This window comes from Duganella sp. AC917, assembly GCF_979258245.1.
This window is the reverse complement of record NZ_OZ409848.1, coordinates 2,463,111-2,520,781: the sequence shown is the minus strand read 5'-3', so window position 1 is coordinate 2,520,781 and position 57,671 is coordinate 2,463,111. Positions and strand designations below refer to the sequence as shown.

Annotated in this window: 45 protein-coding genes and 1 pseudogene (2 of these 46 cut by a window edge); 19 read left to right on the top strand and 27 right to left on the bottom strand. The window is 63.4% G+C overall.

The features are described 5' to 3' along the window. Both ACZ0BA_RS10860 and ACZ0BA_RS10855 read left to right on the top strand, forming a co-directional pair. A protein-coding gene (locus tag ACZ0BA_RS10860) for an FdhF/YdeP family oxidoreductase (protein WP_463451291.1) crosses the window boundary here: on the top strand, positions 1-2,193 show its 3' portion. 102 nt of this gene lie to the left of the window's left edge; 2,193 of the gene's 2,295 nt are visible here — the last part of the coding sequence; the start codon falls outside the window, past its left edge; the stop codon is at positions 2,191-2,193. A gap of 72 nt (positions 2,194-2,265) precedes the next feature. After that, positions 2,266-2,508, top strand: coding sequence for a hypothetical protein (locus tag ACZ0BA_RS10855; protein WP_463451290.1), 243 nt, complete (start codon positions 2,266-2,268; stop codon positions 2,506-2,508). A 32-nt stretch (positions 2,509-2,540) separates the two neighbouring features. On the opposite strand, the gene ACZ0BA_RS10850 is transcribed toward ACZ0BA_RS10855, so the two are convergent. Then, on the bottom strand, positions 2,541-2,777 hold the full coding sequence (locus tag ACZ0BA_RS10850) for a hypothetical protein (RefSeq protein WP_463451289.1): 237 nt from the start codon (positions 2,775-2,777) through the stop codon (positions 2,541-2,543). 198 nt (positions 2,778-2,975) lie between these two features. Here ACZ0BA_RS10850 and ACZ0BA_RS10845 point away from each other — a divergent pair, with 198 nt between their 5' ends. Then, positions 2,976-3,299, top strand: a complete 324-nt coding sequence (locus ACZ0BA_RS10845; RefSeq protein ID WP_463451288.1) for a hypothetical protein — start codon at positions 2,976-2,978, stop codon at positions 3,297-3,299. A gap of 93 nt (positions 3,300-3,392) precedes the next feature. Then, positions 3,393-5,393: a TonB-dependent receptor gene (locus ACZ0BA_RS10840; protein WP_463451287.1), complete on the top strand. Its 2,001-nt coding sequence runs from the start codon at positions 3,393-3,395 to the stop codon at positions 5,391-5,393. Between the two features lie 25 nt (positions 5,394-5,418). On the opposite strand, the gene ACZ0BA_RS10835 is transcribed toward ACZ0BA_RS10840, so the two are convergent. The 8 genes and pseudogenes from ACZ0BA_RS10835 to ACZ0BA_RS10800 all read right to left on the bottom strand — a co-directional run bounded on the left by ACZ0BA_RS10835 (position 5,419) and on the right by ACZ0BA_RS10800 (position 16,880). Continuing rightward, on the bottom strand, positions 5,419-5,874 hold the full coding sequence (locus ACZ0BA_RS10835; protein WP_463451286.1) for a hypothetical protein: 456 nt from the start codon (positions 5,872-5,874) through the stop codon (positions 5,419-5,421). Between the two features lie 223 nt (positions 5,875-6,097). After that, the gene (locus ACZ0BA_RS10830) at positions 6,098-6,751 is read right to left on the bottom strand and encodes a carboxylesterase family protein (protein ID WP_463454741.1); all 654 of its coding nucleotides are present in this window, start codon (positions 6,749-6,751) and stop codon (positions 6,098-6,100) included. 45 nt (positions 6,752-6,796) lie between these two features. Then, positions 6,797-10,279: pseudogene (locus tag ACZ0BA_RS10825) on the bottom strand (carboxylesterase family protein); the annotation flags it as partial. A gap of 78 nt (positions 10,280-10,357) precedes the next feature. Continuing rightward, complete coding sequence (locus ACZ0BA_RS10820; RefSeq protein ID WP_463451285.1) at positions 10,358-11,443, bottom strand: WD40/YVTN/BNR-like repeat-containing protein; 1,086 nt, start codon at positions 11,441-11,443, stop codon at positions 10,358-10,360. Positions 11,444-11,470: 27 nt separating this feature from the next. Next, positions 11,471-12,832 (bottom strand): DUF1329 domain-containing protein, encoded by a 1,362-nt coding sequence (locus ACZ0BA_RS10815; protein WP_463451284.1) that lies wholly within the window; start codon positions 12,830-12,832, stop codon positions 11,471-11,473. A gap of 13 nt (positions 12,833-12,845) precedes the next feature. Next, positions 12,846-14,549, bottom strand: coding sequence for a DUF1302 domain-containing protein (locus ACZ0BA_RS10810; RefSeq protein WP_463451283.1), 1,704 nt, complete (start codon positions 14,547-14,549; stop codon positions 12,846-12,848). Positions 14,550-14,602: 53 nt separating this feature from the next. Next, positions 14,603-15,370: a coniferyl-alcohol dehydrogenase gene (locus tag ACZ0BA_RS10805; RefSeq protein ID WP_463451282.1), complete on the bottom strand. Its 768-nt coding sequence runs from the start codon at positions 15,368-15,370 to the stop codon at positions 14,603-14,605. Positions 15,371-15,398: 28 nt separating this feature from the next. Continuing rightward, positions 15,399-16,880 carry a benzaldehyde dehydrogenase gene (locus tag ACZ0BA_RS10800; RefSeq protein ID WP_463451281.1) on the bottom strand — a complete coding sequence of 494 codons (1,482 nt, stop codon included), beginning with the start codon at positions 16,878-16,880 and terminating at the stop codon, positions 15,399-15,401. A 291-nt stretch (positions 16,881-17,171) separates the two neighbouring features. Here ACZ0BA_RS10800 and ACZ0BA_RS10795 point away from each other — a divergent pair, with 291 nt between their 5' ends. Then, complete coding sequence (locus ACZ0BA_RS10795; protein ID WP_463451280.1) at positions 17,172-18,983, top strand: sigma 54-interacting transcriptional regulator; 1,812 nt, start codon at positions 17,172-17,174, stop codon at positions 18,981-18,983. A gap of 20 nt (positions 18,984-19,003) precedes the next feature. Here ACZ0BA_RS10795 and ACZ0BA_RS10790 read toward each other — a convergent pair whose 3' ends face one another. Continuing rightward, the gene (locus tag ACZ0BA_RS10790) at positions 19,004-19,924 is read right to left on the bottom strand and encodes a LysR family transcriptional regulator (RefSeq protein ID WP_463451279.1); all 921 of its coding nucleotides are present in this window, start codon (positions 19,922-19,924) and stop codon (positions 19,004-19,006) included. A gap of 125 nt (positions 19,925-20,049) precedes the next feature. Here ACZ0BA_RS10790 and lysA point away from each other — a divergent pair, with 125 nt between their 5' ends. Then, positions 20,050-21,408, top strand: coding sequence for a diaminopimelate decarboxylase (lysA, locus tag ACZ0BA_RS10785; protein WP_463451278.1), 1,359 nt, complete (start codon positions 20,050-20,052; stop codon positions 21,406-21,408). Here the strand turns inward: lysA and ACZ0BA_RS10780 are convergent. From ACZ0BA_RS10780 to ACZ0BA_RS10770, 3 genes are read right to left on the bottom strand one after another with little or no spacing between them, the layout of a single operon-like run. Beyond that, positions 21,387-21,857 (bottom strand): response regulator, encoded by a 471-nt coding sequence (locus tag ACZ0BA_RS10780; protein WP_463451277.1) that lies wholly within the window; start codon positions 21,855-21,857, stop codon positions 21,387-21,389. The genes lysA and ACZ0BA_RS10780 overlap by 22 nt on opposite strands. Further along, positions 21,854-23,752, bottom strand: coding sequence for a sensor histidine kinase (locus ACZ0BA_RS10775; protein ID WP_463451276.1), 1,899 nt, complete (start codon positions 23,750-23,752; stop codon positions 21,854-21,856). Before ACZ0BA_RS10775 ends, ACZ0BA_RS10780 begins: the two co-directional genes overlap by 4 nt. Next, entirely contained in the window at positions 23,749-24,525 is a 777-nt protein-coding gene (locus ACZ0BA_RS10770; RefSeq protein ID WP_463451275.1) for a helix-turn-helix transcriptional regulator, read from the bottom strand. Before ACZ0BA_RS10770 ends, ACZ0BA_RS10775 begins: the two co-directional genes overlap by 4 nt. A 157-nt stretch (positions 24,526-24,682) precedes the next feature. On the opposite strand from ACZ0BA_RS10770, the gene ACZ0BA_RS10765 reads away from it, so the two are divergent. After that, the gene (locus ACZ0BA_RS10765; RefSeq protein WP_463451274.1) at positions 24,683-25,177 is read left to right on the top strand and encodes an SgcJ/EcaC family oxidoreductase; all 495 of its coding nucleotides are present in this window, start codon (positions 24,683-24,685) and stop codon (positions 25,175-25,177) included. A 46-nt stretch (positions 25,178-25,223) separates the two neighbouring features. Here the strand turns inward: ACZ0BA_RS10765 and ACZ0BA_RS10760 are convergent, their stop codons facing one another. Continuing rightward, a complete protein-coding gene (locus ACZ0BA_RS10760) occupies positions 25,224-25,529 on the bottom strand; it encodes a hypothetical protein (RefSeq protein ID WP_463451273.1) in 306 nt (101 codons plus the stop codon). Between the two features lie 306 nt (positions 25,530-25,835). Here ACZ0BA_RS10760 and ACZ0BA_RS10755 point away from each other — a divergent pair, with 306 nt between their 5' ends. Together ACZ0BA_RS10755 and ACZ0BA_RS10750 are read left to right on the top strand one after the other, a co-directional pair. Continuing rightward, complete coding sequence (locus ACZ0BA_RS10755) at positions 25,836-26,672, top strand: hypothetical protein (RefSeq protein WP_463451272.1); 837 nt, start codon at positions 25,836-25,838, stop codon at positions 26,670-26,672. A 36-nt stretch (positions 26,673-26,708) separates the two neighbouring features. Then, positions 26,709-28,946, top strand: coding sequence for an acylase (locus ACZ0BA_RS10750; protein ID WP_463451271.1), 2,238 nt, complete (start codon positions 26,709-26,711; stop codon positions 28,944-28,946). Positions 28,947-29,021: 75 nt separating this feature from the next. On the opposite strand, the gene ACZ0BA_RS10745 is transcribed toward ACZ0BA_RS10750, so the two are convergent. Continuing rightward, the gene (locus tag ACZ0BA_RS10745; protein ID WP_463451270.1) at positions 29,022-31,277 is read right to left on the bottom strand and encodes a PhoX family protein; all 2,256 of its coding nucleotides are present in this window, start codon (positions 31,275-31,277) and stop codon (positions 29,022-29,024) included. Positions 31,278-31,408: 131 nt separating this feature from the next. Here ACZ0BA_RS10745 and ACZ0BA_RS10740 point away from each other — a divergent pair, with 131 nt between their 5' ends. Further along, complete coding sequence (locus ACZ0BA_RS10740; protein WP_463451269.1) at positions 31,409-32,647, top strand: M23 family metallopeptidase; 1,239 nt, start codon at positions 31,409-31,411, stop codon at positions 32,645-32,647. Positions 32,648-32,661: 14 nt separating this feature from the next. Here the strand turns inward: ACZ0BA_RS10740 and ACZ0BA_RS10735 are convergent, their stop codons facing one another. The 4 genes from ACZ0BA_RS10735 to ACZ0BA_RS10720 all read right to left on the bottom strand — a co-directional run bounded on the left by ACZ0BA_RS10735 (position 32,662) and on the right by ACZ0BA_RS10720 (position 36,102). Next, positions 32,662-33,024, bottom strand: coding sequence for an HNH endonuclease (locus tag ACZ0BA_RS10735; protein WP_463451268.1), 363 nt, complete (start codon positions 33,022-33,024; stop codon positions 32,662-32,664). A 53-nt stretch (positions 33,025-33,077) separates the two neighbouring features. Continuing rightward, positions 33,078-34,253 carry a trans-sulfuration enzyme family protein gene (locus ACZ0BA_RS10730; protein WP_463451267.1) on the bottom strand — a complete coding sequence of 392 codons (1,176 nt, stop codon included), beginning with the start codon at positions 34,251-34,253 and terminating at the stop codon, positions 33,078-33,080. Continuing rightward, complete coding sequence (locus tag ACZ0BA_RS10725; RefSeq protein WP_463451266.1) at positions 34,250-35,617, bottom strand: pyridoxal-phosphate dependent enzyme; 1,368 nt, start codon at positions 35,615-35,617, stop codon at positions 34,250-34,252. The genes ACZ0BA_RS10730 and ACZ0BA_RS10725 overlap by 4 nt, the downstream gene beginning before the upstream one ends. Positions 35,618-35,727: 110 nt before the next feature. Next, entirely contained in the window at positions 35,728-36,102 is a 375-nt protein-coding gene (locus tag ACZ0BA_RS10720; protein WP_463451265.1) for a DUF4148 domain-containing protein, read from the bottom strand. A gap of 257 nt (positions 36,103-36,359) precedes the next feature. Between ACZ0BA_RS10720 and ACZ0BA_RS10715 the strand changes: the two genes are divergently transcribed. From ACZ0BA_RS10715 to ACZ0BA_RS10705, 3 genes are all read left to right on the top strand, one after another. Then, positions 36,360-36,914 (top strand): thymidine kinase, encoded by a 555-nt coding sequence (locus ACZ0BA_RS10715; protein WP_463451264.1) that lies wholly within the window; start codon positions 36,360-36,362, stop codon positions 36,912-36,914. Between the two features lie 119 nt (positions 36,915-37,033). Next, the gene (locus tag ACZ0BA_RS10710) at positions 37,034-39,130 is read left to right on the top strand and encodes a TonB-dependent siderophore receptor (protein WP_463451263.1); all 2,097 of its coding nucleotides are present in this window, start codon (positions 37,034-37,036) and stop codon (positions 39,128-39,130) included. A gap of 21 nt (positions 39,131-39,151) precedes the next feature. Continuing rightward, the gene (locus tag ACZ0BA_RS10705; protein WP_463451262.1) at positions 39,152-40,330 is read left to right on the top strand and encodes an acetyltransferase domain-containing protein; all 1,179 of its coding nucleotides are present in this window, start codon (positions 39,152-39,154) and stop codon (positions 40,328-40,330) included. A gap of 106 nt (positions 40,331-40,436) precedes the next feature. Here ACZ0BA_RS10705 and ACZ0BA_RS10700 read toward each other — a convergent pair whose 3' ends face one another. Beyond that, the gene (locus ACZ0BA_RS10700) at positions 40,437-41,789 is read right to left on the bottom strand and encodes an MFS transporter (RefSeq protein ID WP_463451261.1); all 1,353 of its coding nucleotides are present in this window, start codon (positions 41,787-41,789) and stop codon (positions 40,437-40,439) included. A 279-nt stretch (positions 41,790-42,068) separates the two neighbouring features. Here ACZ0BA_RS10700 and ACZ0BA_RS10695 point away from each other — a divergent pair, with 279 nt between their 5' ends. From ACZ0BA_RS10695 to ACZ0BA_RS10685, 3 genes are read left to right on the top strand one after another with little or no spacing between them, the layout of a single operon-like run. Next, positions 42,069-42,572 (top strand): MarR family winged helix-turn-helix transcriptional regulator, encoded by a 504-nt coding sequence (locus ACZ0BA_RS10695; protein ID WP_463451260.1) that lies wholly within the window; start codon positions 42,069-42,071, stop codon positions 42,570-42,572. After that, a complete protein-coding gene (locus tag ACZ0BA_RS10690; RefSeq protein WP_463451259.1) occupies positions 42,569-44,269 on the top strand; it encodes an FAD-dependent monooxygenase in 1,701 nt (566 codons plus the stop codon). The genes ACZ0BA_RS10695 and ACZ0BA_RS10690 overlap by 4 nt, the downstream gene beginning before the upstream one ends. A gap of 57 nt (positions 44,270-44,326) precedes the next feature. After that, positions 44,327-44,845, top strand: coding sequence for a hypothetical protein (locus ACZ0BA_RS10685; protein WP_463451258.1), 519 nt, complete (start codon positions 44,327-44,329; stop codon positions 44,843-44,845). 56 nt (positions 44,846-44,901) lie between these two features. Here ACZ0BA_RS10685 and ACZ0BA_RS10680 read toward each other — a convergent pair whose 3' ends face one another. The 5 genes from ACZ0BA_RS10680 to ACZ0BA_RS10660 all read right to left on the bottom strand — a co-directional run bounded on the left by ACZ0BA_RS10680 (position 44,902) and on the right by ACZ0BA_RS10660 (position 50,758). Then, positions 44,902-45,339, bottom strand: a complete 438-nt coding sequence (locus ACZ0BA_RS10680) for a copper chaperone PCu(A)C (protein WP_463451257.1) — start codon at positions 45,337-45,339, stop codon at positions 44,902-44,904. Next, the gene (locus tag ACZ0BA_RS10675) at positions 45,336-45,956 is read right to left on the bottom strand and encodes an SCO family protein (RefSeq protein WP_463451256.1); all 621 of its coding nucleotides are present in this window, start codon (positions 45,954-45,956) and stop codon (positions 45,336-45,338) included. The genes ACZ0BA_RS10680 and ACZ0BA_RS10675 overlap by 4 nt, the downstream gene beginning before the upstream one ends. An 82-nt stretch (positions 45,957-46,038) precedes the next feature. Continuing rightward, positions 46,039-46,398, bottom strand: a complete 360-nt coding sequence (locus tag ACZ0BA_RS10670; protein ID WP_463451255.1) for a DUF2946 family protein — start codon at positions 46,396-46,398, stop codon at positions 46,039-46,041. Positions 46,399-46,443: 45 nt separating this feature from the next. Continuing rightward, entirely contained in the window at positions 46,444-48,528 is a 2,085-nt protein-coding gene (locus ACZ0BA_RS10665) for a TonB-dependent receptor (RefSeq protein ID WP_463451254.1), read from the bottom strand. Positions 48,529-48,730: 202 nt separating this feature from the next. Then, positions 48,731-50,758, bottom strand: a complete 2,028-nt coding sequence (locus tag ACZ0BA_RS10660; RefSeq protein ID WP_463451253.1) for a methyl-accepting chemotaxis protein — start codon at positions 50,756-50,758, stop codon at positions 48,731-48,733. 478 nt (positions 50,759-51,236) lie between these two features. Between ACZ0BA_RS10660 and ACZ0BA_RS10655 the strand changes: the two genes are divergently transcribed. The 3 genes from ACZ0BA_RS10655 (at position 51,237) to ACZ0BA_RS10645 (ending at position 56,383) form a co-directional block, all read left to right on the top strand. Continuing rightward, positions 51,237-53,492, top strand: a complete 2,256-nt coding sequence (locus tag ACZ0BA_RS10655) for a carboxy terminal-processing peptidase (protein WP_463451252.1) — start codon at positions 51,237-51,239, stop codon at positions 53,490-53,492. Between the two features lie 201 nt (positions 53,493-53,693). Next, positions 53,694-54,593, top strand: coding sequence for a phosphatidate cytidylyltransferase (locus tag ACZ0BA_RS10650; RefSeq protein ID WP_463451251.1), 900 nt, complete (start codon positions 53,694-53,696; stop codon positions 54,591-54,593). Further along, positions 54,590-56,383 carry a bifunctional alpha/beta hydrolase/class I SAM-dependent methyltransferase gene (locus ACZ0BA_RS10645; RefSeq protein ID WP_463451250.1) on the top strand — a complete coding sequence of 598 codons (1,794 nt, stop codon included), beginning with the start codon at positions 54,590-54,592 and terminating at the stop codon, positions 56,381-56,383. Before ACZ0BA_RS10650 ends, ACZ0BA_RS10645 begins: the two co-directional genes overlap by 4 nt. Here the strand turns inward: ACZ0BA_RS10645 and ACZ0BA_RS10640 are convergent. Continuing rightward, positions 56,334-56,951 carry a CDP-alcohol phosphatidyltransferase family protein gene (locus ACZ0BA_RS10640; RefSeq protein ID WP_463451249.1) on the bottom strand — a complete coding sequence of 206 codons (618 nt, stop codon included), beginning with the start codon at positions 56,949-56,951 and terminating at the stop codon, positions 56,334-56,336. The genes ACZ0BA_RS10645 and ACZ0BA_RS10640 overlap by 50 nt on opposite strands. Further along, positions 56,951-57,671, bottom strand: the 3' portion of a protein-coding gene (locus ACZ0BA_RS10635; RefSeq protein WP_463451248.1) for a phosphatase PAP2 family protein. 539 nt of this gene lie beyond the right edge of the window; only the last 721 of its 1,260 coding nucleotides appear in the window; the start codon falls outside the window, past its right edge; its stop codon occupies positions 56,951-56,953. Before ACZ0BA_RS10635 ends, ACZ0BA_RS10640 begins: the two co-directional genes overlap by 1 nt.

Here is a 57,671-nt window from a genome sequence, read left to right as displayed (position 1 = left end):
GGCAGCAAGCTGCTGATCCACTTGAATAAGACCGATGGCGTGGCCTGCGTCAGCTGCGCGTGGGCCAAGCCGGCCAATCCGCATCCATTCGAGTTTTGCGAGAGCGGCGCCAAGGCCACCGCGTGGGAAGTCACGGGTAAGCGCTGCGACACCGCCTTCTTCGAAAAGCACACGGTCGGCGAGCTGCTAGGCTGGAGCGACCATCAACTGGAATCGGTGGGGCGTTTGACCACCCCATTGCGCTGGGACGCGGCAAGCGACCGCTATGTGCCGGTCGACTGGGACAGCGCGTTCGCAGAAATCGGCCGCGAACTGAAGGCGCTGGCGCCGCGCTCCACGGTTTTCTATTGCTCCGGTCGCGCCTCGCTGGAGTCGTCATATATGTACCAGCTGCTGGCGCGGCTCTATGGTTGCAATAACCTGCCGGACAGCTCCAATATGTGCCACGAGAGCACCTCCGTGGCGCTGCCCAAGACCATCGGTGTACCGATCGGCACCGTGTCGCTTGAGGACTTCGAGCACACCGACTGCATCCTGTTCTTCGGCCAGAACGTCGGCACCAACAGCCCCAGGATGCTGCACCAGTTGCAGGAGGCGCGCCGCAGGGGCATCCCGATCATCACCTTCAATCCGCTGCGCGAGACCGGCCTGCTGCACTTCGCCAATCCGCAGTCGCCGGCCGAAATGCTGACCCCCGCCGAGACCACCATCAGCACCCACTATTTACAGGTGCGGGCCGGCGGTGACAGCGCGGCGATACTTGGCTTGTGCAAGGCCTTGATCGCGGCCGACGACGCGGCGCTCGCCGCTGGCGCGCCACGCGTGCTGGATACAGGCTTCATCGCCGAGCATACCTCCGGGCTGGATGCGCTGGTCGAACGCGCACGCACCGAAAGCTGGAGCGAGATTGAGCGGCACTCTGGCCTGGCGCGCTGCGACCTGGAGGAGGTGGCGGCCGTCTATGCCAGCGCGAGCAAAGTGATCGGCGTGTTCGGCATGGGCCTGACCCAGCACCGGCTGGGCGTACAGAATGTGGAGATGCTGTCTAACCTGCTGCTCTTGCGCGGCAATATCGGCAAGCCGGGCGCGGGGATCTGTCCTGTGCGCGGCCATTCCAACGTGCAGGGCCAGCGCACCGTCGGCATCACCGAGAAGCCGGAACTGGCGCCACTCGACCAGCTGGCGAAACAGTATGGTTTCGAGCCCCCGCGCGACAAGGGCCTCAATACCGTCGAGACCTGCGAGGGCGTGCTCGATGGGTCGGTGCAGGCGTTCATCGCTCTGGGAGGCAACTTCGTGCGCGCCGTGCCCGACACCGAGCGCGTGGAAGCGGCCTGGTCGCGGCTGCGGCTGACCGTGCAGGTCGCGACCAAGCTCAACCGCAGCCATCTGGTACATGGCGCGGTCTCGTACATCCTGCCGTGTCTGGGGCGGCTGGAGATCGACCGGCAGGCCGGCGGCGAGCAGTCGGTGGCAGTCGAGGACAGCACCGGCCACATGCACGGCTCGAAGGGCAGGGCGGAGCCGGCCGGTGAACTGTTACGCTCGGAGCCGGCGATCATCGCCGGGTTGGCGAAGGCGACCCTGCCAGCGTATCCCGCCATCGACTGGGATGCCTGGGTGGCCGACTATGCGACCATCCGCGACGCCATCGCCGAGACGTATCCGGAGATTTTCCATGATTTCAACGCGCGCATGTGGACGCCCGGCGGATTCCGCCGACCGCTGCCCGCCGCCGAGCGCAAATGGAAGACGCCGAATGGCCGCGCCAACTTCATCGCGCCGACGGTGCTCGATGCCGATCCCGACCAGTTGCTGCCGGGCGGCGACGTGCTGCGGTTGTTCACGGTGCGCAGCGACAGTCAGTTCAACACTACGATCTATAACGAGAACGACAGTTTTCGCGGCATTCAAGGCGGCAGGCGGGTGCTGCTGATCAATGCGGCGGATATCGCGCGGCTGGGGCTGAAGGAGGGCGACCTGGTCGATGCCAGCGCGGTCACCGGTGACAATATCGCGCGTAAGGTGCCAGGGTTGCGGCTGGTAGCGTACAACGTGCCGACTGGATGCGTGGCTGGATATTTCCCTGAGTGCAATCCTTTAATGGCGTTGGAGCATCACGCACTGGAGAGCATGGTGCCGGCGGCAAAGTCGATCGCCATACGGATCAGCCTTTCACAAGCGGCGGGGTGAGCTGGCGAACATACGGATGAGCATTGCAGGCGTACACTTAATTCTGTTAAATATTTTTAGTGGAATTGAAAAATGCCTTTATCAGACCGCCGAAAACCCACCGCTACCGCCGCCATCATCGAGGAAGCGCTGGAACTGCTTCCGCAAGAAGGTTTGCAGCCCGCAGCAGAGTACGCCATGAGCCATGGCGTGCCGCGGCATATCGTGTACAAGGTGCTGAGCGCCGCGCCGGAGAACCAGCGCAGCAATTTTTCGCGCAGGAAGCGGGACGCCGTGGTTGATGCGGTCGGACTGACGCAGGCCGAGGCCGCTTAAATCCTAGGCGGCCCCGGGTGCTACCGCGTCGTTCAATGCGATGCGGGGGTGTTCGCTTCCGGCATAGGCATAGGCGCCGGGGCGCGCGTTGCCGGAGGTGGCAATTCATTGCCTGGCACCGGCGGGGTGATGTTGCCGGCGTCGGATGCGGCGCCTATCTTTGTTTCCGGCGTGACCGGATCGACATCCTGCTTCTTGCAGCCACTGACGGCGGCTGCGGCAAGGATCATTGCCAAGGCGAATTTTGCCGGTGCGGTGAGCTTTTTCATCATGTTCTCCTTATCGATGGGTGTGCCCCATCGTATCTACTGATGAGCTCGACCGCTGTCGGCGTGCAAGCGGCTTGCATGTAGGACTGATCCTCCTTGCTCCAAAGCACACCCCTTTTTTGTGCGTTGCGGTTAGAATAATGCCTTCGTTCCCTCACCGGCCAACTCCGACCGATGCATCGCCGTCCAATTATTCATGTGTTTCTCGCGTTCCTGCTGCTGTTCACGCAGCAGATCGGGGCGACGCACGTCTATTCGCACTGGATCGGCATAACGCAGTCCACGCAGTCCGGCGCGGAATTCAGTAGCGAAGAACAGGCCGAACACCGCAAGCGCATCGCGGTGCACAAGGTCTGCGCAGAATGCGTCACCGTCGCCCAGTTGGCGGCGGCGTTGACCTCGCCGCCGGTGGCCATCGCCATCGTCGCCATCGGCAGCGGCGTGGTCGCCACGCCGGCCACCCTTACCGCCTGCGAACGCACCGTTTGCGTCTTCCAGTCCCGCGCTCCCCCTCTGGCCTGACACCCGAAATCCGTCCTGAATTTTGCGTCATCGTGGTCCGGCTTCGTCCATCCACGGTGCGACCTGTCATGTTTTTTAGCTAGAGGTTTACCCATGAATATCCCACGCACGCTGCTGGCCAGCGCGATCCTGTCCGCCTTGTCCACCCTGGCGCACGCGCAATCCACCGCCGCCAAGTCCACCGACGCCGCCGTACCGCGCGTCATCGTCACCGCCACGCCTTTCGGTGATTCCGATAGCGACCAGATTCTGACCCCGGCCAAGGTGCTGGCGGGTGACGAGTTGCGCGACAAGGTGGGCAGCTCGCTCGGCGAGACGCTGTCGCAGGAGCTGGGCGTGTCGGCTTCGGCCTTCGGCGCCGGCGCCTCGCGTCCGATCATTCGCGGTCTGGAAGGCGCGCGCGTCAAGATGCTGGAGAACGGCATGGCCGTTTCCGACGTATCGGGTCTGTCGAACGACCACGCGGTGGCCGGCGAAGGCGCGGTGGCGCAGCAGATCGAAATCCTGCGCGGCCCAGCGGCGCTGCTGTACGGCTCTGGCGCCATCGGTGGACTGGTGAACGTCGTCAATGAACGCATCCCCACTGTGCTGGAACCGAAGCTCACCGGTCAACTGGAGGCGCGCGGCAGCACGGTTGACGACGGCCGCAATGCTTCCGGTACGCTGGACGGCTCGGTGGGCAAGATGGCCTGGCACGTGGACGGCAACGCGCGCAACACCGACGACTACAAAATTCCGGGCAACCGAGTGCTGAACGATCCCGACTCGACGTCCGGCCGCCTGCCGCATTCGGAGACGCGCCAGCGCAGCGCCGGTGTCGGCTCGTCGTATGTCGACAGCTGGGGCTTCGCCGGCGTCTCGGTGTCGCACCTCACCAATCTGTATGGCATCCCTAGCGATGAAGGTTCGAAGATCGATCAAAAGCAGACCCGCTACGACTTCGACAGCCTGGTGAAAGCACCGCTGCCGGGCTTCGAATCGTTCAAGTTCAAGGCCGGCTATACCGACTACCAGCACGCGGAGCTCAACGACGAGAACCTGCCGGAAGTGATCTTTAAAAACCGCTCGCTGGAAACGCGCGCGGAACTGACGCACAAACCGGTCGCCGGCTGGCACGGCACTTTCGGCGTGCAGACGGAGAATACGCACTTCTCGGCACTGAGCGCGGAAGGCGGCGCCGATACGGTGCCCGTCACGCATTCGACGTCCAACGCAGCCTTCCTGGTGGAGGAGACCGACGTCGGCGTGGTGCGCGTGAACGCCGGCGCGCGGGTTGAACAAGTCAAGCGCAAGCCGGTCACCGGCATCGATCGCTCGTTCAACCTGAAATCGGCGTCGGTCGGCGGCATGTGGCCATTCGTGCCGGGCTATGGCCTCGGCGCGACCTTGTCGTACGCGCAGCGCGCGCCGGCCACCGAGGAACTGTATTCGGCCGGTCCGCACGACGCCACCGTCACGTTCGATATCGGTGACGCCGATTTCAACAAGGAGACCTCGCGCAATATCGAGCTGTCGCTGCAGAAGACCACGGGCCTGGTGCGCTGGAAGGCGAACCTGTTCCGCAACAAGGTCAGCGATTTCATTTACGGCCAGATCACCGGTCAGCTGGTGGACGAAGAGGGCAACCCGGGCGACGAACTGCGTCAGCGTATCTTCCGTCAGGCCGATGCCACCATCCAGGGCGCCGAGGCGGAGCTGGAGTACAACCCGCACGGCGCCGGCTGGTCGGGCCGCGTATTTGCCGATACCACGCGCGGCAAGCTGGATCAGGGCGGCAGCCTGCCGCTGCAACCGGCTACCCGCGTCGGCGCCAGCGCCGGCTACAAAATGGGGCAATGGCGCGCCGGCCTGTCGCTGGTGCACGCGCAGTCGCAGGACCGGCTGGCGTCCTTCGAAAGCAGCGTTACGCCGAGCTATAACCAGGTCAACGCCAATGTGTCGTACACGCAGAAGGTCGGCGCTTACGATTTGACGTGGTTCCTGCTGGCGAAAAACCTGACCAACGACGAGATTCGCGTATCGACGTCGGTGTTGAAGGATATCTCGCCGCTGCCGGGCCGTAACGTGGTCTTCGGCGTGCGCGCGAAGTTCTAAACAGTTGTGGTTGACGGCATCGGCATCAATCGACGATGCCGATGCCATGGTTGATCGATTCGACGATCATGTTTTCCGCCGCGTGCGTGATGTTCTCGTGGCGGAAAAAATTGTAGACGAAGACGCCGCTCGGCGTTCCCTTCAAATCGCCGTCGCAATAGACGCGCGCATTCCAGTCGGCGCCATGGCCGACGCTATACGTTCCGAGATATGAAAACGTCCGTCCGTCGGTGGCGCGGATGTACGAACCCTTGATCGGCCATTGATCGAGCCAGTAGGTGGCCAGTTGGGCCGCGTAGCGATTGGCGTCTGGCGGCGAGCCGAATTCCTCCGACAGGCAGGTTTGCTCATGCACCATCTCGCAGGCCGACGTGGTGCCGCGATATATGCGGAAACGTGGCCGGTACTTGCCATCGTCGGATTTGACCGGCGTACAGACTATGTAGTGGCCATCGCGTGCGAATGAATTTGACTCAGCCATCTAGACTCTCGCTTCAAAGAACCACTGGTTTTCAGCCTGTTTGTCGCGCTGCACAAGACACGTTGCGTCTGCGTTATACGCTGCCAGAGCCCGGATTTCACGCTGCTTTGCCCGGATATGTGCTGAAAGAGTAGCATAAGGAAGCGTTGTTATTCAATCGGGACATGACATCACTGCAAAAATAATATTGCACCGCAGCATTGGCTGTGCGGGCGCATGCTGGTCAGGGCCAATAGGTCGGCTTCAACATTTCCGGCTGCCCGGTGTAGCCGTGTTTGCGGGCGAAGGCGGCCAGCACCGGCGCCGCCTCGCGGTCCCCGAAGATCGACCACACGAACATGCGCCCATACAGTTCGCTGCGTTCGCGCGGATCGTTTTGCATCGACGCGTCCTGCGCCAGCAGGGTTTTCAGCGCGGCGACGCTGCCATCGTGCGTCACCATCCGCGTGCCGCCATCCTTGCGCGTGTCGAACACCATCAGGCGCGGGTGCGACGTGTTGGCGCTCCAGCGGCGCCACTCCGGTAGCGCCGCACCGCCAGGCTCACCATGCCGGGCGAAATGCGTCCAGTAGCCGGCCATCGCGTCCGACACCTCCTTGCGTCCCGGCAGATTGGCTGGCGTGAAGGAGCGGAATGGATCGAACTCGCCATCCAGATCGCGAAGCACAAACGCCACCTCAAGCACGTGGGCCGCGCCCAGCAGAATTTGCGGCTGGATCAGCGGTATCGCCGGCTGCTCGTCCCAGTCGAAGCGATAGACCCAGACGTCTTGATGGCCCGAGGCGATCATCGCGCTCGCCGGTTCGAGCGCGCAGGTGGTTTGCCACAGGTCGGACATATAGGCCGCGTGGCGCTGGTAGCGGGCGCGGTTGCGCATCACCGGCAGCTTCCCGAACAGCATGCGCACGTAGTCGGGATTATTCGACATGAAGGTCTTGTATTCGTCGCGGTTTGTGCCGACGATGAATGGCACCGCGTTGTATCGGCTGCGGTCCGAGAACACGTCGGCCAGCGGCATGGCCGGCAGCACATGGCCATCCTGCACGACAGTGGGCGAGTCGTAAAAATTGAGCGCGCCTTGCTTGACCGGCGCCAGCAAGGCTTGCGGCGACAACCCGCGTACAAATGCTTCGATGTCGTCCGCCGTCATCGACGCGATCAGCGCCTTGGCGGCGGCGCGGTCGGCGGCCCGGCCATCCCGTTGCAGCCATTCGCATAGCAGCTCGCGGGAGCTGACGGCGTGGCCCGGTTGCGCGTCATCGATGTAGTTGCGCGCCTGAGCGACCGTGTAACTGGCCGTTATCGGCGATTGTGCGATCGCCTTGTGGAACAGGCCAGCGGCCAGCGGACTGGCAAGCAGCGTGAAGACATTCAGGCCGCCGGCCGATTCGCCGAAGATGGTGACGTTGCGCGGGTCGCCGCCGAACGACGCGATATTCCGCTGCACCCATTTCAGCGCCGCGATCAGGTCCAGGGTACCGAAATTGCCGGAGCGGTCGGCCGGCGTGTCGTCCCCGTGCGCCAGCTCCTCGAGATTGAACCAGCCGAAAATACCGAGGCGGTAGTTGGCCGACACCACGATCACCTGGTCGTGTCCCGCCAGGTTGCGCAGCGTGGTGTAGGTGGCGGCGGTGCCCGAGGAGTTGGCGCCGCCATGGATCCAGAACATCACCGGCAAGGCCTCGGCGACCCGTCTCGGCGCGAAGATGTTGAGCGACAGGCAGTCCTCGGAGCCTGCCGGCAGGCCCCATCGTTCCGGCGGCAACTCCAGCGTGACGCCGCCCGGCTGCATGGCCGCTGGTCCGCAGGCGGTCGCCTGGCGCACGCCGTCCCACGGCAGCGCGGGGCGGGGCGCCTTCCAGCGCAGCGGCCCGACCGGCGGCTGCGCATACGGCACGCCGAGCCAGGCGTGCGTGCCATGCAAATCTTCGCGGCCGATCATGGCGCCCGTCTCGGTGTGGCGCAGCGACTCGGGGGCGGGCGTCGCCGGATGCGCGGGATCGGCTTTGGCGCCCGGGGGCGACTTGTGTTGCGCCTTCCCCGGCATCAGGAAGTGCGCCAGCGCGGGAACCAGAACCAGGGCGCCCACCATATTCCACAAGAACATGAAGGCCAGCAGGATGCCCATGTCGGCCTGGAATTTGATCGACGAGAACAGCCAGGTCGCCACCGCGACCGCCAGTGTCACGCCGGTCAGGATGACCACGCGGCCGGTGAACTGCAGCGCGTGCAGATAGGCGGCCGACAGGCTGTCGCCGGCGCGCATGCGGCTCAACATCACGCTGAGCACATATAGCGCGTAGTCGACGCCGATGCCGACGCCCAGTGCGATCACCGGCAAGGTGGCTACCTTGACGCCCATGCCCAGCACCACCATCAGCACCTCGCACAGGATCGACGTTAGCACCAGCGGCAGCACCGCCACCAGCACCGCGCGCCAGGAGCGGAAGGTGGCGTAGCACAGCAGGATGACCGCGCCATAGACCCAGAACAGCATGTCGCGCATGGCCTTCTTGACGACGATATTGGTGGCCGCTTCGATGCCTGCGCTGCCGGCCGCCAGCTGGAACTGCACCTCCGGCGTGTTGTTGGCGGTGGCGAAGGCTTCGACGGCGTTCACCACGCGGGTCAGGGTTTCCGCCTTGTGATCCTTCAGATAAACATAAAGCGACAGCAGCGAGCAGCTTTGGTTAAAGAGCTCACGCGGTGCGCGGGTTTGCACGGCGCCCAGCGCGCCGGCGTTGGGGATCAGGTCGAACCATTTGAAGTTGCCCTCGTTGTAGCCGGTGGTGGCCAGTTTGCTCAGCGCGGCCATTGAGTTGGTCGAGTCGACACCGGGAAGCTGTTCCAGCTGCCACGCCAGTTCGTCCACCTTGGACAGCGTGCCGTATTGGGTGCACTGGTCGGGTGGCGTTTTGATCATCACGACGAAGATGTCGGAGCTGGCTGCGTAGTTGGAGACCAGGTAGCCGTTATCGCGGTTGTAACGCGAGTCCGCACGCAGCTCCGGCGCGCCCGGATCCAGATCGCCGACCTTGAGATTGAGACTATAGGCGAAACCAAGGACGCCCAGCAGCACGCTGGCTGCCACGGTAGCCGCCGCCCAGCGGCGTTGGGTGAAGCGGTCGAGGAAGGTCCACAGCCATGGCTGTTTCTTGCCGCTGCCGCTATCCGCCTGCAGGCTGCGTTGCGCGGCCTTTGCGCTGACGCCGGTGTACGACAGCAGCACCGGCAGCAAGACCAGGTTGGTGAAGATCAGCACCGCCACGCCGATACTGGCGATGACGGCGAGATCCTGGATCACCTTGATCTGGATGCTGACCAGTACCAGGAAGCCGACCGCATCGCACAGCAGCGCCGTCAGGCCGGCGGCGAACAGGCGGCGGAACGTGTAGCGGGCGGCGACCACCCGGTGCGTGCCGCGTCCCACGTCCTGCATGATGCCGTTCATTTTCTGCGCGCCGTGGCTCATGCCGATGGCGAACACCAGGAACGGCACCAGGATGGAGTACGGATCGAGCTCGTAGTGCAAGGTGGCGAGCAGGCCGCACTGCCACAACACCGCCACCAGCGAGCACACCACGACCAGCGTGGTGCTGCGCCAGCAGCGCGTGTACCAGAACAGCACACCGCCGCAGATGGCGATCGCCAGCACGAAGAACAGCAGTACCTGCTGCAGGCCTTCTATCAGGTCGCCGACGATCTTGGCGAATCCGGTGATGTGGATAGCGACGCCTTCCTTTTCGTATTTGGCACGGATTTTCTCCAGGCGTTCCGACAGAACGCGGTAGTCCAGCGGCTCGCCGGTCTGCGGTATCTTGTCCATCAACGGAACGAAGACGATGCTGGATTTGAAGTTGGCCGCGACCAGCTGGCCAATTTCGCCGGAACGGGCGACGTTGGCGCGCAACTGCTCCAGGCTCGCGGTGGAACCATCGTAGCCGTCCGGGATGACGGTGCCGCCGTCGAGTCCATCCTCGGTCACGGCGGCCCAGCGCGTGCTCGGAGTCCACAGCGATTTCATAAATGGCCGGTCGACCCCGGGCAGCAGGAACAATTCGTCGTTGAGGCGTTGCAGGGTGTCGAGGTAGGCGCGGTCGTAGATGGTGCCGTTCTTCGCTTCCACAGCGATACGCACCGAATTACCCAGGCCATTGAGATCGCTCTTGTTGGTCAGGTAGTTCACCACATACGGGTGGGCGCTGGGGATCATCTTTTCGAAGCTGGCATTGAGCTTGATCCGCGTGGCCTGGAAACCGAGCACGATCGTCGCCAGCAGGCAGAGGAAAATGACCAGTGGCCGATAGTTGAATAGCGCGCGCTCGCCCAGGTTGCCGGAAGCGGTGTCGAAGTCTTCGAGTCGCCGTGTGACCGGCTGTTGTTCCAAGTCGTTATCTGTGTTCATGATGCTCCAACCATGTTCGTATGAGTAAGGGCGTAGTCCGGATACGTTGTCCGGTCACTATTTCGCCAACGGCTGCGGCTACGGAATCCTGCGCACTCCGCGCAATCCGGCCACCACCAGCGCGCCGTCGCCCGCCTGCGCGACGGCGGCCAGCGGCAGCGCGGTACCGGGCTGCGCGACGAAAGTGCGGCCGTCGTCGCGGCTTACCAGCACGTCGCCGCCCTGGCTGACCAGCACCACGGTGCCGTCGCTCATGACGGTGCCGGCGGACAGCGAGGCCTGGACCCCGGTAGCGACCTGGCTCCAGGTCGCGCCCTGGTCGGCGGAACGGAACGCATTGCCACGCAAGCCGTAGGTCAGCAACACGCCTCCGCGCGCGGCGAGCAGCCCGAAATAACTGCCCTTGTAAGGCGTGGGCAGCGCTTTGAAACTGTCTCCGTTGTCGGTGGAACGCAGCAGCAGCCCTTGTTCCCCGGCGAGGTAGATGGCGCTGGCGGTACCGCGCATGCCATACAGGTGCAGGCCCTTCGGATTGGCGACGCGGCTTTGCCACGGCTGCCATGTGGCGCCGCCATCGACGGTGCGGAACATCATGTTGTACGCGCCCAGCACGTAGCCGCTGGTGGGACTGTCGAAGTGCAGATCGAGGAAAGGTTTGTCCGGACCGTCGTCGACGAGTCGCCTGGCGTCGGCCACCGCCTTGTCGCGATCCGGTCCGAAGGCGGCGTCGGCATCGCGCAGCACCAGCGCGGCGGCCTGTATGCCGTCGAGCTGCTTTTGCCAGGTGGCGCCGCCGTCTGTGGTTCGCAGCACCACGCCCTGATGACCGACCGCCCATCCGTTTTTGCTGTCGACGAACTGCAGCGCCGTCAGGCTTACGCTGACCGGCACCGCCGCCTGGCGCCACGACTTGCCGGCGTCGTCGGAGTACAGGATGATCCCACGCTCGCCGGCGGCCACCAGCCGCGTGCCGGCCGCGCCGACCGCCAGCATCGCTCCATGTAGCGCCTTGGGCGTGACCAATGCCGGCTGCCCGAGGGCCACCGGCGCCGCCGCCTTTGCGACGTTGTTAGCGTGGACGCCGCCGGCCCCTGGCGCCAGTATCAATGCCGCCGCCAGCGGCGCCATGCGCAAGCGCGTGAAGAGTGGATTCGATCTGACCATCATTTTTCCTTTCAGTGAGCCGGGACCTTAGCGTGAACCTTGATTCGCCAACTCTTCAGGGCCGAAGTAGCTGGCCGGCAGGCGCGGGATGACTTTGTACTGCGTCGGCATTTCGTTCGACGCCTCGTTCAGCAGATAGGCGCCGGTCTGCACGTTGTAGGTGCCCCACATGACGTTGCCCAGTACCGCCGGGATGTCCGGCGCCAGCAGGGTCAGTGTGTAGTTGCCGCGCCAGATCTGGCCCTGGGCGTCATAGCCGTCGACCATGATGATCTGCCAGGTGTCCTCGTCGAGGTAGTAGCGGCGCTTGGCCACCACGTGGCGCTTGCCGGGGATGAGGGTCGCTTCCACTTCCCAGACCCGGTGTAGCTCCCAGCGCACCAGGTCCGGATTGAGGAACTGCGGGCCGACCAGATCGGCGATCTTGGCGCTGCCGGCGCGGTTATTGTTATACGGGATGTACATTTCCTTTTTGCCCACCAGTTTCAGCTCGTGGTGGTCGATAGGCCCGAACAGCATGAACGCCTCATCGAACAAGCCGATGCCGGAGGTGACCGAATCGGGCGTGTCGTACGATACCGACGGTGCGCGGCGCACGCGGCGCTGGCCAACCAGGTATTGCCAGATGGCGCGCGGCTTGGCTTCGTTGATGCCGTCGTGGACCAGGATGCCTTCACCCGCCTTGGAGGCGGGCGCACGCGTGATCAGGCGGCCGAACTGATAGATGCCGTCGAATTTATCCAGGCTGCCGTCCTTGAAGTAGTAGGGCCGCATGAAGGTCTGTTCGGCCTCGGTGGCGGTGGCGCGCTTGCCGTCCGGGGTGACGATGACGGTCCGCAGCGGCATGATCGCCGCCTCGCCCGTCCAGGCCAGGCGGTGGTTCATGATCGCCTCGTAGCCGGTCTTGGGGATCGGGAACGGGATGCCGCCATAGGTGCCGTCGGCGCCGTAGCCGCCATCGACCGACTTGGCGCGTGTGGCGTTCTTGAACGTGTTCTCGTAGACCCAGGCCGGGGCACCGCCGGTGCGGTGGGTCGGATAGATGTCGAGCCGGTAGTTCGGGTACTTCTTCAGCATCGCCACCGTGGCGGCGGACAGCCTGGCCGTGTACTGGTCGACGTTCTTGCCGGTGATGGCCAGCACCGGCTTTTCCGCCGCGAACGGATCGGCGCGGAAGTCGCCCGGCTTGAAGCCCGCCGGCACCTTGGTGTAGGCGCCGTCCCAGGCCGGAATCGAGCCGTCCTTGTTGCCAGCCTTTTCGGCGCCCAGCGGCGTCAGGGTGGTTTGCAGCTTGGCCGCTTCGTCGGCGGTGACGGCGGCGCCGGCGTGCATCGGCAGTGCGGCGGTGATGGTCAGCGCGGCGGCGACGATTTTCAGGCTTGTTTTCATTTTAATTATGTCCTTAGAAAGAGCGTTTGATGTTGAAGGAGATGTAGTCGCGGTCCTTCAATGACTGGGCGTAGCTCAGGATCGGTGTGTTGGTGGCCGGGTTGTTCTTCAAAAAAGTGCCGGTCCCGCCGAGGAACTTGACGTAGCTGATGCCGAACTTCCAGTCCTGGTGGTAGGTGGCGTTGATGCCGATATTGAAGTCGCCGCCATGTTCGGCGCCGCCGTTGAAGTTGAAGATGGCGCGCGAGCGGCCATCGATGTTGTAGCCGATACCGATAGGGATCGTGATGTCCAGCCCATCGAGGACCTGGAAATAGGCCGGTTCGAAGATGACGCGTGCGGCGGTGGCGTCGCGCGTGGTGTTCGGGTCGAGCGATCCCTGGAAATCGACGCTGGTGGCGCGGTTCCATGCGATTTCTCCCAGCAGCGACGCGCCTTCGAAGAACGGGTTGGTCGGCATCACGTAGATCGCCGACAGATTGACGTGCGCTGTGTTGCCGACCGCGTAGGCCGGATTGCCGCTGTTGTTGGCGATCGAGCCGATGCCGTTACGGGACAGGAAATTGGGCGTCGGGTCGCTGACCAGCGGTGTGTTGCGGCGGATCGAGGCCTCGGCGGCGACGTTGGCCCCAAACAGCACGGTGCTGGCGCTGACGCCGAAGGTGCGGATGTTTTCGGCGTACACCGCTTGCACGGTGGACGGCGCGCCCGGCGGAAAGGATGGCGCGAAACCGAGGTAGAAGTAGGGCGACTTGTCGTGGTAGCGGGCCGCGTAGAAACCATATTCCACGTCGGATCCCGATGGTGCCCACTTGAGCTGCACGCCACCCTGGCCGGAGTTCTTCGCCTTCATATCCGGCTGCGTGATAAAGGCCGGCGCGCCGCTGTTGGTCGGCGCGACCAGGAAAGCGGTGGCGCCGGCGCCGGCGGCGTCGTAGGAACTGAGGTAGCTGCCCGCGCCCGGAATCTGCGTCGGACGCCATTCGAACTGGTAGTAGCCGCCGATGGAGACGGTGGGCGCCACTTGCAGCTGGCCCGAGACCTGGTTCACCGGGCGCAGGATCTCCTTGAATTGTGCGCCCGGTACGCTGAGCAGCTTGACCAGGTCGACCGGCCCCTGTGCGTTGGCGATGCCGTTGGCGCCGAAGAACAGGCTTTCGCCGTATTGCAGCGTGTGGCGGCCGACGCGGATGGTGCCGGGCAGCTCGCCCAGCGTACCCTTGGCGAACACGAAGGCGTCCAGCAGTTCGGCGTTGCGGCCGTGTAGCACCCTGGTGCCTTTGGCGAAGCGGTTCGCGTTTTGCCCATTCAGGGTGACCGCGTTGCTGGCGGAGGAGCCGTTGTCGTTGGTGCCCATATAGGCGTCGTCGTACCAGCCGGCGGCGCTGACGCGCATGCCCATGGTGCGGGTGCCGATGTCGAATTCGGAGAGCCAGTCGATCCGGCTTGAGACGATGCCCTTGTTGCGGAAGTTCTGGTTGCCGTCGTCCAGGTTATAGCCGGTGAAGTCGCCGGGACCGGCAGGCGCATAGCCGCCTGCCAGCAGGCGCGAATCGGCGTCGTTGAGGCGATAGGCGCCGCTGTATTTGAAGGTGTTGTTCCAGCTGATCTTCAGTTCCGGATTGGCGGTTTCGAAATCGTAGGCGTGGGCGGCGGGAAGGGTTGCCGTCACCGCCATTGCCAGTATGCTCCGGCTCAGGCTTTTTTTGGTTTGCATTGCTGTCTCCTGGTTTTAGTTATATGTAGTTGTAGGCGCAGTGGCTTTGGAGCTTAGATAAAGGTCGAGGCCAGCCCTCCGTCGACAGGGATGTTCACGCCACTGATCCAGCGCGACTCGTCGCTGCAAAGGAAGCTGACGACGGACGCCACTTCGTCGGCATAGGCCGGACGCTTCATGCGGTGGGCGTCGCGCTGCACGCGCTCCTCGCCCAGCATGGAGACGAAGTCGCCGAGGATCGGGGTGAACACCGGTCCCGGCGCCACGCTGTTCATGCGCACCGAGTGCTCCATGAACCATTTCTGCGATTGCGCGTAGGTCCAGACGATCAGCGCCTCCTTGAAATACTGGTAGCACGTCTCGTCAGGCACCGGATGCTGGTCCAGCCACGCCTGGCCGGCCGCGAAGCCCTCGGTGGCCGCCAGTTGCTTGTGCAGATCGAGGCGTGTCGGCCATTCGGCGCCGAGGATGGAGGCGACGTTGACGATGGCGGCGCCGGCCCGCATGCGCGGTAGCAGCCCGGTGGTCAGGTAGCGCAGGCCGAGGTAATTGACCTTGACCAGCAGCGCCGGATTGGCGGTGCCCGGCACGCCGGCGATATTGCACAACGCGTCCACGTGCGGCGGAAGCTTGGCGATGGCGTCGTCGATGCTGCCGGTGCTACTCAGGTCCACGGCGACGAAATCGTCCAGCGTGAGTCCCGGATCGTTGCGGTCCATGCCGATGACGGTGGCCCCTTCGAAGCGCGCCAGTCGGGCGACTTCGGCGCCGATGCCCGACGCGGCGCCGGTGACGACGACGGTCTTGTTACGTAACTTCATGCTGTCTCCTTTGTGATTATTGTGGTTGTCAGAACGGATAGCGCGGTGCTTCGGTTTTGATGGTGAGCCATTGCAGTTGCGTGAATTCGTCCCAATCGACGGTGCCGCCATGCCGCCCGCCGTTGCCCGAGGTGCCGCCGCCGCCGAACGGTGCGTGCGCCTCCGCCAGCACGGTCTGGTCGTTGATATGCACGTGGCCGGACGGCACGCTGTCGGCGATGCGCATCGCGCGGGTCAGGCCGGGCGTGATCACGCCCAGCGCCAGGCATCCGCTGGTGGCCGAGGCGAGGGCGATGGCTTCTTCGTCGGTGTCGAACACGGTGATCGACGCCACGGGACCGAACAGCTCCTCCTCGAAGCAGCGCATGCCGGCGCGCACGCCGGTAAGCACGGTAGGCTTGTAGAACTGCCGCTCGAAAGTACCGCCGGCCAGCAGCGTGGCGCCGTCGGCGATGCTGTCCTCGACGATCGAATGCAGGCGCTGGACCTGGCGCGCGCTGATCAGCGGTCCAAGCGCGACGTCGCCGCCCATCGGATCGCCGACCGGCAGGTGGCGCGCTTTGTGGACCAGGCGCTCGATCACCGCGTCGGCGATGCCGCGCTGGAGCAGCACGCGGCCGGCGCACATGCAGATCTGGCCCTGGTGCAGGAAGGTCGCCCATGCCGCGTTGGAGGCGGCGATGTCCGGATCGGCGTCGTCAAGGATGATCAGCGAGTTTTTGCCGCCCAGTTCCAGCGACATCTTTTTCAGATGGCGGCCTGCCAGCTCGCCGACGCTGTGGCCCGCCGTCGTCGATCCGGTAAAGGCGATCATGCCGATGTCCGGATGGGAGCACATGGCCTGGCCGGCGTCGGCGCCGCCAGGCAGCACATGCAGCAGGCCTTTGGGCAGGCCAGCCGCCTCGAAGATACGGGCGATCAGCACACCGCCGGTGATCGGGGTTTGCAGGTCCGGCTTGTGGACCACGGCATTGCCGGTGGCGAGCGCCGGCGCGATCGAACGGATCGACAGGATCAGCGGGAAATTGAATGGCGAGATGACGCCAACCACGCCATGCGGCACGCGCCGCGCGATGCTCATGGTGCCGGTGGCGGAGGCCAGCAGCTGACCCTTGGGCTGCGTCAGCATCGCCGCCGCTTCTTGCAGGTGTGCGGTCGCCTCGCGCAGTTCGAGATCCGCCTTGGGTCGTATGGCGCCCGTCTCGCGCACAATCCACGTCGACAGCTCGTCGTGGTGTTGTGCGATCAGCGCGGCGGCGCTACGAAAGATCGCGGCGCGATCCTTGTAATCCGATTTGGCCCAGGCTTTTTGCGCGGCGCGCGCCTGGACCCCTGCGGCCAGCACGTCGGCGCCGTTGGCAAGGCCGATGCGACCCAGCTGTTCGCCGGTGGCCGGTTCCGTGAAAGTGTGGCTGCCGCCCTGGGAGGCGATCCATTCGCCGTTGAAGATGCGGTCGCGCCAGATGGCAGGGCTGAGGAAGGCGCCGCCGGCGCCGGGGATGTCGGTCATGTCTGTCTCCTTGGTTGATTGGACGGGGCAGGTCGGCCTTTGCGCTGGTTAGCACGCTAGTTGCATAAGGTCCGCTTGCCGCTCTTTCCTTAGCTATTACAAGTTGCGTGCCAGCGAAGTGTGGTTTTGGTTTAGTGCGACGCACCATGCCAGTACGCCGGGCTGGCGGACGTATTGGCGATGTGCGGTTGCGCGACGCAACAAATATCCGGCGGCCCGGCCGCTTGATCAAATGATCAACAAGGAGAACTACCGATGTATGATTTGATAAAAAATGAAGAAGGCGGAGACATGAGCAAGCGTGAACGCGTTTCGCTGGCGGAGGTATCGCATGCCACCGGCAAGATGCTGAACCGGGGCGACAGCGCGCATTTGAACGAGGGCGCCGCGCCGACCCTGGAGGACATCACCCAGAGCCTGCATTTTTCGCCGGGCGATGGACGCATATGGTTGAACGGCCAGCGCATGCAGCTGGTGCACATGACGTCACTTGGTTCGTTGCGGCGCGAACTGCTCGAGAGCATAGGTCCCGAGCGCACGCGCGGTCTGCTCACGCGTGTCGGCTATTCGGCCGGCGCGCGCGACGCCCAGCTGCTGCGCGAGCGCTGGCCGGACGCCGATCCGGCGGCGCTGTTTTCGGCCGGTCCACGCATGCACTCGCTCGAAGGCGCGGTCAAGGTCGAGGCGCTGCACTTCGAATTCGACGTGGAACTGGGCACCTATCGCGGCGAATTCCTTTGGCATCACTCAGGCGAGGACGAGGTGCATACCGCCGATTTCGGCATCGGCACGGAGCCGGCATGCTGGATGCAGACCGGCTATGCGATCGGCTACACCAGCGCGATGATCGGCCGCCTGACGATTTATCGCGAGATCGAATGCATGTCGATGGGGCATAAGCACTGCCGCCTGATCGGCAAGCCGGCCGACGAGTGGGACAACGTCGAAGAAGATCTGCGCTTCCTGAACGCGGAGGCCTTCGTCAGCACCACGGCCTACAGCGAACCGTACGCGCACCAGAAGGCCGCGATACTGAAGGGCGACGACGAGCGGCCATACGCCGACAAGGAGATGGTGGGCGTGTCGTCGGCATTCAACGCGGCCTGCCACATGCTCAAGCGGGTCGCGCCGACGGCGGCCACGGTGCTGTTCACCGGCGAATCGGGCGTCGGCAAGGAGCTGTTCGCGTACATGCTGCACCAGATCGGCAAGCGCAAGGAGCAGGCTTTTGTCGCCGTCAACTGCGCGGCGATCCCCGAGACGCTGATCGAATCGGAGCTGTTCGGCGTTGAGCGCGGCGCCTTCACCGGGGCCACGCAGTCGCGTCCCGGGCGTTTCGAGCGCGCCAGCGGCGGCACGCTGTTCCTCGACGAGATCGCGACTTTGAGCCTGGTCGCGCAGGGCAAGCTGCTGCGCGCGTTGCAGGAAGGGGAGATCGAGCGTGTCGGCGGTGTGCGCAGCATCAAGGTCGACGTGCGGGTGGTGGCGGCGACCAACGTCGACTTGCGCGAGGAAATCCGCCAGGGGCGCTTTCGCGAGGATTTGTTCTTCCGGCTGAACGTCTTCCCGATCCACCTGCCGCCCCTGCGCGACCGCCGCGACGACATTCCGCTGTTGATGGGATACTTCATGCGGCACTATGGACAAAAGCATCAGCGGCGGCTGACGGGGTTTACGGCCCGCGCGGTCGACGCGCTGCTCACCTATCATTTTCCGGGGAATATACGGGAGCTGCAAAATCTGGTCGAGCGCGGGGTGATCTACGCCAACGAGGATGGACCGATCGATTTGCCGCATCTGTTCACCAGCGGCGAGGAGTCGCAGGCGTCGTATTTTTCGCTGGCGCAGACGGGCAGGTTGACCAGTCCCGGGACACCCGCTCCTGCGGCGACGGTCAGTTCGGAGCTGCTGGATGTGCTGCCGGGGATGTTGGGGGAGGCCGTCAACGGCACGGCGCAGGAGTGGTCGCTGGACGCACTGGAAAGCACGCTGATACTGGCGGCGGTCAAGCGCGCAGACGGCAACCTGTCGGCCGCCGCGCGCATGCTGGGTCTCACGCGCCCGCAGCTGTCGTACCGGATGAAAAAGCTGCAGGAAGCCTGATGTCGGTGAGGTGCCGGGCGTCAGCTCGCGGTAATCGCCGCGAGCTCCGCGCCGATTTGCCCGCAGCTGTGATGCAGCGCGTCGATGAAGCGGTTCACGCTTTCCGAATCGGGCCGGAACAGCGGCGTCACCAGATTCACCGAATACGGCACAGGATGCGAAAACCGCCGTATCTGTAACCCCGTCTTTGCATACTCCAGCGCCGTCAGCGGATTGACGATGGCGACGCCGACGCCCAGACTCACCGTGGCGCACACCGCAGCCGCGCTGTGCGTCTCGACCACCATCCTGCGCTCGACGCCATGCTCGCGGAAGGTGTTGTCGACCAGCTTGCGATACGGGTCGCCGGCCGCCAGATACACAAAGTCGAGGCCCGAAAAATCCTGCGGCGTCAGCGTGCGCTTTTTACACAGCCGATGACGCGGCGGCAGCACGCATACCACGTCCATTGTCAACAGCGTTTCCATTTTGGTCCCCGGCGGAATGCCCGGTTCCTCGGTCAACCCAAGATGATAGCGCTGGCTGGTCAGGGACTCCTGCAAGGCGGGGCTCTGCAGCGGCGTCACGTTCAGGCTCACGCCCGGGAACTGGCCGCAGAAATGCTGGCTGGCGCGCGGCAGCAGCGTACTGGAAAAAGCCGGCAGGCAGGCCACGGCGATCTGCCCGTGGCGGAAATGGCGCAGCGCCTCGATCGCGTTACCGATGCGCTCCAGCCCCAGATAGCTGCGCTGGACCTCGTCGAACAACATCAGGCCATGCTCGGTCGGCGCCAGCTTGCCGCCGGTCCGCTTGAACAGCGTGAGCTGCGAGAGCTTCTCGAACCGGCTCAATTCCCGGCTGATGGTCGGCTGCGATGTGTGCAGCATCTCGGCGGCGCCTGTGGTGCTACCCGACGTCATCACCGCCCAGAAAACCTCAACGTGGCGAGAAGTAAAGCCCATGACATGCCTGCTTGAATTCAGATCCGCACACTATATCAGCAATGAATAAGGTGTGAAGATATTGATATTATATTTTTGCGCCCGGATCTTCCATACTCGTTGGCACTCAACTCTCAAGGAACGCGATGGACCACTTTCATTATCTGGGCGGCGAGCTGCATATCGAAGGCGTACCGGCAAGCGCGATCGCCGAGGCCCATGGCAGCCCGACATATGTGTACAGCGCGCGGACCTTCAGGCATCACTGTGCGGTGCTGCGGGACGCCTTTTCAGGCATCGCGCCGCTGATCTGCTTTTCGGTCAAAAGCTGTAGCAACATCGCTGTGCTCAAGCTGATGGTGGAACAAGGCTGCGGGCTGGATGTGGTCAGCGGCGGTGAGTTGTACCGTGCCTTGCAGGCCGGTTGCGCGCCCGAAAAAATCGTCTTCGCCGGTGTGGGCAAGTCGCGCGATGAGCTGACCTATGCGATCGACGCCGGCGTTTTCCTGTTCAATGTCGAGTCCGAGGGCGAACTGGCGCGCATCGACGAAGTGGCGCGCGTGGGCGGCAAACGGGTCAAGGCGGCGGTGCGCGTCAATCCCGATGTCGCCGACGCCGGTACGCCTGAAAAAACATCCACCGGCGGGCGCCAGACCAAGTTCGGCGTGCCCCTGCTGCGCGCCCAGGCGCTGTTCGAGCGTAACCTGTACCGCCAGGTCGACGTGGTCGGCATCCATGTGCATTTAGGTTCGCCGATCGCCGCTACCGCCACCTACCTGGCGGCGATTGACAAGGTGGAAAGGCTGGTCGACGCGATCGAGGCCAGTGGCAGCCCGATTGAACTGATTAATATTGGCGGCGGCTTTCCCGCGCAATACCGCGCCGACGATGTTCACGCATCATGCCCGCTGGCGCAAATGGGCGCGGCGATCTGCGACCGTTTGCAGGGGCTCAAACGGCGCGGCAAACACTTCATCATCGAGCCGGGTCGCTCGATCAGCGCCAACGCCGGCATCCTGCTGACCTCCGTCGAGTACATCAAGCAGGGCTGGGAGCGCAAGATCGCCATCGTCGACGCGGGCATGAACGTGCTGCTGCGCCCAACCTTGTACGGCGCCAGCCACGTGATCTGGCCGGCGAGTTACGGCGGTTTTGACGGCCACTGGAGCGATTTGCCGGGCCAGGGAGGGCAGGGCGGTGATGCCGAAGGCTTCGACGCTATCGACATCGTCGGCCCGATTTGCGAGACGGGCGATTACTTCGCGCTGGGGCGCGCCATGCCGGCACTGAACGGCGGCGACCTGCTGGCGATCTTCTCCTGCGGCGCCTATGGCATGAGCATGGCCAGCCAATATAACTCGCGCGGCAGGCCGGCCGAGGTCATGGTCGACGGCGATCGGCATCAATTAATACGCCGCCGCGAATCCTATGCCGATCTGATTGCGCATGAGTTATTCGGCTTGTCGGCGCCAGCCTGGCGCGGTCAGGAGGCGCGGCTACGGTAGCTCTGCGGCGCAAGGTCCTCTTTCGGCGCCAGGGCTTGCAGGCGTTTGTACAGCACGCGCGTTTCAAGCAGGTTCCAGACGCGCAGCATCGCTTCGAGCGTGTCGAACGGTTTGGTGAGGAAGTCCTTGGCGCCCAGTGCCAGCGAACGACGTTTGGCTTCCGCGGTGGCGTCGGCGGTGATGACCAGCACTGGACGGAAGTCGTATGGGTCGCCGCGTCGCTTGAGACGCTCAAGTACCGCGTAGCCGTCGAGGTCCGGCATCATCAGATCCAGCACGATCAGGTCCGGGTCGAAGGCGGTGTATAGATCGAGCGCGGTCCTGGCGTCGGTGGTGCCGACGACGTGGGTGAGCCCCTCGCCGATGAACATGTCCTCCAGCAGCCGCAGATTGGCCGGTTGATCGTCGATGATCAGGATGCGGGAGGCCAGGACTTCGTTTTCCATCATGGTTTTTGCTCCGTGGTGTCGAGTAAGGCGAAGAATTCGGGGATCTTGAGTGGCTTGGCCAAATGGCGGGGAGCGCCGCCTGCGGCCTCGTCGCCGGCGCCACCAAGCACCACCAGCTCTCCAGGCAGCGCGCGCACCACATCGTCGGCCAGGTCGCAGGCGACCAAGAGCAGGTCGGGCGGCGATTGCCGCGCCAGTGCGATGCCGCCCGCCTTGTCGGCCGCCCCGGTGATGCGCCAGTTCGGGCGCCGCTGCATCAGCGTGGCGATCAGCGCGCGGGTGCCGGCGTCGGCGTCGATGCAGATCATGCTGTGCGTGGTGGCCGCCGGTGCCGGGGTGGGCGTCACCGGCGCGGCTTGGCCGATGGCGACATCGGCGGGCGCGCTGGCCACGGCGCCGGCGTCGGCGGCGGGCAGGGTCAGCGTGAAACGGCTGCCCCTGCCGGCTTTGTCGTCGAGCCGTACATCGCCTTGCATGGCTTGCATCAGCGCCTTGGATACGGCAAGACCCAGGCCCGCGCCCTCGGTCTTGCCGCTTTCGGCGCCCAGGCGGTCGAATGGCGCGAACAGGCGTGTACGCAGCGCCGGCGTGATGCCCGGGCCGGCGTCGTCGATATGGATGCTGACGATGCCGGTGGCCGGATCGCTGCCGAAGCCGATATCGACGTCGCCACCTTGCTCGCCGTACTTGATGGCGTTCGACAGCAGGTTAAGCATCACTTGCAGCAGGCGCTGACGGTCGGCCATGACGGCGCCGAAAAGGGCGGTGCTGTCGTGGCGCAGCCGCACCGCGCGTTTCTGCGCCATCGGCGCCATCAGCATCACCGCCTCGTCGATCAGTGGCGCCAGCGCCACCGGTTCGCATTCCAGGGTCAATTTGCCGGCTTCGATGCGGCCGATGTCGAGCACCTCGTCGATCAGCGACAGCAGATGCTGGCCGGCCTGGCGGATATGCTCTGCATGCTCGCGCTCGCGCGGCGCCTTTAGACCTGCTTCCAGCAGTTGTGCGTAGCCGAGAATGGCATTTAAAGGCGTGCGCAGTTCGTGACTGGTGCGGGCCAGGAACTGGGTTTTGGCCTGGCTGGCCGCCTGCGCCGCCGACGCGCGCCCGGCCAGCAGCACGCTCGCCTGGTGCAAGCGTTCAGCCAACTGGCCCAGTTCATCGCGGGTGTCCGGCGCCGGTATCAGAGGCAGGTCGCTGTTCAGGCGCTCGGCGTTTTCCGCCGCCAGGCGTACCCGCCGCACCAGGCCGACGGTGAACGTCAGCGTCGCCATCGCGCCGGCCAGGCCGGCGGCGGCGACGGCGATCGTCATCCACAGGTTGCGGTTGGAAGCCTGCTGCAGCGCCACCGCGCGTTCCTCCACCAGCGCCGATTCGCGCAGGCTCATGGCGCCGATTTCGGCGCGCAGCTGATCGAGGATTCCTTTGCTGCTGCGCAGATGTTCTTGCAGCGCGGCCGGGCTGGCGTTGCGCTGGCCGCGCATGATCTCCAGACTGGCCAGTTTATCGTTCAGCAAAGGCGTGATGCGCCGCAGGCTGGCCACTTGTTCGGTGTCGCGGACCTTGGCCTGCAGGCTGGCCAGGGTGGCGGGAAGCTGGGTGACGGCGACGCCATACGGCGTGAGGAAGTCGTCGCGGCCAGTCAGCAGATAGCCGCGCACACCGGTGGCCGCCTCGGCGATCTGCGTGTGCAGGCGCTGGATATCGGCCTGCGCCTGCATGGCGCGCAGCATGTCGGCGGTGGCAGCCGCGGTTTTGCGCTCCAGCGTATAACTGGTGGCGGCGGAACCAAGCAGCAGCGCGAGCGAGGCGGCGATAATGACGCCCCCCTTGAAGCCGAGCGACCAGTGGCGGGGATGGAACGCGCCCGCGCGCTCGCCCGAAGCGCCTGTCATGCGCCCAGCCCCAGATCGGCGGCGCGCACCGCCGCCTGCGTGCGGTCGTTCAGATCGAGCTTGTGCAGGATGCGCTCGACGTGGACCTTCACGGTGCCGGCGGCGATGCCCAGATGCTCGCCCATGGCGGCGTTGGTCCAGCCGCTGGGCAGCAGCGCGAACACCTGCAGCTCGCGCGGCGTCAGCACCTTGAGCATCTCGGCCGCTTCCGGCGCGGCCACGCGCGGCGCGTTCTGCGGCGCCGCCAGCACTGCCGCCAGCATCGTCGCCAGCGCCTGCAACGTAAGCAGGTCGTCCGGTGTCGGTGGCGGCGCGGCCTGGGTGCTGAGCAAAGCGAGCATGCCGCGGTTTTTCCCGTCGAGGCACAGCGGCACCAGCACTTCGAGTCCGACCTGTTGTTCACGGCCGATCCGCAGTCCGCTGGCGATGTCGTGTCGCACCAGCGGCGGACGCGGACCCGGTTGCAGCACCGCCTGCAGGGCGGCCGCATACGCCAGGCGGGCGCCGACAGGCGGCACCTGCCCTTGGCTGGCCAAGACCTGCAAGGCGTCGTCCTTGAGCACCATCACCGCGCCATCCTCCAGCGAAAGGAAGGCCAGCGCCTTCGACAAGGCCGTCGATAGCGCCGACGCGCACAGTCCCTCGCTGGCCAGCGCGCTGGCGGCGTCGGTCAGCAGGCGCCAGCGGGCGGCACTGCCTTCGATCTGGCGGTAACGGTTTCGAACCGTGCGCGCGCTGTCGCCGGCGGGGGGCAGGTGGGTGATGTTGGTCATTTTGGGTGGCGGCATAGTCGAATAAGTGCCGATTATATGCCACTCGGCATACGCGAATACCCCCGACCAGCAGATTTTTGAATCGTCCGCCAAGCCGATACTGGCTTCATTGGCAGGAAACAGCCCGCCAACTTCCTAAACAACGATGGAGCATACGATGAAAAAGATTCTGATTTCCCTGGCACTGGCCGCAGCAAGCACCGTCGCTTACGCCGATGGCGCACCGAAGGTCTACCGCGACGTCGCAGCTGCGCCGACCAACGCGCAGGAAGCGGAAATCGCCAGCCTGTTCGACAAGTGGAACGCCACGCTGGCGACCGGCGACTCCGCCAAGGTGGCCAGCTTGTATGCGGTCGACGGCGTGCTGAAACCCACCGTGTCGAACGAAGTGCGCGATACCCCGGCCTCGATCAAGAACTACTTCGACAAGTTCCTGAAATCGCATCCGGTGGGCACGATCAATTATCGCCACATCCGCATGCTGGGTGCCGATTCGGCGGTCGATAGCGGGGTCTATACCTTCAAGCTGACCAAGGACGGCAAGGTGGAAGATGTGCAGGCACGTTACAGCTTCGTGTACAAGAAGGTCGACGGCACGTGGAAGATCATGAGCCACCATTCGTCGGTGATGCCGGAACTCGCGGCCAAGTAAGACTTACCTCGGCGGCAGCCGTGGTTCGACAAGCCACCCTGGGCCATCAGCCCTCGGTGGCTTTTTGCTCTTCGACCGGATTGAGGCCGCTCCACGAGACGGTGGTCGCTTCGGTCACCAGCACGGATGAACCGGCGCTGATGGTTTGGGCGAAGCGGTGGATGGCGTCGCGCACCTCGTTGATTGGCTCGACGCCGCTGTAGCAAAATTCGCCCGGCGGCAGGTAGTAGCCCTTGCCGTCGTCGGCTTTGATGGCGCCGGCGATGTTGTACTTGGCCAGTTCGACCGCCAGGCGGTGGTAGGTTTGGCTGTCCGGGTCATCGAAGGCGACGCGAATAATGTAATTGACCATGTCTAATCCTCAAAATTGGTGGGGAATCATGGCATAAAAACCGCCCGTTGACTGTTTTTTTGACAAACGTTTTGACCAGCCTGCGGACAAAGCAAAGCCCCGAGCAAGCAGCAAACTTGTCGGGGCTTTTGGTCAATTACCGGAGAAAGCATTTGACTGAACAGAAGAATAGTGAAGAAAACTTAAAATTAACTTAGTTTCATCAAGAGAGCCGGAGCTTTGGCTCGGTGGCCGGATGGTGTAGCATGTCGGACGGCGATTTGGCAGGGTGCAGTGGCCCCCGCCCGCCGGTATTCGAGGATAGATATGCAAATCAAAATTAATGAAGTGCTGCGCGCTTACATCGAACCGCTCACCGAGAGCGAGTACACGGCGCTGGAACGCAGCATCCTGGTCGAGGGCTGCCGCGACGCGCTGGTGTTGTGGCAGGACGTGCTGGTCGACGGCCATAACCGTTATCAAATATGCCAGCAGCACGGCATTCCGTTCAAGGTCACGGAGAACACCAGCTTCCAGAACCTGGACGACGTCAAGCTGTGGATGATCGATAATAATCTCGGCCGCCGCAGCATCTCCGACTATCAGCGCGGCGTTCTGGCGCTGCGCAAGAAGGAGATCGTCGCCGCCCGCGTGGCCGACCTGATGGCGGAAGCTGCGGCCGAGGATGCGCTGATCGCGCCGCCCGAAGGCGATGCGGCCAAGGCCAAGCCGGCCGCCATGCCGCTGACGTCGCGCGAGGACATCGCCCGCGCGGCCCGTTTGAGCAGCGCGACCATCAGCCAGATCGAAAAGATCCAGAAGACGGCGACCCCGGAACTGGTGGAAGCGGTCCGCTCGGGCACGATCTCGATCAACGCCGCCGCCACGGTGGCCTCGCTGCCGGAGGCCGATCAGGTGGCGGCTGTCGCCGGCGGCAAGAAGGAATTGCAGAAGGCGGCCAAGGAAGTGCGCGAATTGCGTGCCGCCTCGCGTCCCGCCAAGGAGCCGAAGGAGGCCAGGGAAGGCGGCGACTACGGGCGTCCGCTGACCGAGGTGGAGGAACTGCGCGCCGAGAACGCGTCGCTCAAGGAGAAAAACGCCGCGCTGCGGGCCGAGATCACCGCGCTGCAACTGCGTATTTCGGAGTTGGTCGACGCCAGCTGATGTTGTAACCACTTTCCACCGCCCGGAGTCCAGTTCATGCCAAGTATGCGTTCCATGCTGCCGTTGATCGGTTTTGTTTCGATGGGGGCGGTGGCGGCGCCAGCGCCGCAGTCTTTGCCGGCGCGTGAGATGCCGGCGGTGGAGATCAAGCGCCTAAAGGCGCTGGCGCAGCGTGTCACCATCCTGCGCGACAAATGGGGCATCCCGCACGTCTACGGGAAAACCGATGCCGACGCGGTGTTCGGCTTGATGTACGCTCAGGCGGAGGATGATTTCCGCCGTGTCGAACGCAATTACATCAACGCCATGGGCCGCCTGGCGGAGGTGGAGGGCGAAGCCGAGCTGTATCGCGACCTGCGCATGAAGCTTTTCATCGACCCGGCCGATCTGCAAGCGCAGTACAAGCAAAGCCCGGCGTGGCTGAAAAAGCTGATGATGGCCTTTGCGGACGGTTTGAACTACTACCTGGCCACGCATCCGGACGTCAAACCGGCGCTGATCACGCGCTTCGAGCCGTGGATGGCGCTCAGTTTCAGCGAGGGCAGCATCGGTGGCGACATCGAAACCATCGATCTGAAACAGCTGGAGGCCTTGTATGCAAACGGCGCGAAGTATCCGCTGTCGCCGCCGGTGCTATTGTCCTCGGCCCCGATGGAGCAGGGTAGCGATCTGGATAAGGAGCCAGGCGGATCGAACGGTTTCGCCATCGCGCCGGCGCTGACCAAAAACGGCCGCGCGCTGCTGCTGATTAATCCGCACACGTCGTTTTACTTCCGTCCCGAAGTGCAGATGCAAAGCCAGCAGGGGCTCAATGCCTACGGCGCGGTCACGTGGGGCCAGTTTTTTGTCTATCAGGGCTTCAACGACCGGGTGGGCTGGATGCACACGTCCGGCGGCGGCGACGTGATCGACGAGTACCTGGAAACCATCGTCGAGAAAGATGGCCGCTATTATTACCAGTACGGCACCGAACAGCGCGCGCTGAAAGCGGTGGTTATCACGCTGCCTTACAAGACCAAGGACGGCATGGCCAGCAAAGTGGTCAAGGTGTATTACAGCCACCATGGGCCGATCGTGCGCGCCAAGGAGGGCAAATGGGTTTCGGTGAGATTGATGAACGAGCCGCTCAAGGCCCTCACGCAATCGTTCATCCGCACCAAGGCGCGCAATTACAAGGACTTTTACAAGTCGATGGAGCTGCGTACCAATTCTTCGAACAACACGGTGTATGCGGACGCAGACGGCAATATCGCCTACTTCCACGGTAACTTCATTCCGAGGCGCGATCCGAAATTCGACTGGAAGCATCCGGTCGACGGCAGCGATCCGGCAACCGAATGGCGGGGACTGCACACGGTCAAGGAGACCATCTCGCTGTTCAACCCCAAGAACGGCTGGATACAGAACACCAACAACTGGCCTTACACGGCGGCGGGTCCCGATAGCCCGAAGGCCAACGACTACCCGGCGTACATGTCGATGAATCCGGAGAACCCGCGCGGCATCCACGCGGTGCGGGTGCTGGAAAACAAAAAAGACTTCACCATCGCCAGCTTGCTCGATGCCGCCTACGACACGCAGCTGCCGGCCTTCGAGCCGCTGTTGCCGCAGTTGTTCGCGGCCTATGACGAACTGCCGGCCAGCGATGCGCTCAAGGTGGCGCTGGCGCCGCAGATCGCCGCGCTGCGCGGCTGGGACATGCGCTATTCGCTGACGTCGACGCCGACATCGCTGGCGATCTACTGGGCGCAGGACTTGACGGCCACGTACGGCCCGGAAGCCAAGACGAAAGAAGTGCTGGTGCTCGATTACATCCAGGCCGCGCTGACGCCGCGTCAGCGGCTGGAGGCGTTGGAGCGCGCGTCGGCCAAGCTGACCGCCGATTTCGGCACATGGCAAACGCCGTGGGGCGAGATCAATCGCTTCCAGCGCCTGACGGGCGACATCGTGCAGCCGTTCGACGACAGCAAGCCGAGTTTGCCGGTGGCGTTCGCGTCGGCCAATTGGGGATCGCTGGCGGCGTACGGCATGACGTCCAAGCAGACGACAAAGAAGATCTACGGAGAACGTGGCAACAGCTTCGTGGCCGCGGTGGAGTTCGGGCCGCGCATCACGGCGCGCAGCGTGCTGGCCGGCGGCCAGAGCGGCGATCCGGCGTCGCCGCATTTCTCCGACCAGGCCGGGATGTACGTGCGCGGGGAACTCAAGGAAGTACTGTTCTACAAACGTGACGTCGAAAAATATCTCGAGCGCCGATACCACCCAGGCTCGTAGCCAGAATCTCGGAAGCAAAAAAACGGCCCGGTCGATTGCGCGACCGGGCCGTTTTCCATTCAATCTATTGCTGGATCAGCTGCCGATACGACCGCCATCGTTTTTGGTGATGACGATGGTGGCCGAGCGTGGACGCTTGCCGGCGCCGTAACCGGCGTTCGACGGCCACTGGCTGGTGTATTTGGTCGGGTCGTTGATGTTCGCCAGCGAGGTGGTTTCACCCGGATGCTGGATATTGATGAACATCGCCTTGCCGTCGGGCGTTTCGGTGATGCCGGTGATTTCCGAACCCGCAGGGCCGACCAGGAAACGCTTAAGCGTATCGGCGGTCGGTTTCTTGCCGATGAAGGTGTCCACGGCCAGGGTGCCGCCGGCGGTGGTGGTGTAGTTCAGCGTCGACTTGGCGCCGTCGCCGACCTTGCCCGGTATTGCCGCCAGCATCATGCAGTTGGTGACATCGGTATAGGCGCCATCATCGGTCTGGATCCAGCAGATGCCGGTGTATGGGCTGAACGCCAGGCCGTCCGGGCTGGAGAAGTCCTGGTCTGCGGTGAGGCTCGACAGGTTGATCTTGCTGCTGTCGGCGCCGCTCTCGGCGCCGAACAGGTACACGTCCCACGTGAAGCTGGTGGCAGCCGCCGCGCCGGTGCCTTCCTTGAAGCGGATGATATGGCCGTTCGGGTTGCCGTTTTGCGCGGTGGTCCCTTTCATGTCGGTGTAGGCGCGCGGATTGGCGCTGTCCGGGGCCAGTTGCGACGAACCGGTAGGATTGACGGTGCGGTTCGAGTTGTTCGTCAGCGTGTAGTAGATCTCGCCGTTGGCCGGGTTGACCGAGCACCATTCCGGGCGATCCATCTTGGTGGCGCCGACTGCGTCAGCCGCCAGGCGGGTGTTGACCATGATGTCAGCCAGGTCGGCGAATTTATAGGCGCTGTAAGCCTGGATCTGCGGGTTCGACATCGACAGCTCGATCCACTGGCCGGTGCCGTCGGCGGCCAGCTTGGCCACATACAGTTTGCCGGAGTCGAGGTATTTGTCGCCGGTCGCCATGCGGTCGGTCGGATTGGCGTCCGCCGCCAGCCAGGTGGCGTTGGAGACGAACTTGTAGATGTATTCGTTGCGCGAGTCGTCGCCCATGTAGACGGCCAGCTGCTGGCCGACGGCGGGCACGCTGAAGGCGGCGCTTTCGTGCGCGTAGCGGCCCAGGGCCGTGCGCTTGCGGATTACCTTGGTCTTGTCGTAGGCGTCCATCTCGACGATGTAGCCCATGCCGTTCATGTCGTTGCGATAGTCGTCGCTGCCGTCGACCGACGCGCCTTTTTTGCTGATGTCCCAGCGCGCGTATTTGTCGTCGGTGCCGGCGGTTTCCCAGCCGTGGCGCGAAGTGGCGCCCTGGTTGCGGCCATAGCGCTTCAGCGCGACGACCGATTTGTCGCCACGGGCGGCATCGTCGGTGGCGCTGCGGGCGAAGTAGTTGGCCCAGTTTTCTTCGCCGCTCAGGTAGGTGCCCCATGGCGATTTGCCGGTGCCGCAGTTATTCAGCGTGCCGCGCGTCTTGGTGCCGGTCGGCGAGTACTTGGTCACCACCAGCGCGTTGCCGCGCACCGGACCGGAGATCTCGATGTCGCTCAGCGGGGTGACGCGCCGGTTGAAGGCCGAGTCGTTCACGGTGGCCCAGGTCGCGCCGGTCTTTTTCACTTCGATGACGCTCAAGCCGTGGACAGCGATTTCCTTGTCCACTTCAGCGGCGGGACGCGGCAGCGAGGTGGTGCCGCCGTTCACGTGCAGGAAGTGCGAGGCCAGTTTTTCGTCGGTGGTCGCTTCGTGGTTCATCGCCAGCACGCCGCGCTCGACGCCCGATGCCAGCGGTGCGCCCGCTGCGGACAGGCCGAAGTACTCCATGCCGTCGTGGTGGTCGCCGGCGCGGTTTTCGAAGTCGGTGTCGGTGCCGTCGTTCTTGTAGGCCGGGGTGGCGGCGCGCAGCGAGTCGCCCAGCGCGTAGATCGGGGTGGCGGTGTAACCGGCAGGAACCGATACTTGGTCGGCCAGGCTTTTCGGCACGGCGGCGAAGGCCAGCAGTTTTTCGGTCGGTGCCGGGGTTGGGGTAGGCGTTGGCGTGACTGCCGGCGCGATGTTGTCGCTGCCGCCGCAGGCGCTCAGACCCATCGATCCCATGATCGCCGTGGCTGCCGTCACAGCACCGCCGCGCAGCATGTTGCGGCGGCTCATGCGTGCGGCCAGGATCGTGTTGAAGTGCTCGCTTGGCGAGGCGTGGCTCTCGATATCATCCGCGTTGAGGGAAGTGCGGACCAGATCGTTTGGCTTGTTCATTGGGTGGCTTGTCCTGTAGTGACATGGTTAAAATGGCAAGCGCATGATAGCTAGCCTTTATGACGTCGCCATGACAGAACGATGACAAGGTAGTGACAGTCGGTTTGTTTTTTGGACCGCAATATATATTGATGTCGTCTACGCTCGTTAGTGGTTTAGTATCTGGTCTTTTACTTATTAAGATGAAGATGCTAACTCGCGCGATGGTGATGGCGGTTTTGGGGACGTTGGTGTCGATGTCGGTGCTGGCGCAGACAGCGCTCGATCTGGCACCGCCGGAAGGTTGTCAGGTGATCGCCAAGGGGCGCGGTGTTGCGGTTGCCGAGGCGCGCCCGGCGGTTTTTCCGCCGACGCAGCTCGAAGTCCGGACACCGGTGCCGCCAACGCTGTATCCAGCCGCAGGGCGCGACTATCTTCTCTATGAGCTCTACTTGAGTAACTTCTCCGATGACGCCATGCCGGTGCGCGGCGTCGAGATTCTCGACGCCGACGATGGCGCGATGCGCGTCGTTGGCGTGTTGAGCGAGCCGCAATTGAAGCAGCGCCTGCGCATGGTGGGCGGCGACGCCGGTGGCGAAAAAATACGTTTGGGCGCGGGGCAGGGCGCGATCGTTTCGCTGTGCCTGGTCTTCGAAAAAACGGCGGCGCCGCTGAAGTTGCGCCACCGCGTGCTGCTCGATGGTGCGGCTTTTGCCGACGGTCCGGCGGTTTCCACCCGCGCGACCAAATTGCAGGTGTTGGGCCGCCCGTTGTCCGGATCGGATTGGACGGCCGATAACGGGCCGAGCCTGCACTCGCATCACCGGCAAGGGGTGATAGTCGCCGGCGGTCTGGCGCAGAACGCGCGCCGCTATGCTGTCGACTGGAAGAAGTATCGGGATGGGCAGATGTATGGCGGTGATGCGCGCGACGTCCACGCCTATTATTCGTATGGCCTGGACGTGCTGGCCGTCGCCGACGGCATGGTGATCGGCGCCAGAAACGACATGCCGGATAATATCCCGCGCACTAAGGATGGCTTCACGCCCGCCGTGCCGATGACAATGGATAACCTGGCCGGCAATTTCGTTTTCATCGATCTGGGGAATGGCCAGTATGCGCAGTATGCGCATATGCAGCCGGGCAGCGTGCGGGTCAAGGCTGGCGACAAGGTGCGCAAAGGGCAGCTGGTGGGGCGCATCGGCAATTCGGGCGACGCGCGGGTGCCGCATTTGCATTTTCAGGTCACCAACGGGACGGATATCCTGGATGGCGAGGGCTTGCCTTACCTGATCGACCGCTTCCGCATGCGGGTCGGCGATGGCAAATGGGAGTCCCGTACACGCGAATATCCGCTCGATGGTGCGGTGATCGATTTTGGGGCGGAGTAGCCCGCGGAACGCGGCTAGTTGACGATCGCCTGTTCCAGCCTGACCCATTCCAGGTTGGCGATGGTGTTGTTGCGGACATTGCCGTCCTTGTGGCGCACGCCGGTGAGCCGTTCCGGGTTGGGCAGGTAGGCCTCGGCCACCAGCTCGTGCACCCAGAACTCGCCCACGCGATTGCCCCCGCGTAGTTTGACTTTCAGGCCTTCGGGGTAGATCACCGGGCGCAGCACATTGACTTTGGTGCCCCCGGCGACCATTACGCGGCCATCCCTGGAGACTTTGTAAAAGCCGCTTCCCGGGATGGGCCGCGCGCTGGCGACGCCTATCGAGTAGACACAGGCGACGACGACGACGGCGATGAGGATGACGACGAATTCCATCTTGATTACGGTCTGGTTTCAGGCATGATTGTTCACGCTGTGGATACTAGCAGCTAAATGGCGTCGAGCGAGCCCCGAATATCGGCCCTTAAATCCTCTATATCTTCGATTCCGACCGACAGCCGTATCAGACCGTCGCCAATTCCCAACGCCGCGCGCTGCGCCGGCGGGATGGTGGCGTGGGTCATAAGCGCCGGGTGCTCGATCAGGCTCTCGACACCGCCCAGGCTCTCAGCCAGCGCGAAAACCTCGCAATGCTCGAGGAAGCGCCGGGCGCCGGCCAGGTCGGTGTTCAAATCGATCGAGATGATGCCGCCGAAGCCTTCCATCTGGCGTTTTGCCAGCGCGTGCTGCGGATGCGATTCGAGGCCGGGATAATAGACGCGGCGGATTTCCGGCTGCTGTTCCAGCCAGCGCGCCAGCTCCAGCGCGCTGCGGCAGTGTCGCTCCATGCGGATCGCCAGCGTTTTGACGCCGCGCAGCGTGAGGAAGCTGTCGAACGGCCCGGCGATGGCGCCGACCGAGTTTTGCAAAAATCCCAATTGTTCGCACCAGGCCTGCTGGTGCGGCTCGGCACCGACGATGGCGATGCCGCCGATGACGTCCGAGTGGCCGTTCAGGTACTTGGTGGCCGAATGCACGACGATGTCGAAGCCGTGTTCCAGCGGACGTTGCACCAGCGGGCTGGCGAACGTGTTGTCGGCCACGGCGATGATGCCGCGCTCACGGCAGATGGCGGCGATGGCTTCCAGGTCCGCCAGCTTGAGCATCGGGTTGGTCGGCGTCTCCACCCAGACCATTTTTGTTTCCGGCCTGATCGCCGCCAGCAGGTTTTTAGGATTGGTCAGATCGACGTAGGTGAAGTCATGGCCGGCGCTGCGGCGGCGCACCCGTTCGAACAGGCGGTAGGTGCCGCCGTACATGTCGTCGCCGGCGATGATGTGCGAGCCGGCGTCGGCCAGCTCCAGCACCGTCGATATCGCCGCCAGGCCCGAGGCGAAGGCAAAGGCTTGCGCGCCGCTTTCCAGGTCGGCGACGCAGCGCTCGAGCGCCCAGCGGGTGGGATTGTGCGAGCGACCGTAATCCAGGCCCTTGTGTACGCCGGGGCTCTCCTGCACGTAGGTGGAGGTGGCGTAAATCGGCGGCATGATGGCGCCGGTCGACGGATCGGGCGACTGCCCGGCGTGGATCACGCGCGTCGACAGCGCTTGAGCGGCTTTTTTAGTCAAGATAATGTCCTTCGGAGATGGTTGAGCAGGTCGAATCTGGTAATCAAGCCGTAGAAGATGTCGCCGTCGGCCACCACCGCAGTCAGGCCGCGATCGAGTACCGTGCGCAGCGCATGCAGGTCGGCCGACGGGTGCAGTGTTTCGAGGCGCCGCGTCATCGTCGCGCCGACCGGGTTGGCGAAGCGCTCCGGCAGCGTGTCCACCGTCAGCAGCAGGTCCGATTCGTCGATGATGCCGACCAGCCGGCCGGCGGAGATTACCGGCAGCTGCGCCAGATCGGCGGCGCGCATCCGGTTGAAGGCGATCAGCAGCGAGTCCTCCGGCGAGACGCTGACCACCTGGCCGGCGTCGTAACGGCGTCCGATCAGGTCGCGCAGGTCGCGCTCCTGCGGGCGCCTGAGCAAACCCTGGTCCTGCATCCAGCCGTCGTTGTAGACCTTGGACAGGTAGCGGGTGCCGGTATCGCAGACGAAGCTGACCACCCGTTTGGGCGAGGTCTGCTCGCGGCAGTATTTGAGTGCGGCGGCCAGCAGCGTGCCGGTTGACGAGCCTCCCGGTATGCCTTCCTCGCGCAGCAGGGTGCGGGCGCTGTCGAAGCTTTGCTGGTCGGTGATGGTGTAGGCCTTGCGCACGCCGGTCATGTCGGCGATGGCGGGGATGAAGTCCTCGCCGATGCCTTCGACCGCCCACGATCCGCTGGTGTCGGCGACGCGGCCGGTTTCGATGTACTCGGTCAGGATCGAGCCTTGCGGGTCGGCCAGCACGAATTCCACATGCGGCGCCACGCGGCGGAAGTAGCGGGTCAGTCCCGTCAAGGTGCCCGAGGAGCCGACACCGACGACGATGGCGTCGACGTCATGGCCGGTCTGCTCCCAGATTTCCGGCCCGGTGGTGGTTTCGTGCGCCAGCGGATTGGCCGGGTTGTTGAACTGGTCGGCGAACCAAGCGCCCGGCGTTTCGGCGGCCAGCCGCGCGGCGAAGTCCTGGTAGTACTCGGGATGGCCCTTGCCGACATCGGAGCGGGTGGTGCGCACCTCGGCGCCGAGCGCCTTGAGGTGCAGCACTTTTTCGGTCGACATTTTGTCCGGCACGACCAGCAGCACGCGATAGCCCTTGAGCCGTCCGACCAGCGCCAGACCGAGGCCGGTGTTGCCGGCGGTCGCTTCGATGATGGTGCCGCCGGGCTGGAGGCGACCGTCCGCTTCCGCCGCTTCGATCATCGACATGCCGATGCGGTCCTTGATCGAGCCGCCGGGGTTTTGCGATTCCAGTTTGAGGAACAGTTGGCAGGGACCGGTGTCGAGACGGGTAATCTCGATCAGTGGCGTGTTGCCAATCAATGTAAATAGTGCGGGTGTGCGCATGAGGTCTCCTTGCTGCTTTTCAGGCAAGTATGCGCTTTTTTACGTCGTTGGGTGCGTCTTGTAGATACCGCTACCGCGCCTGCGCGATGCAGACGCGGCGGCTTCAGCCATTAAAGGCTCGGCGCGTTGTACAGCTCCGGGTAGGCTTCGCGGTAGGCGGCCAGTTCGGCGCGGACCTGGGCGCGGGTTTTGCCTTGCGGGGCGGCGCTTGGCACCTGGTTCTGGTACTGCTCGCCGGAGGTCACTTCGCCGCGTTGCTGCGCAGCCAGCAGTTCCGCACGGACTTCGGCGCGGGTTTTGGTCGAGATGAAGCTGCCGTTGTCGTTGCCATACTGCTCACCGGAGACTGGCGCGTTGCCGGCGGCGACGGCGGCCTTGTATTCGGCGATGACCTGGGCGCGGGTGACCTGACTGGTTTCCTGGGCAGATACTGCTGCGGAAGCGAACAAAGCTGCGAGGGAGAGGGCGATGGCTGCGTTTTTCATGGTGTGGCTCCTGATATATAAAGTTTGTATGGTTGTTGCGGCGTACATTTGACGGTCAGTAATCGCTAGCAATTAGATCGCTTACTACTCTTCGCTTGCCTTGCTTGGTCATTTGTTTGCCAGTGAGTGAACTATACATAGTGCGCGATATAATAGCTAGCTAATAATACCTATCGGGCTGATAGCTGTGCCCAATGGGGCATTTCCAGGGTTTATAATCGCGACCTTAATACAGTACATTTTGAAGGCAGGCGGCAGTGGCAAAACTCTATTTTCGATACTCTGCGATGAACGCGGGCAAGTCCACGGCAATGCTGCAAGTGGCGCACAACTATGAAGAGCAGGGCCAGCAGGTGCGCCTGTTCACGGCCGCCATCGACAACCGTTATGGCGTGGGGCAGGTGACCTCGCGGCTGGGACCGCAGCGCCAGACCGAGGTGTTCGACGCCGACACCGATTTCCTTGCCAAGATCGACCAGAAGATCGCCTGTCTGCTGATCGACGAGGCGCAGTTCCTGTCGACGGCCCAGGTGCAGCAGCTGCATCAGTTGGCGCAGGTGCGCGGCATCCCCGTGATCACCTACGGGCTGCGCACCGATTTCCGTGGCGAGCCTTTCCCCGGTTCCGCCTATCTGCTGGCGCTGGCCGACGATATCGAGGAACTCAAGAACATCTGCAGCTGCGGCAAGAAGGCGACGATGAACATCCGCGTCGACCAGAACGGCAAGCGCATGAAAGAGGGCGAGCAAATCAGCATCGGCGGAAACGAGAGTTATCGCCAGGCCTGCGGACGGTGCTTCTACTCCGAATAAGCCGCGACTGATCGCAAGCCATACCGGTCGGCACGCATCTCCAGGATTTTTAACGCAACTCGATTGCATCGGCATGTATAATGCAAGTCTATTGCGTTTGGAATTTTTTTGGAGTCTCTATGCTGATGGTGCGTCACACCCGCCTGGCGATATGCCTGGCTGCCGCTTTTCCCTTGTTTGCGTCGGCCGCGGCCGACGAACCGGAAGTCGTCGAGGTCACCGGCGTTCGCCAGCCTTATCGCAGTCTGTCGGCGACCGCCGCCACCAAGACCGAGACGGACTTGAAGGATTTGCCGCAAAGCGCGCGCGTGCTGACCGCCGACATGCTGCGCGACGCTGGTGTGAGCCGTTTCGCCGATGCGCTGGAACTGGGTAGCGGCATCTCGCGACAGAACAACTTCGGCGGCGTGTGGGACAGCTACGCGGTGCGCGGCTTCACCGGCGATCCTAACTACGGGTCCGATTTCCTGGTCAACGGCTTCAGCTCCAGCCGGGGATATAACGGCTTGCGCGACAGCGCCAACGTCAATAGCATCGAGATTTTGAAGGGGCCGGCGGCCGCCTTGTATGGACGCGGGGAGCCGGGCGGCATCGTCAACATCGCCACCAAGAAGCCCTTGTTCCAGCCGTCGTACATGTTGGAGCAATCGATCGGCAGCCATGACACTTACCGCACCGCCGCCGACCTGACCGGACCTCTGGGCGAGACCGTCGCCTACCGCCTGAACGCGGCCTACGAAAAGGGTGACAGCTTCCGCGACACGCTGTCGTCGAAGCGGCACATGCTGTCGCCGTCGTTGATCTGGCGCGTGACGGACGACACCACCGTGTCCTATGAGCTGGAGCAGTTCGAGCAGCAGGCCTACTTCGATCGCGGCGTGGTCGCGGTCAAGGGCGTTCTCGGATTGATTCCGAACTCGCGCTTCCTTGGCGAGGCGGCCGACGGACCGACCGAGGTGAAGTCGCTCGGCCACCAGGTCTTCGTGCAGCATGATTTCAGGGATGGCTGGTCGCTGCAAAGCGGCGTGGCCTATCGCAGCAGCTCGATGAAAGGCTTTTCGACCGAGGCATCGGCCCTGCAGGCGGACGGCCGCACCTTGTGGCGCCAGCGCCGCTTCCGCGATTTTTCTGCGCAGGACTGGTCCGGCCGGGTCGAGTTGCTGGGCAAGGTGAGCACCGGCGCCTTGCGGCATAACCTGCTGTTCGGTGTGGACGGCTACCGCTTTGTCGACGACCGGCTTCAGTTGCGCAAGAATCCCAACGCGGCGGCGCCTTACGCCATCGATATTTATCAGCCGGTGTACGGTGGCGCGCAGCCGACCACACTCGGACCATCGATCAACACCAGGGAGCAGCAATGGTCCACCGCGTTCTACGCGCAGGATCAGATCGACCTGACCACGCAGTGGAAGGCGCTGCTGGGCGTGCGGCGCGACGCCTACCGCCAGACCATCATCAACGCCAATCGCAACGGGTTACAGAATCATCAGACGCTCGACGCCACCAGCCCGCGTATCGGCCTGGTGTACCAGCCGAACGGTCAGATATCGCTGTACGCGTCGGCAGGCAAGTCGTTCCGTCCGAACAGCGGCATCGGCATCAACAACGAATCGTTCCCGGCCGAGACCAGCCACGCCTACGAAACCGGCATCAAGTTCGACACCGCCGACGGTAAGTTGAGCAGCACACTGGCGCTGTATTCGATCCGCAAAAAGAACGTGCTGACCCTGAATCCGTTGGACACCAACTTCTCGCTGGCCGCCGGCGAGGTGGGAAGCAAGGGCGTGGAGCTCGATGTGTCGGGGGAGCTGGCGCGCAAGCTGCAGTTGTCGTTCTCCTACGCGTACACCGACGCGAAGGTATTGCACGACAACGTGCTGGCGGTCGGCGGCGCGCTGCCCAATGTGCCGAAACAAAGCGCGAATCTGCTGCTGGTGCGCGAATTTGCCGTCGGCGGCGCGCGCGCATCGCTGGGCGGCGGTCTGACGTACGTCGGCGAGCGCAATGGCGACGTGGCGATCACCAGCACTTTCAAGCTGCCATCCTATACCACCGCAAAGCTGGTATCGTCCTACTCGCCGACCAGCAAATTGCGCTTGTCGCTGGACGTCGACAATCTGTTCGACAAGACCTACTACCCGAGCTCCTACCAGCAAACCTGGGTGGCTGCGGGCGAAGAGCGCCGCGTCACGTTGAAGGCGCAGTACAAATTCTAAAGTATGAGTTCAGCGAGTGATATGAGCGTGACTGCGACTGTAAATGGCATGACCGTGCAGCCCGCGCGCGGCACCCGCGTGGCGTCGATCGACGTGATGCGCGGCCTGGTGATGATGGTGATGCTGCTCGATCACGTGCGCGAGCGCTTCTTCCTGCGCTGGCCCGTGCCCGATCCGATGGATATCGCCACCATCGAACCGGCGCAGTTCTTCGGCCGGTTCGCGGCGCATTTTTGCGCGCCGATCTTTGTGTTCCTCACCGGCTTGTCGGCGTGGCTGTATGCGCACCCCGCCAGCGGGCCGCGTTCGGCCACCGGCTTTCTGCTCAAGCGCGGCTTGTTCCTGGTGCTGCTGGAAATCTTCGTCATCAATGTCTCATGGAGCGGCCGCTTTCCACCGCCGACCATTTATCTGCAGGTGATCTGGGCGATCGGATTGTCGATGATCGCGCTGGCGCTGCTGCATCGGCTGCCGCGCAAGGTGCTGGTGGCGCTGGGATTGATCATCGTGTTCGGACATAACCTGCTGACGCCGATTTCGTTCGCCCCGGGTAGCTGGGGTTTCGTCCCCTGGACGATCTTGCACGATCGCGGCTTCCTGGTGGCGGAAGGGGCGATGAAGATCAAGATCAGCTATCCGCTGCTGCCGTGGATCGGCGTGATTTTGCTCGGTTACGCTGCAGGTCCGTGGTACGCCAGATCGGAGCAGCCTGCGCATCGCCGCAGGATCTTGCTGATCGCCGGATGCGTGTCGATGGCGTTGCTGCTGGTGCTGCGTGGCTTGAACATCTATGGCGAGACGCTCGACTGGGTGCAGGGCGAGACGGCGGTAAGGACGGTAATGTCGTTCCTGAACGTGACCAAATATCCGCCTTCGCTGGCGTTCTTGCTGATCACGGTGGGAGGAGGGTGCCTGGTGCTGGCGTGGCTTGAAGGGCGCGACAATGGATTTTTGCGCGTGGCAGCCGTGTTTGGCGGCGTACCGATGTTCTACTATCTGCTACATTTGTTCACGCTGCTGTTGCTGCAGGAAGCCGCGCTGGCGCTGTTCGGCGCCAACTATGGCGGGCGCTATGAGTTCGACAGCTATTGGGCGGTGTGGCTGATGTCGGCCGCGTTGATACCGCTGCTGTACCGGCCGTGCAAAGTGTTCGGCCAGTTCAAGCGCCGCACCACAATGGGGTGGGTGAAGTATCTTTAGCACATGGCGGATTAGCGTAGAGTAATCCGCCATGCACGCGACGCGGCGGCCCGTCGATGGCGGATTTCGGCGTTCCGCCTAATCCGCACTACGCATTTCCTCGGGCTTACGCCGCCAGCGGCAGCTTGATCATCACCGGCTTCTTGAACTCGAAACGCTTGATCTCGCCCACCATCAGCACATAGCAAAGGATGGCGACGGCGGCGTTGGCGCCAACGAATACCAGCGCGCCGGCAAACGAACCGGTCTGCTGCAGGATGTAACCGATGACGATCGGCGTGGTGATACCCGCCGTGTTGCCGAAGGTGTTGAACAGCGCGCCGCTCAGGCCGCCTGCTTCCTTCGGCGACGTATCCGCCACCACCGCCCAGCCCAGCGCGCCGATCCCTTTGCCGAAGAACGCCAGCGACATCACGGTGATGACCAGCCAGTCGGTTTCGACGTAATTGCAGATGATCATGGACATCGCCAGTAGCAGGCCGCAGACGATCGGCGTTTTACGGGCCACCGACAGCGAGAAGCCGCGCTTGATCAGACGGTCCGAGATCACGCCGCCCAGCACGCCGCCGAGGAAGCCGGCCACCGCGGGCAGCGCGGCGACAAAGCCGGCCTTCAGAATCGTCATGTGACGCTCGGTGACCAGATAGACAGGGAACCAGGTCAGGAAGAAATAGGTCAGCGTGTTGATGCAGTACTGGCCGATGTAGACGCCCAGCAGCATGCGGTTGCCCAGCAGTTGGCGGATCGCCGAGCCGGTGTCCAGCTTGGTCGTCGCGATCGCTTTATCCTTGCTTTCCAAGTCGATCAGCGCGCCGCCCGCCTTGATGTAGGCCAGCTCGGCCGCGTTGATGCGCGGATGGTCTTTCGGTCCGTACACCATCTTGAGCCAGATGAAGGACATCAAAATCCCCAGTCCGCCCATGACGTAGAACACGCTTTCCCAGCCGTGGGTGTGGACCAGCCAGCCCATCAGTGGCCCGAACAGCACCGTGGCGAAGTATTGCGCCGAGTTGAAGATGGCGGCGGCCGTGCCGCGCTCGGCGGTCGGGAACCACGAAGAGGCCAGACGGCTGTTACCGGGGAAAGACGGCGCTTCGGCTGCGCCGACGGCCAATCGCAGGCAGAACAGCGTGGTCAGCGCGGCGGCGCCGGTCAGGAAACCCACCGTGCCCATCAGCAGGGTGAACAGCGACCACATGAAGATACTGAAGAAATAGGTGATCTTGGTGCCGAAGCGGTCGAGCAGCCAGCCGCCCGGTAATTGCGCCAGCACATAAGACCAGGCGAAAGCCGAGAACACATAGCCCATTTGCACCGGCGACAGCCCGAGCAGCTTTTTCAGCTCGGGGCCGGCGATGGCGATGGTGGCGCGGTCGGCGTAGTTGATGGTGGTGACTGCGAACAATATTGCCAGAATGAGCCAGCGAACCTTGGTCGCCTTTTCGTGTTGAGGGGCCATGCTATCTCCTTACCAGTTTTATTGCGCCAATCATAGCCCAGATATCAGACATCATACAACAGGATATCTGACTATTTTTTTACTCGGCGGCGGCGCGCGTTGAAAAACAATAAGCTCGTAAAATCAATAGGTTAAACGTTTTCCTTCATTTCTCTTACCGGCTGAGGTTGTATGACGACTGGTAGTCGTAGATGGTCGGAGCAACTTGAAGATGGCACGAATATGCAGAGCGCATCCGCGCACGATTGACAACATGCTGTCAAGATGGTTAGATGCTGCATGACGAAAAAAGACGATCCATTACTGATACGTGAGTTGGTTATCACGCTGTTTGGCACCAACGGCCGTCTGGTGGAAGCGGGTAACGCGCTCGTGCGCCCCATCGGTTTGACCACCGCCTGGTGGCAAGTGCTCGGCGCGCTGGGCTATTCGCCGGTGCCGCTGCCGGTGGCCCATATCGCACGCAACATGGGTTTGACCCGGCAGGCCGTGCAGCGCGTGGTGGAGTTATTGGCGGAGCGGGGCTTTGTCAGCCTGGAAGCCAACCCGCACCACCAACGTGCAAAGCTGGTGGTGCTGACGCCCGCCGGCAGCGCCGCGTTGCGGGCGGCCGAGGTGGCCGTGGCGCCGCTGGACCGGCTCGTCATCGACCGCATCGGGGCCGAGCGGGTCGAGATCGCTATCTCGGTATTGAATGAGCTCAGAGAGGGGCTGGCCTACGCGCTTGACGAACCGGCGACTGCCTCGCACACAACGGCATCACAACCCAAGGACCTGCCATGACTACTTTTTCGCCCGAGAACGGCTTTGACACCGACGTCATCATTATCGGCGGGGGCCCGGTTGGCCTGACCACCGCCTGCGCGCTGGCGCATCACGGCGTCGACTTTCGCATCGTCGAACAACGCCGAGAGCCCAAGCCGAATTCGCGGGCGAACAATCTGTGGGCGCGGCCGCAGGAGCTGCTGGCCAGCATCGGCATCCGCGACGCGCTGGCGGAAAAGTCGTACCGGATCACGCAGGTGAACACAATGCTCAACGGGAAAACGGTCGATCCGATCCAGATCGCCGGGGTCGCAAGTCCATATCCGCAAGTTCTCTACAGTGGCCAGGACGTCATCGAGCAAGTCCTGACCGAGCAAATCGGCATCAAGGGCGGCACGCTCGAGCGCGGGCGCAAAGTGATCGGGTTCGAGCAGGATGCGGAGGGCGTGACGGTGACGCTGGCCGAGGTGGGGGACGACGGTGAGACGACTGGAGCGCCGGCCGAGCAATTGCGCTGCCGCTATCTGATCGGCGCCGATGGCGGGGAAGGCTTTGTGCGTAACCACCTCGACTTGGCGTTTGAGCCGGAAAAACTGCCGGACTGTATGAACCGCCAGGTCGATGCCAAGCTGAGCTGGCGGCGTTCGACCGACTTCGATCATCTCTGGTTCTTCTATTACCCGCGCGGCTTTTGCGGCGTGCTGCCGGTGTGGGAAGGTTATCACCGTCTGTTCTTTTTGTCGGATGACGCCGGTTTGCCCGAGCGCGATCCAACGCTGGAAGAAATGCAAGCCGACGCCCGCGAGGTGACCCAGGACGAGACGCTGACGCTGACCGATCCGATCTGGTTGACTCACAGCCGCTTCCAACATGGCGTGGCGAAAGGATATGCGAGGGATCGCGTGCTGCTCGTGGGCGATGCCGGCCATATGACGCTGCCGGCGGGCGGACAGGGCATGAACGCGGGGCTGCACGACGCGGTCGGCGTCGCCTGGCGGCTGGCCATGATATTGGGCGGCAAGGCGCAACCGGTCGTGCTGGAGTCCTACGACGCCGAGCGCGGGGGAGAGCACCGCCGCCTTGACGCGCAACAGGAACAGGGCTTTCGCAACAGCGTCTATCGCGGCGCGGTCAAGGACGCGGCGATGGGCGTGGCGGCCAATTTCCTGCCCAACATCGGCGCGCTGATACAGGGCACCGACGATCTTCAGCAGCTCTCGGTCGCTTACCCGGACAGTCCGCTGAACGAGGACCATCTGGGCGGCCTGCGCGAACTGCTGCATCGGCGCGCGCCGCATCCCGGCGAGCGGGCGCCGGACGCCGACGTTATCGCCGCCGATGGTTCGTCGTCGAGCCTGTTCGCGCATCTGTACAACCCGGACGGGTTCAGCTGGGGCTGGACCTTGCTGGCGTTCGACGGGCAACAGTCACAGGCCTTGCCCCGCTTGCGGATCGCGCTGGCCGGCGTGTCCGGATGGGAGTTGGTACGGCCAAGGCTGGTGCTTGGCGCGGCGGTCCCGCAGCCGGGCGAGGCGACGGTGCTGTCCGATCTGGATGGCGTGGCGCATGCCGCGTATGGTGTCGAGGGCACGCCCGCATTGATCCTGGTGCGGCCGGACGGCCATATCGCCTTCCGTGGCCCGGGCGACAAACCCGACCTGCTGCGCGCCTACTGTGAAAAGGTATTTGGCGCGGCGGCGGGGCAGACCGCCTGAAAGGTCGGCATCCGGCGCTAAAATTGACGCGCACGGCGTGCCGTGCGAGGATGGCGCATGATGATTACCTCCGCCAACCTCAACGCTGTCGCAGCCATCGTGCCCTCGGGATTGCTGGTGTTGACCTGGTGGTGCGCGTTGCGCAGCGTGCGCCATACGGGCTGGGGGATCGCGATATTGACGCTGGTTGGCACGATCAGCCATGAAGCCTTGCACGCAATCGTCGGCTGGGTGTGTCGCGCCAAACCCTCGTCGTTCTCGATCGTGCCGAGAAGGCAGCGGGACTGCTGGGTGCTCGGCTCGGTCAGTTTCAGAAACCTCAACATCTGGAATTCGGCGCCCGTGGCCTTTGCGCCATTGTTGCTCGCGTGGGTTGGTTGGTTCGCCTTCAGGCACTGGACCGGTCCGGCATTCGACGCCGGGCATTATCTGAGCTGGGTGCTATCGGGCTATATCGTCGCGGTGTGCCTGTTCTCGTGCATCCCGTCGCACATCGATTTCCGGATGGGCGCGCTGTCGGGGCTGATGTACGCATGCGTCGCCGGACTGTTGTGGGCGGTGGTTCTGGTGAGTTAAGTGTGGCCGGACGATCGGGATGGCCGGCTGCGCGGCGGCCATCCCTCAAGCGACGCCTAGTGTTTCATCGGGGTGCTGTTCAGCGCCCGAACCGGCGCGTCCACCTGCACCTTGGTGCGGACTTTCTGCGCGTCTTCCACTTCCAGCGTCAGCGGCACGGTGGCGCCTTCCTTCAGCGGTTGCTTCAGTTCCAGCAGCATCAGGTGGTAGCCGCCGGGGCTGAGCTTGACCGGCTTGCCGGCCGGCAGATCCAGCGCGGTGACTTCGCGCATGCGCATCACGTCGTCGACCATTTTCATTTCATGCACTTCGACCACGCCGGCCGCCGGCGAACTGACGCCGACCAGCTTGGCGCCTTGCGTCGAGGTCAGCGTCATGAAGGCGCCGGTGGCTTTTTGCGCGGCTACGGTGGCGCGCACCCACGGTTCGCCGACGGTCACTTGGGCCAGGGCGGGAAGGGCGGCGAGCAGCAGCAGGGAGAGCAGTTTTTTCATTGGAATAGTCCTTTCAGGAAGCTTGTTGGTCGTGCGGGGGCCATCAGCTTGCGCAAGTCGTCGGCGCATTGCTGGGCGGATTGGTCATGTTTGAACGCGAGCCGGATCTTGCTGTCGGCGTCGAACACGTAGGTGATGGCGGTGTGGTCCATCGAGTACGAACTGCCGCTGGGAACCTTGCGATAGAAGATTTTGAAGTCGGCGGCGGCCTTGGCGGTTTTCGCCAGGTTGCCACGCACCGCGACGAAGGTCGGATCGAAGGCGCGCATGTATTCGTTCAGCAGCGGTCCGGTGTCGCGCTCGGGGTCGACGGTGGCGAAAACGATTTGCAGCTTGTTGCCGTCTGCGCCCAGCAGGCGTTTGATTTCGACGGCGCGCGACAGCGCCGTCGGGCACACGTCCGGACACTGCGTGAAGCCGAAGAACAGCAGCACGTATTTGCCTTTGAAGTCGCGCAGCGAGGCCGGTTTGCCGTCGGCGTAGAACAGCTGGTAGTCCGGCCCGATGGCGGCGCCGGTCACGTCGATGGCGTTGTAGGCGGGCGCCGCCATGGCGGGCGTCGCGGCCACCAGCATGCCGAGCGTCGCAAGTGTGGAGATGAAATACCTTCGTTGCATAGATATCCTGTCGATGATGAAAAGGCGTGCGCAGGCGCGGCACCCGATCTCGGGGCGGCGTTTCGTGCGCTTCAAGCGAGGGTCAGGATTGCGACGGCGGGCCGCGCGGCTTGGCACCGGACCAGGCGGCCAGCGGCGAGGGCGACAGATAGCTCAGGGATGGATAGGCGTCGTGACCGTCGAGCAGCGCGACCAGCGCCGGGATGGCTGGCGGCGGCGCGGTCGGGGTCGCGTGGGTGGCGCAAAACACGCAGTGCTGCATGCCCGCTGCGGGCATGTCCTGCGAGCGCTTGGCGGGCGTGGCGCTGCAAATGTCGAGCGTGAGCGGATCGCGCAGCAGCGTCGACATCGCTTGGCCTAGCGCCGGCGTCAACAAGTTCAGCAAGATCGCGATGCAGACGATCAGGCTGGTTCGGCGCCGGTGTGTAAAGAGGTTACCCATGTGCTAATTATAGGTGAAAACGGGCTGACGCCCAGCTACCGGCAATCACTCGATCTTTTTTACCAGCCCTACCGTGATACGCCGCGCGACGAAATGATCGAAGCCGGCCTGGCGGAACGTGCTGGTGTCGGTGGTGTAGCTGCGGCGGCTGCCATCGAAAATATCGTTGGCGTTGACGGTCAGGCTGAGCGTTTTCGACAGCGCGTACTTCCAGGTCAGGTTGCCATTGCTGGTCGCGCCGAAGCGGCCGAGCGGCGTGATGCCTGCCGACTGGCCGTGCGCGTCGAGCGACAGGGTATCCGGCCCCAGGGTGTAGGCGGCACGCAGGTTGACATAGCCGGAGATGTCGTTCTGGCGCACGATGCCGGACAGGTCCGGTGTCCGTAGCGTGACGCGGTAGGCGCCGCCATCCATGCCCAATTGCAGCTTCGCATCCGGTGTCCAGGTGATCGAGCTGGTGAGGCCGGTCGAACTGGCCTGGCCGCCGTTCTGCTTTGAGGTCACGATCACATCGTCGGCGAAACTGCGCGCATCGGTCACCGTATTGCTGCTGGTGCGATAAAACGCCTTCAGACTGCCGTTGAGTTGCTTCCCGCCCGCATCCGTGCCGACTTCCCAGGACGTCAGTTGCTGCGGTTTTAATGCCGGATTGCCACGGCTCAGGTTTTGCGCGTCGATGTAGGTGGTGAACGGGTTCAGGTCACGCGGATCGGGCGTCTGCACGCTGCGGCGGTAGCTGAGCGTCAGGTCGGCCTGCTCGCTCAGGGCATATCGCAGGTGCAGGCTGGGATTGAACGCCTGCCAGTGCCGCGTGCGCGTGCTCGCTTCGGCCGGACTCACGCGTAGCGCCATGCGTTCGGCCCGTCCGCCCAGCAGCGCTTCCCATTTTCCGTGCGTGATCTGGTCGGTCAGGTAGACGGCAGCCACGGTCGTGGTCACCGCGTAGCCGTTGGTGGTGGCGGGATCTGCAGTTTCGGCGCCGGTCGCGGGCTCGACGAACGCCTGGTAGTTCCGAATGTTGTCCGCCTTTTCCTGGATGTCCAGACCCGTGCCCAGCTTGCCGTAGTCCGATGGACGGCTCCAGTCCACGGTGGCCTGGTCGAGGCGGCGCGTCAACCGGGTGGCGCCGCGACTGTAATCCGTGGCGCTGGCCAGCGAGACGAACACGTCGCGGTAGGACTTGTCGATCAAGCCCTTCGTATCGCTGTGCTGGAGCATCGCCTTGAGCGCCGTGCCGCCATTCTGGTGGTTGTAGCTGAGGCTGGCGCTGGCGTCGGACTGCTCGTTGGGTCCGATCGAGATGCGACGGTAGATCGTCTCGTCGCCACCTGCACGGTTCTCGTTGAGCACGTCGAACAGGGGACGCGAGCGGCGCTCGGTGTATTTGGTCGACAGGCTGAACCTATCCGTATCGCTGAGCGTGTAGTCTGCGCCGAGGGCCGCGCTTTGGACCGTGCGGCGGACAAAGACTTCCGACGTCTGCCGTGTCTGCCTGATTTCGCCATTGAAGGGATTGGTCCAATCCACCGTCGACGCGCGAATTTTGTCCGTGCCGTCCTGGCGCAGCGCCAGGGTGCCGTGCACGCTGATGTCCTTGTTGGTCACGTCGCCGGACGCGCCGACATTCCACAAGCCATGGTCTGCCGTGCCGCCCTGTAGCTGTGCGTGGGCGCCGGGCGTGCGGTTGCGCTTCAATACGATATTGAGGATGGCGCCGCCATTGGCGTTGTAGGCTGCGGATGGATTGGTGATCACTTCGACGCTGGCGACATCGGCGCCGCTCATGGTTTGCAGCGCCGCCGCCCGCTCTTCGGCCGATCCGGACATCATCGCCGTCGGCTTGCCGTCGATCAGCACCGTGACCCGGGCATTTCCCTTGACAGAAATCTGGCCGTCGGCCGACACCGATACCTCGGGAGTCGATTGCAGGACATCCTGCGCGGTGCCGTTCGCCACCCTTGGCATGCCGGACGCGTCGTAGACCGTCTTGTCGAGTTTTTTGACGACCGCGTCCCTTTTTGCCGTGATCGTGACCGTTGATCCCGCTGGCGCTTGCTGCTCTTCCTGCGCGTGGGTGGAGGCGGGGAGTGCAATGAAAATGCAGAGGGCGAATCGAATTTGGCTGGACATGATCAGGTGTCGTGCGACTAATATAGCAATAATGTGACATATGTCGCATTTGGTCAAGCGCTTTACGGCTAATAAAAGAACGGGCGATACGGTGCTGATCGCTCCGGTCGCAGCCGGGTGTATCGGGCAGCCAGCGGGCGAACGCAAAAAAAGCCGCCACCGTTTTTCACGGTGGCGGCTTTTTCGCGGCGGCGCTGCGAAATTACTTCAGCGCCAGATATTCCCGCTTGTCGTAGCCCAGGGCCGGCGCGCCTTTGTGGCTGCCGAGGTTGAAGATGCGCACCACCTGTTCCAGCTCGTGCGCCTGGTCCTGCAGCGCATGGGCGGCGGCGGCCGCTTCTTCCACCAGCGCGGCGTTCTGCTGCGTGACCTGGTCCATCTGGGCGATCGCTTCGTGCACCTGGCCAATGCCGGAGCGCTGCTCTTCGCTGGCGCTGCTGATCTCGGCCATGATGTCGGTCACGCGGCGCACGCTGTCGACCACTTCCTGCATCGTGGTGCCGGCCTGTTCGACCTGGCGGCTGCCGATGTCGACCTTGCTGACGGAGTCGTCGATCAGCGCCTTGATTTCCTTGGCGGCGGTAGCCGAGCGCTGCGCCAGATTGCGCACCTCGGAGGCGACGACCGCAAAGCCGCGGCCCTGTTCGCCGGCACGTGCCGCTTCGACCGCCGCGTTCAGCGCCAGAATGTTGGTCTGGAAGGCGATGCCGTCGATGACGGAAATGATGTCGACGATCTTGCGCGACGATTGATTGATCGAGCCCATCGTGTCGACCACCTGCGCGACCACTTCGCCACCTTTGGCGGCGATGCCGGAGGCGGCCAGCGCCATCTGGTTGGCCTGGGCGGCGTTGTCGGCGTTCTGCTTGACGGCGCTGCTGAGCTGCTCCATCGACGCGGCGGTCTCTTCCAGGCTCGACGCCTGTTCCTCGGTGCGCGACGACAGGTCGAGGTTGCCGCTGGCGATTTCGCTCGAGGCGCTGGTGATCTGCTCGGCGCCGGTGCGCACCTGCCCGACCACGTTCGACAGGTTGCTGCTGATGCCGTTGAGGGCACGCAACACCAGGCCGATTTCATCCTTGTTATCGATTTCCAGATGCACGTCCAGGTCGCCCTGGGCGATGCGTGTGGCCGCTTCTTCGGCGCGGGCCAGCGGACGCGACACCACCGAGCGCACCAGCAGGAACAGCACGCCGGCGAAGATGACCAGCGCGATCAGGCCGAGCGCGGCGTAGGTGTTGCGCAGCGTGGCCGCCTCGCTGGTGATTTCTTCGGTGTAGGTGCCACCGACGATGAGCCAGTTCCAATCCTTGAAGGTCTTGAATTCGACCATTTTTTCGCGCGGCTCCTTGCCGTCGGCGTCGGGCCAGTCGTAGGTCATGCTGCCTTGCTTGGCGGTTAGCATTTCCTGGATGAACAGGCGGCCGTCGGCGCTCTTGCGCTCGAACAGGTTCTCGCCTTCGCGCGAACGGTGGATCAGCATCTTGCCCTGGTCTTTGCCCGGCGCCGCGTTGAGCACGTAGATATAGCCGGTGTCGCCGATGGTGATGGCCTTGATTTTTTCCTTGAGCATCGTCATGTTTTTCGAGATGTCGAGGCCGATGAACAGTACGCCGATGATCTTGCCTCCATCGTCCTTGATCGGGTCGTACTGGGTGATGTATTGCTTGCCGAACAGGGTGGCCAGGCCGATGTAGCTGTTGCCGGCGCGCAGCGGCGCGTAGCTCAGGTGGGCGTGGTCGAGCTGGGTGCCGACGGCGCGGTCGCCGTTTTCCTTTTTCAGCGAGGTGCTCACACGGACGAACTCTTCGCCATCGGCGGCAAAGATGGTGGCGATGACGCCGGTGTCGTTGGTGAACTTGTCCGGAATGGTGAAGTCCATATTAAGCGGTTTGCCATTGTGCAGCAGGGTCGGGGTCTGCTTGCCGGCGATCTCGACCTTGGTGGCCGCGTCGAGCGTGAACTTGCCGCTGCCGAAACCGGCGGCGAACAGGCGGGCGAAGCTGGACGCCTCATTGGTCATCGCGGTGTTGAACACCTCGACGGTATTGCTGATGCCGTTAAGGGAGTTGGCCACGTTCGACTTGGCGCGTTCCTTGAGCATGGACGAGGTGCTCATATTAATAAGGGTCAGCAGAACAGCGATGATCACGCTGATCAGCGCGAAGGTGAAAACAGTAATTTTGGTGCCGACGCCCCAGTTACGGGTATTCATAGAAAATGTGCTCATGGATCTCTTCAGAGAAAAAGTCTTGCTGTTTGGGATGCTCGTAGACGAGCGCGCTCCTGGGAGCGACTGGGTAAGGCGGCTACGAACTTCAAGCGCCTCACCAGTGGAGGCGTGCGGGCACTGCCGAATCATTGCCTGGCAGGCCGGGAATTAATGTACTAGACAGGATGATAGCATAATTTTGCTGCAAGGCAATATATTTCTGTGGAAATTGAAGAGTTTTCCTTTTTTAAAACAGTAACTTAAACCAAATGTTTGAAAGCGTAGAGGGAATAGCGGTGCTGAATCCCGGTCCAATTGCTGGACAGAAAACGATTTTCAGTTACTCTTAAGCTTGTACAGGGAAACTCTGGCTTCACGATGCCGTGACGCGGCTGCTATCCTGTAGAATAAAATCGTGCCGCGGAATCGCGCCGCACGACCGCGCGACCGAATTGCATTACCGATAAATGGATTATTACGTTCCGGAGTAAAGCCGATGAAGAAGCAAATGCTGTTGGTGGCCATAATGTCGGCCCTGTCAGTCCAGGCCGGCGCAGCCGCGCCGGAAAAAGCGGCAGATACCCCACTCAAGCCCCAGGCGGGTCAAACCCAGGCGGCCGTGTGGGCGTCCCGGGTGCTGGGCAAGTTACATTACAAGGCCGTGCCGCTTGACGACGCGATGTCCGAAAAGATCTTCGACCGCTACTTCAAGTCGCTCGACTCCGAAAAGCTGTTCTTCACGCAGGCCGACGTCGACCAGTACGCCATCGTGCGCACCCGTCTTGACGACGCCATCAACGGCGAAAACCTCAGCGTGCCGTTTGCCATCTTCAACCTGTACCAGCAGCGGCTGACCGAGCGCATCGCCTATGCACGCGAGCTGGTCAAGACCGGCAAGTTCGAATTCAACTCCGACGAGAGTTATCAGTACGACCGCGAAAAGGCCGAATGGACCAAGAGCGACGCCGAGGTCAAGGACCTGTGGCGCAAGCGCGTCAAGAACGAGTGGCTGCGTCTGAAGCTGGCCGGCAAGGATGACAAGAGCATCCGCGAAACGCTCGACAAGCGCTATGAGAACTACCTGATCCCGTCGCGCAAGCCGACCAACGAGGACGTGTTCCAGATCTTCATGAACGCCTACGCGATGTCGATCGAGCCGCACACCAACTACCTCGGCCCGCGCGCGGCCGAGAACTTCGACATCGCCATGCGCCTGTCGCTCGAGGGCATCGGCTGCGTGCTGCAAAGCCGCGACGACTACACCGTCGTGCGCGAAGTGGTGCCGGGCAGCCCGGCCGGCCTGTCGGGCAAGATCAAGGTCGGCGACAAGATCGTCGCGGTCGCCAAGGACGAGAAAACCCCGCTGACCGAGGTCATGGGCTGGCGCCTGGACGACGTCGTCGCGCTGATCCGCGGTCCCAAGGATTCCACCGTCAAGCTGGAGATCATCCCGGCCGACGTCGGCCCGGACGGCAAGCATGCCTTCGTCTCGCTGGTGCGCCAGAAGATCAGCATGGAAGAGCAGTCGGCCAAGAAAACCATCTATGAAGTCAAGGATGGCACCGCGAAACGCCGCGTCGGCGTGATCTCGCTGCCAACGTTCTACCAGGACTTCGAAGCCCGCCGTAAGAACGAAAAGGACTTCAAGTCCGCCACGCGCGACGTTGCCCGCCTGCTGGCCGAGCTGAAGAAGGACAAGGTCGACAACGTGCTGATCGACCTGCGCAACAACGGCGGCGGTTCGCTCAACGAGGCGGTCGAACTGACCGGCCTGTTCATCGACAAGGGACCGGTGGTGCAGCAGCGCACCGCCGACAACAAGGTCGAAGTGGAAAGCGACACCAACGCCGGCATGGCGTGGGACGGCCCGATGGGCGTGCTGATCAATCGCGGCTCGGCCTCGGCGTCTGAGATTTTCGCGGCGGCGATCCAGGATTACGGCCGTGGCATCATCATCGGCGAGCCGAGCTTCGGCAAGGGCACGGTGCAAACCCTGTTCGGCCTGGACCGTTTCTCGCAGAGCGAGAAGGTCAAGTACGGCGAGTTGAAGTTCACCGTGGCGCAGTTCTTCCGTATCAACGGCGGCACCACGCAGTTGCGCGGCGTCACGCCGGACATCAAGCTGCCGACCATGTCGGACGCCGATTCGTTTGGCGAATCGAGCTACGACAACGCCTTGCCGTGGACCTCGATCAAGCCGGCGGTCTACATTCCGGCCGGCGAGCTGAAGGAAATCGTGCCGATGCTGGACAAGCGTCATGACGCGCGCGTCGCCAAGGACAAGGACTTCCAGTACCTGGCCGAGGACATCGCCCTGGTCAAGAAGCAGCGCAAGGAAAACTCGATCTCGCTGAACGAAACCGTGCGCCGCAAGGAGCGCGAGCAGCAAGAGGCCCGCGCCAAGCTGCGCGAGGCGCGTCTGCTGGCCAACACTCCGGGCGCGGACGATCCGATCCTGGTGCCCGATCCGAAGGACGCGCTGAACAAGGCCATCGCGGCCAAGCCGGCCAGCGGCAAGGCGGCGCCGGTGCCGAAAGTGGCGTCGGTCAAGGGCGCGCTGCGCAGCGACGACGGTCTGCAAGGCGCCGAGCGTTCGCTGGCGGCCGAGCTGGAAGCGGAAAAGGCGGCCAAGGCGGCCAAGGATGTGCTGCTGAACGAAGCGGTGCACATTCTGTCCGACGAGGTGGGCCTGCTCAAGACCGATACGCGCATGGCATCGCGCGTGCTGCCTTACGCCGCCGACCTCAAGTAATTCGCAGCGTATTGCCGCAAGGATACATGTTATGCCTTTGGTGAATATCCACCATTATGAAGATAAATTGGATATATATCGGACCCTCAGGCATCATTCTTCTGTCTCCTCTATTCTCCCTCCAAGGAAATAGATTTAGCCCGCTCTCGTAGCGGGCTTTTTTTTGGGCATATAATTGCAAACTCATTAACTGAGGTTTTTATGCAATTTATTATGGCCTCGCTTGGCATGGAGATCCTGATCTCCCTGGGAATGTTATACCTGCTGCTGGGCATGGCCACGCTGAGCGTCGGCTGGACTTCACGCGCCAGACCGCAAAGCCGGCTTCGGCTCCAGGTTAATTCCTGGTGGCTGATCTTTCCCGTATTGACCGTTAGCCTGCTGTTGCATCCGGCCGGCACCGTGCTGCTTGTCCTGGTCATCGCCGTGCTGGGCCTGCGCGAGCTGACGCCGTTCGGCGGGCCGCGCTTCGCTTCGCTGGCCGTAGTCGCCCTGGCCGCCGTGATCATGGCCACCTATCTGATCCCGCGCGCTTTCGATGTGTTCATGCCGGCCTTGCTGGCGATCCAGTTGCTGCTGGTTTGGCGCCGCCGCGCGCCGGCAATGCTGGCCTGGCTGCTGTGGCTGACGCTGTGCTATAGCTGCAGCTTTCTGATCCGCTACGACAGCTTGCCGCTGGAGGCGCACCACCGTCTGGCGTGGCTGTTTTACCTGTATGCGCTGACCGCGCTGAACGACGTCGCCCAATTTATCAGCGGCACCGTCTTCGGCCGGCACCGTATCGCCCCCGGCATCAGTCCGAACAAGACGTGGCAAGGGCTGGCCGGTGGCGTGGCCGTCACTTCGCTGCTGTCGTTGCTGCTGGGACGTTACCTGCATCTGGCCGACGCGCCCCATCTGGCGGTGTTCGCCGTGCTGCTGTCGGTCGGCGGTTTTTGCGGCGACATGATGTTCTCCGCCGCCAAGCGCACCTACGGCGTCAAGGATTTTTCGCAACTGATACCCGGCCACGGCGGCATCCTCGACCGCGTGGACAGTCTCGTGGTCACTGCGCCCTTGCTGTATTTCCTTATCACCCACTTCTACGAAAGCACCCCATGAAAGCTGAACGCTCATTGGCATGGAACACAAGCGAGTCCGCCTTCGCCTGCGATGACGGCACCCGGTTGTTCTATCGGACATGGCATCCGGCGTCGCCGCGCCAGGATGGGCCGCAGCGTGCGCTGGTGTTTCTGCACCGCGGCCACGAGCACTCCGGCCGTATCCAGCCGCTGGTCGAGCAGTTTGGCTTCACGCAGGATTGGGCGTTCGCGTGGGATGCGCGCGGCCACGGCTATTCGCCCGGCGAGCGCGGCGACGCGCCGAGCTTCGAGACCCTGGTCAGTGATTTCGACGACTTCATCCGCCATATTGTCGCCACCCACGGCATCGCCATCGAGAATATCCTGGTGGTGGCCAACAGCGTTGGCGCTGTCATCGCGGCGACCTGGCTGCACGACTACGCGCCACGCGTGCGCGGCGTCATCATGGCGGCGGCTGCCTTCGAGATCAAACTGTATGTGCCGTTGGCCAAGCCGGCACTGCGCTTTGCGCGGCGTTTCAAACCAGAATTGTTCGTCACCAGCTATATCCGCCCCGGCATGCTGACGCATTCGGCGCAGGAGGCGGCGGCCTATGCCGCCGATCCGCTGATCGCCAAGGCGATCTCGGCGTGCGTGCTGCTTGGCCTGGCGGATACGGCGAAACGCATCGTCGAGGACGCTGCCGCCATCGACACGCCGATATTGATGCTCGCCGCCGGCAAGGACTTCGTGGTGAAGGAGGCGCCGCAGCAGCGTTTCTATGAGCGCTTGAGCTCGCCTTTGAAACGCTACGTGCGCCTGCCGGAAGCGTTCCACGCCTTGTTCTATGAGCAGGACACCGCGGTCGCCCTGGACCAGAGCCGCCGCTTCGTCGACGAATGTTTCGCGCGCGCGCCGGCCGCCGCCTCGCACTATCTGAGCGCCGACCGTGACAGCCACAGCGCACGCCGTTACGCCGCGCTCAAGGCCGGCCAAAGTTGCGGCGCGCTGACCAAGGCCTGGTTCGGCCTGCAGCGCGTCATGCTTGGAATGATGGGACCGGTCAGCAACGGCATGAAGATCGGCCTGCGGCACGGTTTCGATTCCGGCGCCTCGCTCGATTACGTGTACCGGAATCAGGAGGGTGGCCGGTTTGTCTTCGGCAAGATCATGGATCGCGGCTATCTCGACGCGGTCGGTTGGCGCGGCATACGCCAGCGCAAGCGCCAGTTGCAGCGGATGCTGGAGCAGCGCATCGCCGCCCACCAGGGCGATGGGCCGCTGCGCATCCTCGATGTCGCCGCCGGCTCGGGTCGTTATGTTCTTGAAAGCGTGAAGCGTTTTCAGGACAAAAACATCGAAGTGACCTTGCGCGACTTCACCCAGCACAATCTCGACCAGGCGCGCGCGCTGGCCGAGCAGTTGCAATTGAGCGCCAAGGTCGATTGCCAACTGCGCGACGCCTTCAGCGCGGACAGCTACCGCGCCGTGGAGGGACGCTACGATATCGTCGTGGTCTCCGGCTTGTACGAGCTGTTCAGCGACAACGCCCCGGTGGCCGCATCGCTGCAAGGCATCGTCAGCGTGCTGCGCGATGACGGCTACCTGATCTACACCGGCCAGCCTTGGCATCCACAACTGGACATGATCGCGCTGACGCTGACCAGCCATCGCGGCACGCCGTGGCAGATGCGGCCGCGTCCCCAGGCGGAAATGGATGGTTTGGTGGCCGCTGCCGGTTGCCGCAAGCTCGCCACCAGTATTGGCTTGGAAGGAATCTTTACGGTGTCGCTGGCGCGGAAGCCTGCAGCGCCCGTCGCAGCCGGTTGACGACGGTCCATACCGACAGCACCGCGACCAGCGCGGGCACCGCGTGGATGAGCGGTGCGGCGCTGTCGAGCCCGATCAATAGGCCGAGCAGGCCAAACCAGAAGGCGCGGTCGCTTTTTCCCATCGGCCCGTCGAAGCGGCGCGCGGCGCCGACGGCAAGCGCGATCACGCCGGCGAATTCTGCCAGCAAGCCGCCGATGACGGCCAATAACACCAGCACCGGCGCCACGCCGGCCGCGAGGACGAACGGCAGGTACAGCGCCACATCGGACACCTGGTCGCACAGTTCGTTGAGCAGCGTACCGAGGCGTGTTTTTTGCCCGGTGGCGTTGGCGAGCATGCCATCGATGGCGTTGAGCGCCATGCGCAGCAATAAAAAGACAGGCAATCCCAGCCATAACCCCGCGCGTTGCGGCTGCCAGGCCAGCGCCGCGCCGTAGCCGACCGACAGCAGCATCGTCGCCACGGTGATCTGGTTGGGCGAGACTCGGGCGCGCACCAATGTGCGCATCAGCGGTTGCAGCAGACGCTGGAACTGTGGCTTCAACTGGTAGATCGAAAAACTCATTACTGGCATTGCTCCTGATAAAGTCGGGCGATTTCGCGGCTGCGCCTGTAGCCCATGGCGCAGTGCAGATAAATGGGGCGGGCATCGCGCGCATACGCGGCAATGGCGTCGATGATGTGGCTGGCGGATTGCATCGTCGGCGTGTCCAGGTCCAGCAACGGGAAGTGGCGGTAGGCGTGTTGGCGCAGCGCCGGTGTTTCGCTCAGTTCGTTGGCAAGGTCGATGACGACGCAGTCCGCTGGCAGCTTCGCGGCCTCGTCGTTGGTCAGGCGGCGTCCGACCCACAAGACCCCGCCAAGGTGGACAAAAGGTGGACGGTGGCGCTCACGCAGCCGCACCAGTTGCCAGGTCAGCAGATAGCCCGCCAGATAGGGCGCGTACAAGCACCAGATCCACAGCGGATAGCGGCCATCTCGCTTGCGCAGGAAGTCGGCGGCGGGCAAGTGGTAGGCGCGCGCCACCAGCATCAGGCTGGCGCCCAAGTACACCCACCACCAGCCGCCAAGCGCGAGCCAGGCCAGCAGCGACACGGCTGCGAGCACGGCGTAGACGAAGCTGACGGGCTTGCGAACCGGGGCGTCGGCGGTAGGCGCCGGCATCAGCCGTATCGCCAGAATGCCAAGCAGCGCGCCGCCCAGCACGTCGAGCACATGGTGCTGATAGCTGAACACGGTGCTGATGGCCACCAGCAGCAGCCAGCCGGCCAATGCCGCACGTTGC

Bases quoted from the DNA above. Each gene is read 5' to 3' on its own strand.
- ACZ0BA_RS10855 (WP_463451290.1), top strand. From the start codon at position 2,266: ATGCCTTTATCAGACCGCCGAAAACCCACCGCTACCGCCGCCATCATC.
- ACZ0BA_RS10850 (WP_463451289.1), bottom strand. From the start codon at position 2,777: ATGAAAAAGCTCACCGCACCGGCAAAATTCGCCTTGGCAATGATCCTT.
- ACZ0BA_RS10840 (WP_463451287.1), top strand. From the start codon at position 3,393: ATGAATATCCCACGCACGCTGCTGGCCAGCGCGATCCTGTCCGCCTTG.
- ACZ0BA_RS10835 (WP_463451286.1), bottom strand. From the start codon at position 5,874: ATGGCTGAGTCAAATTCATTCGCACGCGATGGCCACTACATAGTCTGT.
- ACZ0BA_RS10830 (WP_463454741.1), bottom strand. From the start codon at position 6,751: ATGCGCAACCGCGCCCGCTACCAGCGCCACGCGGCCTATATGTCCGAC.
- ACZ0BA_RS10820 (WP_463451285.1), bottom strand. From the start codon at position 11,443: ATGGTCAGATCGAATCCACTCTTCACGCGCTTGCGCATGGCGCCGCTG.
- ACZ0BA_RS10815 (WP_463451284.1), bottom strand. From the start codon at position 12,832: ATGAAAACAAGCCTGAAAATCGTCGCCGCCGCGCTGACCATCACCGCC.
- ACZ0BA_RS10810 (WP_463451283.1), bottom strand. From the start codon at position 14,549: ATGCAAACCAAAAAAAGCCTGAGCCGGAGCATACTGGCAATGGCGGTG.
- ACZ0BA_RS10805 (WP_463451282.1), bottom strand. From the start codon at position 15,370: ATGAAGTTACGTAACAAGACCGTCGTCGTCACCGGCGCCGCGTCGGGC.
- ACZ0BA_RS10800 (WP_463451281.1), bottom strand. From the start codon at position 16,880: ATGACCGACATCCCCGGCGCCGGCGGCGCCTTCCTCAGCCCTGCCATC.
- ACZ0BA_RS10795 (WP_463451280.1), top strand. From the start codon at position 17,172: ATGAGCAAGCGTGAACGCGTTTCGCTGGCGGAGGTATCGCATGCCACC.
- ACZ0BA_RS10790 (WP_463451279.1), bottom strand. From the start codon at position 19,924: ATGGGCTTTACTTCTCGCCACGTTGAGGTTTTCTGGGCGGTGATGACG.
- lysA (WP_463451278.1), top strand. From the start codon at position 20,050: ATGGACCACTTTCATTATCTGGGCGGCGAGCTGCATATCGAAGGCGTA.
- ACZ0BA_RS10780 (WP_463451277.1), bottom strand. From the start codon at position 21,857: ATGATGGAAAACGAAGTCCTGGCCTCCCGCATCCTGATCATCGACGAT.
- ACZ0BA_RS10775 (WP_463451276.1), bottom strand. From the start codon at position 23,752: ATGACAGGCGCTTCGGGCGAGCGCGCGGGCGCGTTCCATCCCCGCCAC.
- ACZ0BA_RS10770 (WP_463451275.1), bottom strand. From the start codon at position 24,525: ATGACCAACATCACCCACCTGCCCCCCGCCGGCGACAGCGCGCGCACG.
- ACZ0BA_RS10765 (WP_463451274.1), top strand. From the start codon at position 24,683: ATGAAAAAGATTCTGATTTCCCTGGCACTGGCCGCAGCAAGCACCGTC.
- ACZ0BA_RS10760 (WP_463451273.1), bottom strand. From the start codon at position 25,529: ATGGTCAATTACATTATTCGCGTCGCCTTCGATGACCCGGACAGCCAA.
- ACZ0BA_RS10755 (WP_463451272.1), top strand. From the start codon at position 25,836: ATGCAAATCAAAATTAATGAAGTGCTGCGCGCTTACATCGAACCGCTC.
- ACZ0BA_RS10750 (WP_463451271.1), top strand. From the start codon at position 26,709: ATGCCAAGTATGCGTTCCATGCTGCCGTTGATCGGTTTTGTTTCGATG.
- ACZ0BA_RS10745 (WP_463451270.1), bottom strand. From the start codon at position 31,277: ATGAACAAGCCAAACGATCTGGTCCGCACTTCCCTCAACGCGGATGAT.
- ACZ0BA_RS10740 (WP_463451269.1), top strand. From the start codon at position 31,409: ATGTCGTCTACGCTCGTTAGTGGTTTAGTATCTGGTCTTTTACTTATT.
- ACZ0BA_RS10735 (WP_463451268.1), bottom strand. From the start codon at position 33,024: ATGGAATTCGTCGTCATCCTCATCGCCGTCGTCGTCGTCGCCTGTGTC.
- ACZ0BA_RS10725 (WP_463451266.1), bottom strand. From the start codon at position 35,617: ATGCGCACACCCGCACTATTTACATTGATTGGCAACACGCCACTGATC.
- ACZ0BA_RS10720 (WP_463451265.1), bottom strand. From the start codon at position 36,102: ATGAAAAACGCAGCCATCGCCCTCTCCCTCGCAGCTTTGTTCGCTTCC.
- ACZ0BA_RS10710 (WP_463451263.1), top strand. From the start codon at position 37,034: ATGCTGATGGTGCGTCACACCCGCCTGGCGATATGCCTGGCTGCCGCT.
- ACZ0BA_RS10705 (WP_463451262.1), top strand. From the start codon at position 39,152: ATGAGCGTGACTGCGACTGTAAATGGCATGACCGTGCAGCCCGCGCGC.
- ACZ0BA_RS10700 (WP_463451261.1), bottom strand. From the start codon at position 41,789: ATGGCCCCTCAACACGAAAAGGCGACCAAGGTTCGCTGGCTCATTCTG.
- ACZ0BA_RS10695 (WP_463451260.1), top strand. From the start codon at position 42,069: ATGACGAAAAAAGACGATCCATTACTGATACGTGAGTTGGTTATCACG.
- ACZ0BA_RS10690 (WP_463451259.1), top strand. From the start codon at position 42,569: ATGACTACTTTTTCGCCCGAGAACGGCTTTGACACCGACGTCATCATT.
- ACZ0BA_RS10685 (WP_463451258.1), top strand. From the start codon at position 44,327: ATGATGATTACCTCCGCCAACCTCAACGCTGTCGCAGCCATCGTGCCC.
- ACZ0BA_RS10680 (WP_463451257.1), bottom strand. From the start codon at position 45,339: ATGAAAAAACTGCTCTCCCTGCTGCTGCTCGCCGCCCTTCCCGCCCTG.
- ACZ0BA_RS10675 (WP_463451256.1), bottom strand. From the start codon at position 45,956: ATGCAACGAAGGTATTTCATCTCCACACTTGCGACGCTCGGCATGCTG.
- ACZ0BA_RS10670 (WP_463451255.1), bottom strand. From the start codon at position 46,398: ATGGGTAACCTCTTTACACACCGGCGCCGAACCAGCCTGATCGTCTGC.
- ACZ0BA_RS10665 (WP_463451254.1), bottom strand. From the start codon at position 48,528: ATGTCCAGCCAAATTCGATTCGCCCTCTGCATTTTCATTGCACTCCCC.
- ACZ0BA_RS10660 (WP_463451253.1), bottom strand. From the start codon at position 50,758: ATGAGCACATTTTCTATGAATACCCGTAACTGGGGCGTCGGCACCAAA.
- ACZ0BA_RS10655 (WP_463451252.1), top strand. From the start codon at position 51,237: ATGAAGAAGCAAATGCTGTTGGTGGCCATAATGTCGGCCCTGTCAGTC.
- ACZ0BA_RS10650 (WP_463451251.1), top strand. From the start codon at position 53,694: ATGCAATTTATTATGGCCTCGCTTGGCATGGAGATCCTGATCTCCCTG.
- ACZ0BA_RS10645 (WP_463451250.1), top strand. From the start codon at position 54,590: ATGAAAGCTGAACGCTCATTGGCATGGAACACAAGCGAGTCCGCCTTC.
- ACZ0BA_RS10640 (WP_463451249.1), bottom strand. From the start codon at position 56,951: ATGAGTTTTTCGATCTACCAGTTGAAGCCACAGTTCCAGCGTCTGCTG.